Origin of the sequence: Amycolatopsis sp. NPDC004079, from assembly GCF_040610415.1 — a bacterium.
In the GTDB taxonomy this organism is placed as follows: domain Bacteria; phylum Actinomycetota; class Actinomycetes; order Mycobacteriales; family Pseudonocardiaceae; genus Amycolatopsis; species Amycolatopsis halotolerans.
On the sequence record NZ_JBEXMH010000027.1, the window covers coordinates 54,472 to 111,671 of the forward strand.

Annotated in this window: 46 protein-coding genes, 1 tRNA gene and 1 pseudogene (1 of these 48 running past the window's edge); 32 read left to right on the top strand and 16 right to left on the bottom strand. The window is 68.6% G+C overall.

The annotated features are described in order from the left end of the window. Positions 1-558, bottom strand: the 5' portion of a protein-coding gene (locus tag ABZX37_RS26105; protein ID WP_354743725.1) for an oxidoreductase. The gene continues 183 nt to the left of window position 1, outside the view; the window shows 558 of its 741 coding nt (coding positions 1-558); its start codon is at positions 556-558; the stop codon falls past the left edge of the window. Positions 559-737: 179 nt separating this feature from the next. Here ABZX37_RS26105 and ABZX37_RS26110 point away from each other — a divergent pair, with 179 nt between their 5' ends. From ABZX37_RS26110 to ABZX37_RS26140, 7 genes are all read left to right on the top strand, one after another. Then, positions 738-1,691 carry a Ppx/GppA phosphatase family protein gene (locus tag ABZX37_RS26110; protein WP_354743727.1) on the top strand — a complete coding sequence of 318 codons (954 nt, stop codon included), beginning with the start codon at positions 738-740 and terminating at the stop codon, positions 1,689-1,691. A gap of 205 nt (positions 1,692-1,896) precedes the next feature. Then, a complete protein-coding gene (locus ABZX37_RS26115; RefSeq protein WP_354743729.1) occupies positions 1,897-3,525 on the top strand; it encodes an ABC transporter substrate-binding protein in 1,629 nt (542 codons plus the stop codon). A gap of 104 nt (positions 3,526-3,629) precedes the next feature. Continuing rightward, a complete protein-coding gene (locus ABZX37_RS26120) occupies positions 3,630-4,556 on the top strand; it encodes an ABC transporter permease (protein ID WP_354743731.1) in 927 nt (308 codons plus the stop codon). After that, on the top strand, positions 4,549-5,505 hold the full coding sequence (locus tag ABZX37_RS26125; RefSeq protein WP_354743733.1) for an ABC transporter permease: 957 nt from the start codon (positions 4,549-4,551) through the stop codon (positions 5,503-5,505). Before ABZX37_RS26120 ends, ABZX37_RS26125 begins: the two co-directional genes overlap by 8 nt. A 5-nt stretch (positions 5,506-5,510) precedes the next feature. Then, on the top strand, positions 5,511-6,536 hold the full coding sequence (locus tag ABZX37_RS26130) for an ABC transporter ATP-binding protein (RefSeq protein ID WP_354743735.1): 1,026 nt from the start codon (positions 5,511-5,513) through the stop codon (positions 6,534-6,536). Beyond that, the gene (locus ABZX37_RS26135; protein WP_344280166.1) at positions 6,529-7,527 is read left to right on the top strand and encodes a dipeptide ABC transporter ATP-binding protein; all 999 of its coding nucleotides are present in this window, start codon (positions 6,529-6,531) and stop codon (positions 7,525-7,527) included. Before ABZX37_RS26130 ends, ABZX37_RS26135 begins: the two co-directional genes overlap by 8 nt. Before the next feature lie 83 nt (positions 7,528-7,610). Further along, the gene (locus ABZX37_RS26140) at positions 7,611-9,326 is read left to right on the top strand and encodes a S8 family serine peptidase (RefSeq protein ID WP_354743737.1); all 1,716 of its coding nucleotides are present in this window, start codon (positions 7,611-7,613) and stop codon (positions 9,324-9,326) included. Between the two features lie 41 nt (positions 9,327-9,367). Here ABZX37_RS26140 and ABZX37_RS26145 read toward each other — a convergent pair whose 3' ends face one another. From ABZX37_RS26145 to ABZX37_RS26165, 5 genes are all read right to left on the bottom strand, one after another. After that, positions 9,368-10,804 carry an alpha/beta hydrolase gene (locus ABZX37_RS26145; RefSeq protein WP_354743816.1) on the bottom strand — a complete coding sequence of 479 codons (1,437 nt, stop codon included), beginning with the start codon at positions 10,802-10,804 and terminating at the stop codon, positions 9,368-9,370. Between the two features lie 147 nt (positions 10,805-10,951). Continuing rightward, entirely contained in the window at positions 10,952-12,475 is a 1,524-nt protein-coding gene (locus ABZX37_RS26150; protein ID WP_354743739.1) for an alpha/beta hydrolase, read from the bottom strand. 157 nt (positions 12,476-12,632) lie between these two features. Further along, positions 12,633-14,153, bottom strand: a complete 1,521-nt coding sequence (locus ABZX37_RS26155) for an alpha/beta hydrolase (RefSeq protein ID WP_354743741.1) — start codon at positions 14,151-14,153, stop codon at positions 12,633-12,635. 192 nt (positions 14,154-14,345) lie between these two features. Further along, on the bottom strand, positions 14,346-15,065 hold the full coding sequence (locus tag ABZX37_RS26160) for an ABC transporter permease (protein ID WP_354743743.1): 720 nt from the start codon (positions 15,063-15,065) through the stop codon (positions 14,346-14,348). 22 nt (positions 15,066-15,087) lie between these two features. After that, positions 15,088-15,972, bottom strand: a complete 885-nt coding sequence (locus ABZX37_RS26165; protein WP_354743745.1) for an ABC transporter ATP-binding protein — start codon at positions 15,970-15,972, stop codon at positions 15,088-15,090. Positions 15,973-16,108: 136 nt separating this feature from the next. Between ABZX37_RS26165 and ABZX37_RS26170 the strand changes: the two genes are divergently transcribed. Continuing rightward, positions 16,109-17,248 carry a histidine kinase gene (locus tag ABZX37_RS26170; protein ID WP_354743747.1) on the top strand — a complete coding sequence of 380 codons (1,140 nt, stop codon included), beginning with the start codon at positions 16,109-16,111 and terminating at the stop codon, positions 17,246-17,248. Continuing rightward, positions 17,245-17,847, top strand: coding sequence for a response regulator transcription factor (locus ABZX37_RS26175; protein WP_354743749.1), 603 nt, complete (start codon positions 17,245-17,247; stop codon positions 17,845-17,847). The genes ABZX37_RS26170 and ABZX37_RS26175 overlap by 4 nt, the downstream gene beginning before the upstream one ends. Positions 17,848-17,887: 40 nt before the next feature. On the opposite strand, the gene ABZX37_RS26180 is transcribed toward ABZX37_RS26175, so the two are convergent. Then, positions 17,888-19,378 (bottom strand): peptidase S10, encoded by a 1,491-nt coding sequence (locus ABZX37_RS26180; RefSeq protein WP_354743751.1) that lies wholly within the window; start codon positions 19,376-19,378, stop codon positions 17,888-17,890. A gap of 53 nt (positions 19,379-19,431) precedes the next feature. Between ABZX37_RS26180 and ABZX37_RS26185 the strand changes: the two genes are divergently transcribed. The 3 genes from ABZX37_RS26185 (at position 19,432) to ABZX37_RS26195 (ending at position 21,687) form a co-directional block, all read left to right on the top strand. Then, positions 19,432-20,115: a uracil-DNA glycosylase gene (locus ABZX37_RS26185; protein WP_354743753.1), complete on the top strand. Its 684-nt coding sequence runs from the start codon at positions 19,432-19,434 to the stop codon at positions 20,113-20,115. Between the two features lie 84 nt (positions 20,116-20,199). Further along, entirely contained in the window at positions 20,200-21,528 is a 1,329-nt protein-coding gene (locus ABZX37_RS26190) for an NAD(P)/FAD-dependent oxidoreductase (protein WP_043836597.1), read from the top strand. 85 nt (positions 21,529-21,613) lie between these two features. Next, a tRNA-Leu gene (locus ABZX37_RS26195) sits at positions 21,614-21,687 on the top strand. Positions 21,688-22,292: 605 nt separating this feature from the next. Here ABZX37_RS26195 and ABZX37_RS26200 read toward each other — a convergent pair. From ABZX37_RS26200 to ABZX37_RS26235, 8 genes are all read right to left on the bottom strand, one after another. Further along, complete coding sequence (locus tag ABZX37_RS26200; RefSeq protein ID WP_354743755.1) at positions 22,293-23,999, bottom strand: ABC transporter ATP-binding protein; 1,707 nt, start codon at positions 23,997-23,999, stop codon at positions 22,293-22,295. Continuing rightward, complete coding sequence (locus ABZX37_RS26205) at positions 23,996-24,430, bottom strand: lasso peptide biosynthesis B2 protein (protein ID WP_354743757.1); 435 nt, start codon at positions 24,428-24,430, stop codon at positions 23,996-23,998. Before ABZX37_RS26205 ends, ABZX37_RS26200 begins: the two co-directional genes overlap by 4 nt. Continuing rightward, complete coding sequence (locus tag ABZX37_RS26210) at positions 24,427-24,681, bottom strand: lasso peptide biosynthesis PqqD family chaperone (RefSeq protein WP_354743759.1); 255 nt, start codon at positions 24,679-24,681, stop codon at positions 24,427-24,429. The genes ABZX37_RS26205 and ABZX37_RS26210 overlap by 4 nt, the downstream gene beginning before the upstream one ends. Beyond that, positions 24,665-26,503, bottom strand: coding sequence for an asparagine synthase-related protein (locus ABZX37_RS26215; RefSeq protein WP_354743761.1), 1,839 nt, complete (start codon positions 26,501-26,503; stop codon positions 24,665-24,667). The genes ABZX37_RS26210 and ABZX37_RS26215 overlap by 17 nt, the downstream gene beginning before the upstream one ends. 107 nt (positions 26,504-26,610) lie before the next feature. After that, positions 26,611-26,748, bottom strand: a complete 138-nt coding sequence (locus ABZX37_RS26220) for a hypothetical protein (protein ID WP_354743763.1) — start codon at positions 26,746-26,748, stop codon at positions 26,611-26,613. A gap of 771 nt (positions 26,749-27,519) precedes the next feature. Further along, positions 27,520-29,223: a GMC family oxidoreductase gene (locus ABZX37_RS26225; protein ID WP_354743765.1), complete on the bottom strand. Its 1,704-nt coding sequence runs from the start codon at positions 29,221-29,223 to the stop codon at positions 27,520-27,522. A 17-nt stretch (positions 29,224-29,240) separates the two neighbouring features. After that, positions 29,241-30,398: an FAD-dependent oxidoreductase gene (locus ABZX37_RS26230; protein ID WP_354743767.1), complete on the bottom strand. Its 1,158-nt coding sequence runs from the start codon at positions 30,396-30,398 to the stop codon at positions 29,241-29,243. A 154-nt stretch (positions 30,399-30,552) separates the two neighbouring features. Further along, on the bottom strand, positions 30,553-31,794 hold the full coding sequence (locus ABZX37_RS26235; RefSeq protein ID WP_354743769.1) for a helix-turn-helix domain-containing protein: 1,242 nt from the start codon (positions 31,792-31,794) through the stop codon (positions 30,553-30,555). 127 nt (positions 31,795-31,921) lie between these two features. On the opposite strand from ABZX37_RS26235, the gene ABZX37_RS26240 reads away from it, so the two are divergent. The 7 genes from ABZX37_RS26240 to ABZX37_RS26270 all read left to right on the top strand — a co-directional run bounded on the left by ABZX37_RS26240 (position 31,922) and on the right by ABZX37_RS26270 (position 37,745). Further along, a complete protein-coding gene (locus tag ABZX37_RS26240; protein WP_354743771.1) occupies positions 31,922-33,328 on the top strand; it encodes a fatty acid desaturase in 1,407 nt (468 codons plus the stop codon). Further along, positions 33,328-33,519 (top strand): ferredoxin, encoded by a 192-nt coding sequence (locus tag ABZX37_RS26245; protein ID WP_354743773.1) that lies wholly within the window; start codon positions 33,328-33,330, stop codon positions 33,517-33,519. Before ABZX37_RS26240 ends, ABZX37_RS26245 begins: the two co-directional genes overlap by 1 nt. A gap of 6 nt (positions 33,520-33,525) precedes the next feature. Then, entirely contained in the window at positions 33,526-34,068 is a 543-nt protein-coding gene (locus ABZX37_RS26250; RefSeq protein ID WP_354743775.1) for a sigma-70 family RNA polymerase sigma factor, read from the top strand. A gap of 7 nt (positions 34,069-34,075) precedes the next feature. Beyond that, positions 34,076-34,273, top strand: a complete 198-nt coding sequence (locus tag ABZX37_RS26255) for a hypothetical protein (RefSeq protein ID WP_354743777.1) — start codon at positions 34,076-34,078, stop codon at positions 34,271-34,273. A 115-nt stretch (positions 34,274-34,388) separates the two neighbouring features. Further along, complete coding sequence (locus ABZX37_RS26260) at positions 34,389-35,645, top strand: carboxylesterase family protein (RefSeq protein WP_354743779.1); 1,257 nt, start codon at positions 34,389-34,391, stop codon at positions 35,643-35,645. Continuing rightward, the gene (locus ABZX37_RS26265; RefSeq protein ID WP_354743781.1) at positions 35,642-36,868 is read left to right on the top strand and encodes an MFS transporter; all 1,227 of its coding nucleotides are present in this window, start codon (positions 35,642-35,644) and stop codon (positions 36,866-36,868) included. Before ABZX37_RS26260 ends, ABZX37_RS26265 begins: the two co-directional genes overlap by 4 nt. After that, positions 36,843-37,745: an MBL fold metallo-hydrolase gene (locus ABZX37_RS26270; RefSeq protein ID WP_354743783.1), complete on the top strand. Its 903-nt coding sequence runs from the start codon at positions 36,843-36,845 to the stop codon at positions 37,743-37,745. The genes ABZX37_RS26265 and ABZX37_RS26270 overlap by 26 nt, the downstream gene beginning before the upstream one ends. Before the next feature lie 66 nt (positions 37,746-37,811). Here ABZX37_RS26270 and ABZX37_RS26275 read toward each other — a convergent pair whose 3' ends face one another. Beyond that, positions 37,812-38,198, bottom strand: a complete 387-nt coding sequence (locus ABZX37_RS26275) for a VOC family protein (protein ID WP_354743785.1) — start codon at positions 38,196-38,198, stop codon at positions 37,812-37,814. Positions 38,199-38,349: 151 nt separating this feature from the next. On the opposite strand from ABZX37_RS26275, the gene ABZX37_RS26280 reads away from it, so the two are divergent. From ABZX37_RS26280 to ABZX37_RS26340, 13 genes and pseudogenes are all read left to right on the top strand, one after another. Continuing rightward, on the top strand, positions 38,350-39,825 hold the full coding sequence (locus tag ABZX37_RS26280; RefSeq protein WP_354743787.1) for an amidohydrolase family protein: 1,476 nt from the start codon (positions 38,350-38,352) through the stop codon (positions 39,823-39,825). Continuing rightward, complete coding sequence (locus ABZX37_RS26285) at positions 39,822-40,979, top strand: M20 family metallopeptidase (RefSeq protein WP_354743789.1); 1,158 nt, start codon at positions 39,822-39,824, stop codon at positions 40,977-40,979. The genes ABZX37_RS26280 and ABZX37_RS26285 overlap by 4 nt, the downstream gene beginning before the upstream one ends. 47 nt (positions 40,980-41,026) lie before the next feature. Further along, positions 41,027-41,905, top strand: coding sequence for a GNAT family N-acetyltransferase (locus ABZX37_RS26290; RefSeq protein ID WP_354743791.1), 879 nt, complete (start codon positions 41,027-41,029; stop codon positions 41,903-41,905). Then, entirely contained in the window at positions 41,902-43,008 is a 1,107-nt protein-coding gene (menC, locus tag ABZX37_RS26295) for an o-succinylbenzoate synthase (RefSeq protein WP_354743793.1), read from the top strand. The genes ABZX37_RS26290 and menC overlap by 4 nt, the downstream gene beginning before the upstream one ends. Positions 43,009-43,085: 77 nt before the next feature. Further along, on the top strand, positions 43,086-44,738 hold the full coding sequence (locus tag ABZX37_RS26300) for a helix-turn-helix domain-containing protein (RefSeq protein WP_354743794.1): 1,653 nt from the start codon (positions 43,086-43,088) through the stop codon (positions 44,736-44,738). 172 nt (positions 44,739-44,910) lie between these two features. After that, on the top strand, positions 44,911-45,798 hold the full coding sequence (locus ABZX37_RS26305) for a serine hydrolase (RefSeq protein ID WP_354743796.1): 888 nt from the start codon (positions 44,911-44,913) through the stop codon (positions 45,796-45,798). 119 nt (positions 45,799-45,917) lie between these two features. Next, positions 45,918-47,303, top strand: a complete 1,386-nt coding sequence (locus ABZX37_RS26310; RefSeq protein ID WP_354743798.1) for a serine hydrolase — start codon at positions 45,918-45,920, stop codon at positions 47,301-47,303. After that, the gene (locus tag ABZX37_RS26315; protein ID WP_354743800.1) at positions 47,300-48,193 is read left to right on the top strand and encodes a serine hydrolase; all 894 of its coding nucleotides are present in this window, start codon (positions 47,300-47,302) and stop codon (positions 48,191-48,193) included. Before ABZX37_RS26310 ends, ABZX37_RS26315 begins: the two co-directional genes overlap by 4 nt. A 10-nt stretch (positions 48,194-48,203) precedes the next feature. Then, entirely contained in the window at positions 48,204-49,796 is a 1,593-nt protein-coding gene (locus ABZX37_RS26320) for an ABC transporter substrate-binding protein (RefSeq protein ID WP_354743802.1), read from the top strand. After that, a complete protein-coding gene (locus ABZX37_RS26325; protein ID WP_354743804.1) occupies positions 49,796-50,776 on the top strand; it encodes an ABC transporter permease in 981 nt (326 codons plus the stop codon). Before ABZX37_RS26320 ends, ABZX37_RS26325 begins: the two co-directional genes overlap by 1 nt. Position 50,777: 1 nt before the next feature. After that, a pseudogene (locus tag ABZX37_RS26330) lies at positions 50,778-52,685 on the top strand (dipeptide/oligopeptide/nickel ABC transporter permease/ATP-binding protein); the annotation flags it as partial. 127 nt (positions 52,686-52,812) lie between these two features. After that, on the top strand, positions 52,813-53,784 hold the full coding sequence (locus ABZX37_RS26335) for an ABC transporter ATP-binding protein (RefSeq protein WP_354743806.1): 972 nt from the start codon (positions 52,813-52,815) through the stop codon (positions 53,782-53,784). Beyond that, the gene (locus tag ABZX37_RS26340) at positions 53,781-57,089 is read left to right on the top strand and encodes a serine hydrolase (RefSeq protein ID WP_354743808.1); all 3,309 of its coding nucleotides are present in this window, start codon (positions 53,781-53,783) and stop codon (positions 57,087-57,089) included. Before ABZX37_RS26335 ends, ABZX37_RS26340 begins: the two co-directional genes overlap by 4 nt. Positions 57,090-57,200: the final 111 nt, after the last annotated feature.

The window sequence follows — 57,200 nt, forward strand, 5'->3', positions numbered from 1 at the left end:
GCCGCCGGGGGTGGCGGTCCGGCCGGGGGACACGGTGTTGACGCGGACGCCGGCGGGCGCCAGTTCGGCGGCCAGGCCTTGGCTGTACGCCTCGAGCGCCGTCTTCGCGGCGACGTAGTGCAGGAAGGGCGGGAACGGCGGGCGGATCGCGGCGGTGGAGATGTGCACGATCGAGCCCGATCGGCGCTCCCGCATGCCGGGGGCCAGCAGCGCGTCCAGGCGGACCGCAGCCAGGAGGTTGACCGACAGCGCGTCCTGCCATTCGTCGTCGGGGATCTCCAGGGCGCTGGGGTGCGGGCGCGCGCCGCCCGCGTTGTGGACCAGCAGGTCGACGCCGCCGAGGACCTCCTGCGCGGCGGAGGCGATCGTCTGGGCGCCGGCCCGCGTGCGGACGTCGGCCTGGACGAAGGACGCGCCTTCCGGCGCCGGACCGGTCGACCGGGCGGTGGTGAGCACCGTCGCGCCCGCGGCCAGCAATTGCGTCACGATCGCCGCGCCGATTCCGCGGGAACCGCCGGTGACCACTGCGCGCTTTCCCGCTATCCCGTAATCGGGCATGCCAATGAACCTCTCGATAAAAGAAGAAGAAAACCGCCGCGAAATGAAATGCGGCGAACACGTCAACCGTACGGCCGGAAAAGAGGGAAAGGCAAAGACCAAATGTCGGTGAGGGGGCATAGGGCCCGCCTATGCCCGCCTCGCCTGCGAAGCGCCGGAGACCAAGTAAAGTCGCAAGCATGCCTCGGGTAGCTGCGATCGACTGTGGGACCAACTCCATCCGTCTGCTCGTCGCCGAGTTGACGCCGCGCCACGACGGCACGGTCGACCTGCGCGACCTGCACCGCGAGATGCGCATCGTGCGGCTCGGCCAGGGCGTCGACGCCACTGGCCGGCTCGCGCCGGAAGCGCTCGAGCGCACCCGCGCGGCGCTCGCGGACTACACCGTCGCCGCGCGGCGCAAGGGCGTCGAGAAGGTGCGCATGGTCGCCACCTCGGCGACGCGCGACGCGAGCAACCGCGACGAGTTCTTCGCGATGACCCGCGAGACGCTCGGCGTCGAGGCCGAGGTGATCAGCGGCGACGAGGAAGCCCGGCTGTCCTTCACCGGCGCGGTCGGCGAGCAGGACCCCGAGGACGGGCCGTTCGTGGTCGTCGACGTCGGCGGCGGCTCCACCGAACTCGTCCTCGGCACCTGGAACGGCCGCGAGGCCGAGGTGATCGCCGCGAAATCCGTCGACATCGGCTGCGTCCGGATCACCGAACGCGCGCTGAAGGGCGACCCGCCGACCGCTGACGAGGTAGCCGCCGCCCGCGAACTGGCCCGCGGCATCCTCGCCGAGGCGTTCGACGTCGTGGACGTCGCGAAGGCTCGCACCTGGATCGGCGTGGCCGGCACCGTGACCACGTTGTCAGCGGTTTCGCTGGCGCTGCCCGAGTACGACTCCGAGCGCATCCACCTGTCGAAGCTGACCCACGGCGAGATCGACCGGGTCGCGCAGGAGCTCCTCGCGGCCGACCGCGAGACCCGCGCCGCGAACCCGGTGATCCACCCCGGCCGGGTCGACGTGATCGGCGGCGGCGCGGTCGTCGTGCAGGTGCTCGCCGAGGAACTCGCCGCGCGCGGTGGTCCGGACCAGTTGGTCGTCAGCGAGCACGACATCCTGGACGGCATCGCTTTGTCGCTCGCCTGAACGCTCCGCGATGCCCCGGTGACCACGCGCGCACCCCGCGTCCGAACCCGTACCAAAATGACCGAACGTCATCTACCTCACTTCGTTGTGGGCTGACTGGGTGACGGTCGTCGTTGTTATTCATGTGCAACCCGGTGATCCGGTTACGAAGGGCCGATCACGCTAGCCTCCATCTCGCTATTCGGACGCTAGAAACGGAGGGGACATGCGGGGTTCATCCAGGCTCTGGAGCGCGGCCGCAGTCGTGACAACCTTGTCACTGCTCCTGACTGCCTGTGGGGGCGGCGGATCCAGCAGCGGGTCGTCGGGGGAGGCGGATCCGAACGGGACCTTCACGGTCTACGGCACGGAACCGCAGAACACACTGATCCCGACGAACACCAACGAACTCGGCGGTTCCAAGGCCGTCGACCCGATGTTCTCCGGACTCGTCGCGTACAAGGGCGAAAACGGCGAGCCGTACAACTTGATGGCGGAGTCGATCACCACGACCGATTCCAAGGTCTTCGACATCAAGATCAAGCACGGCTGGAAGTTCCACGACGGCACCGAGGTCAAGGCGAAGAACTTCGTCGACGCCTGGAACTACGGGGCCAACTCCGCGAACGGCCAGATCAACAGCACGTTCTTCGAGAACATCCAGGGCTACTCCGACGTCCACCCCGCCGACAAGACGGCGAAGCCGACCACGGACAAGATGTCCGGCCTGGTCGTGAAGGGCGACTACGAGTTCCAGGTGACCCTGGAAGCGCCGTTCTCCGTTTTCACCACCAAGATCGGCTACACCGCGTTCGCGCCGCTGCCGGACTCCTTCTTCAAGGACCCCGCGGCCTTCGCGAAGCACCCGATCGGCAACGGCCCGATGAAGTTCGTCAGCCGCACGCCGAACGTCGAGATCAAGCTGACTCGGTTCGACGACTACCAGGGCTCGGACAAGGTCAAGTTCAAGGACCTCGACGACAAGATCTACGCCAGCCAGGAAACCGCGTACCAGGACCTGCTGAGCAACAAACTCGACTTCATCGAGACACTGCCGCCGTCCGCGCTCACCGCGGACAAGTACAAGACCGACCTCAAGGACAACCTGGTCACCGGGCACCTGCTGGGGATCAGCACGATCGCGGTGCCGTACTACGTGCAGGGCTACAACAACCTCGACCTGCGCCGGGCCATTTCGATGGCGATCGACCGCACGCAGATCACCAAGACGGTCATGCACGACACCTACGTCCCGGCCGACGGCTACGTCTCGCAGGGCATTCCGGGTTACCGGCCGGGCGTATGCGGCGAGTACTGCAAGTTCGACCCGGCGAAGGCGAAGGAACTGTTCGCGAAGTCCGGGTTCAAGGGCAAGCTCACCATCGCCTCGAACGCCGACGGCGGCCGCAAGGAGCCGCTGGTGGCCGCGTGCAACAGCATCAAGAACACCCTCGGCGTCGAATGCGACTTCGTTCCGGCGACCGACTTCGGCCAGTGGCGCAGCATCGTGACCGGGCACAAGCTGACCGGCATGGGCCGTTCCGACTGGTCGGCGGACTATCCGTCCATTGAGGACTTCCTCAACCCGCTCTACCGGACCGGGGCCTCGTCGAACGACTCGACCTACTCCAACCCGCAGGTCGACGCCCTGCTGAAGCAGGCAGACTCGACGGCGGACAAGGACGCCGCGGTCAAGCTGTACCAGCAGGCCGAGGACCTGGTCGCGAAGGACCTGCCCTCGATCCCGGTGTGGGACGAGAAGGGCGTCGCGGCCAAGTCGAAGCACACCAAGACCGTGGTCCTCGACTTCCGCCGCCGCGCGGACTACTCCTCGGTCGAGGTCCTCAAGAAGTGATGCGCTGACTCGTCCGTTCCCACCACGCGGCTCGTGAGTGTCCGCGCCGGCCACAAGCAGGCGCGGGCACTCGCGGGCCCGGCGCGCACTCCTAGGAACCACGCATGATTCGTTACGTCTTGCGCCGACTGCTCCAGTTGATCCCGGTGTTCTTCGGCACCACGTTCCTGATCTACGCACTGGTGTGGGCCGTGCCGGGGGACCCGTTCTCCGGCAAATGCGGTCAGCAAGCCTGCCCGCAGGCCTACATCGACCTGATGACCGAGAAGTTCCACCTGAACGACAATCTGATCGTCCAGTACTTCAAATACCTCGGGAGCCTGTTCAGCGGCGACTGGGGCGAGACGTTCAACGGCTCCTCGGTCGGCGAACTGATCTCCACCTCCTACCCGATCACGCTGCGCCTCGCGCTCGTCGCGGTGCTCATCGAAGCCATCATCGGCCTCACCGCCGGCGTGCTGACCGGCTTGCGCGGCAAGGGTTTCCTCGACAACCTGGTGCTGGTCTCGACCACGTTCCTGATCTCGCTGCCGGTGTTCGTCACCGCGATCGTGCTGCAGATCGTGCTCGGCGTGAACCTGGGCATCATCGACGCCAGCGTCTCGGACGATCCGAGCTTCGGCGAGCTGATCGTGCCGGGTATCGCGCTCGGCAGCCTTTCGATGGCCTATGTCGCACGGTTGACGAGAACGTCGATCGCGGAGAACCGGCACGCCGACTACATCCGCACCGCCATCGCCAAGGGACAGCCCAACAGCCGCGTCATCGGCATCCATTTGCTGCGCAACTCGGTGATCCCGGTGCTGACCTTCCTCGGCACCGACCTCGGTTCGCTCATGGGCGGTGCGATCGTGACCGAGGGCGTGTTCAACATCAACGGTCTCGGCGGGCTGATCTTCCGCGGCCTCCAGAACCGGGAAAGCGCGACCGTCGTCGGCGTCGTCGTGCTGCTGGTGCTGGTGTATCTGCTGATGAGCTTGATTGTGGACCTGCTCTACGCCGTTCTCGACCCGAGGATCCGTTATGACTGACCCGAATCTCGTCGGCGGCGGAGGAGTCGACGCGGCGCAGCTGTCGCATGTGGACAGCTCGGCCGACGTCGGTCCGAAGAAGCCGCGCAGTCTCTGGGGTGACGCGTGGCGGCAGCTGCGCCGCAAGCCGACGTTCGTGATCTCCGCGCTGATCATCCTGCTGATCGTGCTGATCGCGATCGCCCCGGGACTGTTCTCGCACCGCGACGCCGGTTACAGCGATTTGACGCACGCCAACGAAGGCCCGTCCGCGGACGCCTGGTTCGGCTACGACAACCAGGGTTACGACGTTTACGCGCGGACCATCTACGGGGCACGGGCTTCGCTGCTGGTTGGTGTTTTCGCGACGCTGCTGACTGTCCTTTTCGGATCGTTGATCGGCATCGTCGCGGGCTACTACGGCCGCCTCATCGACAGCCTGCTGTCCCGGCTCGGCGACGTTTTCGCCGGGCTTCCGTTCGTGCTCGGCGCGATCGTCATCCTCACCACGTTCAACGCGCCGGGCACGAATCCGGGGCAGGTCACCATCATCGTGCAGGTGGTGTGCTCGATCGCGGTGCTGACCTGGCCGGTGGCGATGCGCATCATGCGGTCCGCGACGCTGGTGGCCAAACAGCTGGACTACGTCAAGGCGGCCCGCGCGCTCGGGGCCAGCACGCCGCGGATCGTGTTCCGGCACCTGCTGCCGAACACGCTCGCGCCGGTGCTCGTGTACGCCACGATCGCGCTCGGCGCGGCCATCGGAGCCGAGGCGACGCTGGCGTACCTCGGCATCGGGGTGCGGCCGCCGGTGGTGTCGTGGGGCGTCATGATCAGCGACGCCCGCGACTATTTCCGCGCGGTCCCGCACATGCTCCTGTTCCCCGGTGCGTTCGTCACCGTCACCGTGCTCGCGTTCGTGATGCTCGGCGACGGTATCCGCGACGCGCTCGACCCGAAGTCGAGGTAGCCGCGATGTCCACAGTGTCCAATGCGCCTGGTCCGGCCGCCGAGAACGAGCTGCTGCTCGAGGTCGAAGACCTGCACGTGGAGTTCCGCACTTCCGACGGCGTGGCCAACGTGCTCAACGGCGTCGGCTATTCGGTGCATGCCGGGGAAACCCTTGCCGTGCTTGGCGAATCAGGTTCCGGCAAGAGCGTCACGGCGCAGACCATCATGGGAATTCTCGACACTCCGCCGGGCGTGATCACCGGCGGGTCGATCCGTTATCGCGGCGAGGACCTGCTCACCGCGCCGGAAGACCGGCGGCGGCAGGTGCGCGGTGCGGAGATCGCGATGATCTTCCAGGACGCGCTTTCGGCGCTGAACCCGGTGTTCACCGTCGGGTTCCAGATCGAGGAACAGCTGCGGGTCCGGCTGGGCATGTCCAAAAAGGACGCGCGCAAGCGGGCGGTCGAACTGCTCGACCTGGTGCGCATTCCGGCGGCGGAACGGCGGGTGAAGGATTACCCGCACCAGTTCTCCGGCGGGATGCGGCAGCGCGCGATGATCGCGATGTCGCTTGCCCTCGACCCGGATCTGCTCATCGCGGACGAGCCGACGACCGCGCTGGACGTGACCGTGCAGGCGCAGATCATGGACCTGCTCGCGGACATCCAGCGGGAACGGCGGATGGGGCTCGTCCTCATCACGCACGACCTCGGCGTGGTCGCGGAGGTCGCGGACCGGATCGCGGTGATGTACGCCGGGCGGATCGTGGAACAGGCCGACGTGCGGGAATTGTTCAGCTCGCCCGGGCATCCCTACACCGCCGCGCTGATGGATTCGCTGCCCCGGCTGGACCTCAAAGGACAGACCCTGGAGACGATCAAGGGCCTGCCGCCGAGCCTGCTCGACATCCCGGCCGGATGCCCGTTCCATCCGCGCTGCAAGCGGGCCGAGGGGCGGTGCCGCGACGAGCGGCCGTCCTCGCACACGCTCGGGTTCGGCCGGGTCAGTGCGTGTCACTTCGCCGAAGAGGTGGTGGAGAGCCGTGGGTGAGCCGATTCTCAGCGTCCGCGACCTGGTCAAGCACTTCCCGGTGCGCGACGGCGTGCTGTTCAAGCGGACCATCGCACACGTGAAGGCCGTCGACGGCGTGTCCTTCGACCTGCAGCCCGGCGAAACGCTCGGTGTGGTCGGCGAATCCGGCTGCGGCAAGTCGACGCTCGCCCAGGTGCTGATGCGCCTGGAGGAGCCGACCAGCGGGGCGGCGACGTTCGAGGGCCGCGATCTGTTCAAGCTGCGCGGCGCGGAACTGCGGCGGATGCGCCGGGAGATCCAGATCGTGCTGCAGGACCCGTACACGTCGCTGAATCCGCGGATGACCGTCGGCGACATCGTCGGCGAGCCGTTCGAGATCCACACCGACGTCGCGCCGAAGGGTTCGCGGGCGAAGAAGGTGCAGGAACTGCTGGAGGTGGTCGGGCTCAACCCCGAGCACGTGAACCGGTATCCGCACCAGTTCTCCGGCGGGCAGCGCCAGCGCATCGGGATCGCGCGGGCGCTGGCGTTGCGGCCCAAGGTGATCATCTGCGACGAGCCGGTGTCCGCTTTGGACGTTTCGATCCAGGCGCAGGTGATGAACCTGCTCGGGGAACTGCAGGGCGAGTTCGGACTGTCCTATGTGTTCATCGCGCACGACCTTTCGGTGGTGCGGCATCTGTCCACCCGGGTCGCGGTGATGTACCTGGGCAAGATCGTCGAAATCGGGACCGAGGACGAGATTTACGAGCGACCGTCCCATCCCTACACCCAGGCGCTGCTGTCGGCGGTGCCGGTCGCGGACCCGGCGGTGCGCGGGCAGCGGCAGGTGATCCGGTTGGAAGGCGACGTGCCGAGTCCGATCGATCCGCCGTCCGGCTGCCGTTTCCGCACGCGGTGCTGGAAGGCCGCGGACATTTGCGCGACCGAGGCCCCGAAGCTGGAACCCCGGACGGACGGGCATCTGTCGGCTTGTCACTTCGCCGAAGTGAAGTCGGTGGTTCCGTAGCAAGGCGATTCCTCCGGTTTGCCGATTGCCGCACGCAGTGTCCGCTATGTACGTTGCATTGTCGGTTTTCGTGAGGAGGACTCGTGAAAAGACCAAGATTGCTCGCTGTGGCACTAGCGGTGCCATTGTTCGGTGCGGTGTCCGTCGTCGCCCTTCCGGCGGCGTCGGCCCAACCGGCCGGACCGCTGACGGAATTCAGCGTCCTGGCGCGGGACGGACAGAGCGTCGCCGCCGCACAGCAGGCCGTGCGCGACGTCGGCGGCACGATCGTCGCGACCAATACCGCCGTCGGGCTCATCACCGCCACCGCGCCCGCTACTGGCTTCACTGAGCGGGTTTCGGCCAATCGCGCGGTATTCGGCGCGGCCAAGGCGAAAGCGATCGGCAGCGCGCCGAAGGCGGGCAAGAAGGAGAAGCCGGACGCGGTCGAGAAGGAAGGCCGCGGCAGTGTTTCGCGCAAGGCCGCGGCGAACAAGGCGGTCGGCACCGATCCGCTGGACGACCAGCTCTGGGGCCTCAAATCGACCCGCTCCGACCTCGCGCGCACCAAGCAGGCGGGCGACAAGCGGGTGAAGGTCGGGATCATCGACACCGGTGTCGACGGCAGTCACCCGGACATCGCGCCGAACTTCGACAAAGCCGATTCGCGCAACTTCACCAAGGACATCGTCGCGGACGTCAACGGCACCGTGGTCGACGGGCCGTGCGAGTTCCGCGGTTGCGTCGACCCGGTGGACCACGACGACAACGGCCACGGCACGCACGTCGCGGGCACGATCGCCGCGGCTGCCAACGGATTCGGCGTGTCCGGGGTGGCGCCGAACGTGACGCTGGTGAACATCCGCGCCGGACAGGACGCCGGGTTCTTCTTCCTGCAGCCGACCGTCGACGCGCTGACCTATTCCGGCGACGCGGGAATCGACGTCGTCAACATGAGCTTCTACGTCGACCCGTGGCTGTACAACTGCCGCTCGAACCCGGCGGATTCCGCCGCGGAACAAGCGGAACAGCGCACGATCATCGAAGCGACCACGCGGGCGTTGAACTACGCGCACCGCAAGGGCGTGACGATGGTGGTCGCGCTCGGCAACCAGCACGACGAGCTGGCCGCGCCGCACGATGACGTCACGAGCCCGGACTACCCGGCGAACGGGCCGCATCCGCGCAAGATCGACAATGCTTCGTGCTTCTCGCTGCCGGTCGAAGGCCCGCACACGATCGGCGTCGGCTCGTTCGGCCCGACGCAGGCGAAGGCGGACTACTCGAACTACGGCACTGAGCAGATCTCCGTTTCCGCGCCTGGCGGCTACTTCCGCGACGGTTACGGCACGCCTTGGTACCGGACGGTTGAGAACGAAATCCTGTCTACGTACCCGCGCAATGTGGGTGTCGCGGCCGGAAACATCGACGCGGCGGGCAATGTGACACCGGCTGGGGTCGCACTCGGTGTGCAGAAGGCGACTGCCCCCGACGGCCGGGTCGGCTATTACCAATGGCTGCAGGGGACTTCGATGGCCGCGCCGCACGCGACTGGTGTCGCGGCGCTGATCATTTCCCAGTACGGCAAGAAGACCGGGCATTCGGTCTCGATGGATCCGGACGCGGTGCAGCGAGTGCTGGAAGGCACGGCGGCACCGATCGCGTGCCCGGTTCCGCGCACCGTCGACTACCTCAAGGAGGGCCGGGACGCTTCGTTCACGGCTACGTGCTTGGGTGACGCGTCGTTCAACGGGTTCTACGGACATGGTTCGGTGGACGCTTATTCCGCGGTGACGCGGGGTTCGGCGTTCCTGCGCTGAACGAACGGCGGTGGGGCGGGTGTTCCGCCCCACCGCCGGTTTCAGTACTGCCGCAGCCGGTCCATGATCTTGTCGGCCGCCTGTTGTTGTTGCGGGGTAAGCGATCGAGTGGCGTTCGTTTCCGCACCGCAGAATTTGTCGGTTTCCGGTCGCGTGCCGTGCACGAGATAGTCGACGGCGGCGTTGAAACCGCAGCTGTTCAAGTACGGGAGCGCGACACCGTGGCCGCCTTGGTCCACAGTGACCATTCGCGCCCGGTTGCCGAATGCTTCGCGGGTGTCCTGCGCGCCGGACAGCGGAGTCGCCGGGTCGCGCAGGTTCTGGACCAGCAGCAGGTTCGACGGTCCCTGGTCGCTGAACCGCACTGCCGGTTCGCTCGGCTGATACGGCCAGGCCGCACACGGCCAGACGTTCGCTGTCGCGCCGCCCAGCATCGGGTACGCGACCCGGTCGTGCGCGACGTTGCGCTGGTAGGTCGAAATCTGCCGGGGCCACGCGTGATCCCCGCACACGACCGAGAGCATCGTGGTCACCTGGCTCTGGAGCGGACCGGTCGTGCTCGGCAGCGAATCGTCCGGGGGCGCCTGGTCAGTGCGGAAGGCCTGCCACAGCTGCGCCAACCGGGGGAAAGCCGAGGTCTGGTAGATCAGGCTGTGCGTTGCGGATCGGAAGAGCGAACCGTCGAATCCCCCAGTGGGATGCTGGTCGAGTTTGTCCGCGAGCTTGAAGAAATTCGCGGTGACTTCGGCGGGAGTGGCACCGAGGCCATAGCTCGAATCGCGTACGGCGGCCCACTTGGCGAAGTCGGGGAAACGGTCCTGCATTCCTTCGGCGAAACGACGGGACGCGGTGATGTCGTACCCGTCCGGCCCGAGAACGCTGTCGAGCACTACGCGGTCGGTCCGGTCCGGGAACAGCGAGGCGTAGACCCCGCCGAGGTAAGTGCCGTACGACAAGCCGAAATAGGAGATCTTGGACTCGCCGAGCGCGGCCCGGATCTGGTCCATGTCCCGCGCGGTGTTCGCGGTGGTGATGTAGGGCAAGGTTGACGCGGACGTCGAAGTCGCGCATTGCCGAGAAATCTGTTTAGCGGGTACCGCGGCCGCGGTGACTTCGGCAGGATTGTGCGCGTAGCTCGGCACGATGGTGAGGAGCTGTTCCGGTTTCAGGTCGCAGCTCACCGGGCTGCTGTGGACGACTCCTCGCGGGTCGAACCCGATCAGGTCGTATTCGGCGAGGAGGCTCGCCGGTAGGCCGAGCTGGAACATCTCCAGCGGGAAGGTCAGGCCAGTGCCACCGGGGCCGCCTGGGTTGAACAGCAGCACCCCGCGCCGTTTCGCCGGAATGCCGCTGGACAGCCGGGAGATTTCGACGCTGATCTTCTTGCCGTCCGGATTCCGGTAGTCCAGCGGCACTTCGATGGAAGCGCACTGCAGCAACGGAGACGTGATGTCGGCCGGACACTTGCCCCAGTTCACCGTGGGTTCGGCGGACGCTGGAACCGCCGTGGCCGTCAATGCCGCGGCGGTGAGCACGACGAGCAATTGTTTTCGCACGGGTTTCCTTTCCTCGCGGACAAACGGCGGTGGGGCGGGAAGCCCGCCCCACCGCCGGTCATCGCCGATTCAGTACCGTCGCAGCTGATCCGCGATCTTGTCGGCGGCCTGTTGTTGCTGCGGGGTAAGCGATCGCGCGGCGTTCGCTTCGGCGCCACAGAATTTGTCGATTTCGGGCCGGGTTCCGTGCACGAGGTAGTCGGTGACAGCAGCGAAGCCACAGCTGTTCAGATACGGGAGGCCGACGCCGTGCCCGCCCTGGTCCACAGTGACCATTCGCGCCCGGTCGCCGAACGCCGCGCGGGTCTCGAGCGCGCCGGAGAGCGGGGTCGCCGGGTCGCGCATGTTCTGGACCAGCAACAGGTTCGACGGCCCCTGGTCGCTGAACGACACCGGTGGTTCGAGCGGCTGCTTGGCCCAGTGCGCGCACGGCCAGACGTTCGCCGCCGAGCCGCCGATCATCGGATAAGCGGCGCGGTCCTGCGCGACGTTGCGCTGGTAGGTCGAAATAGTCCGGGGCCACGCGGTGTCCCCGCACAGCACCGAGATCATGGTGGAGCGCTGGCTCTGCTCCGAAGCCGTGGCGGGCAGCTGCAGCGAGCCGGCCGGGAAAGCCTGGTTGTTGAGCAAGGCTTGCCACGTCTGCGCCAGTCGGGGAAAGGACAACGTCTGGTAGGTCAGGCTGTGTGTTCCCAACCGGAAGAGCGAGCCGTCGAGGCCGCCGATCGGGTGCTGGTCGAGCTTGTCCGCGAGCTGGTAGAAGGTCGCGGTGACTTCGGCGGGCGTGGCACCGAGGCCGTAGATCGAACTGCGGGCAGCCGCCCATTTCGCGAAGTCGGGGAAGCGGTCTTGCATTCCCTCGCCGAAGCGCCGTGCCGTGGAGACGTCGACACCTCCCGGTCCGACGACGCTGTCGAGCACGACGCGGTCGGTCCGGTCCGGGAACAGCGAGGCGTAGACCCCGCCGAGATAGGTGCCGTAGGACAAGCCGAAGTAGGAGATCTTGGACTCGCCGAGCGCGGCCCGGATCTGATCCATGTCCCGCGCGGTATTCGCGGTCGTGATGTACGGCAGGATCGGTGCCGACGCCGAAGCGGCGCACTGGCGCGCGATCTGCTTCGCGGCTTCCGAAGCCTGTACGACTTCTTCGCGGTTGTGTGCGTATTTCGGGGCGAGTACAAGCTGTTCTGGCTTCAGATCGCAGCTCACCGGAGTGCTGTGGTCGACCCCGCGCGGATCGAAGCCGATCAGGTCGTACTCGGCGAGCAGGCTCGCCGGAGCCCCGAGATTCGCCCAGGTCAGCGGGAAGGCGAGGCCAGGCCCGCCGGGGCCGCCCGGGTTGAACAGCAGCACCCCGCGTCTTTTCGCTGGATCGGTGCTGGGCAGGCGGGAGATTTCGACGCTGATCTTCTTGCCGTCCGGCTTCTGGTAGTCCAGCGGCACTTCGAGCGACGCGCACTGCAGCGCCGGGGAAGCGACATCGGCCGGGCACGCGCCCCAGTTCACCGTGGTTTGAGCGGATGCGGCGGACGCCGGAACCGCCGTCGCGGTCAATGCGACGGCGGCGAGTACGAGGAGCAATGGTTTTCGCACTTTTTTCCTTCCTTTGTGTCGAGATCGATCGGACTCGGGAAATCGGAGGGAAGCGGGCGCGAAGCTGATCGCCGAGACTCGGGGTTCCGCGCGGACATACGACGGTGGGGCGGGAAAGCCCGCCCCACCGCCGATCATCGTCCCACCCATCGTCCGTTCAGTGTCGCGTCATCCGGTCGAGAATCTTGTCGGCCGCTTGCTGCTGCTGCGGGCTGAGCCCGCGTGCGTTCGCTTCGGCGCCGCAGTACTTGTCGGCGTCCGGGCGAGTTCCGTTCACCAGGAAATCGGTGACAGAGCTGAAACCGCAGCTGTTCAGGAACGGGAGCGCCGCTCCGTGGCCGCCCTGGTCCACGGTGACCATCCGGGCCCGGTCGCCGAACTGCGCGCGGGTTTCCAGCGCGCCGGACAGCGGGGTCGCCGGGTCACGGGTGTTCTGGACCAGCAGCAGGTTCGACGGTCCCTGGTCGCTGAGCTGGACCGGCGTTTCGATCGGCTGCTTCGGCCAGTGCGCGCACGGCCAGACGTTCGCCGTCGCGCCGCCGATCAGCGGGTATGCCGCCCGGTCCTGCACGACGTTGTCCTGATAGGTCGAAATCGTCCGCGGCCACGCGTTGTCCCCGCACAGAATCGAAACCATCGTTCCGACCTGGCTCTGCTCGACGGGCGTCGGGGCCGGCGGGACCGCGCCCGACGGGACCTGGTTCGCGAGGAGGGCCTGCCACGCCTGCGCCAGCCTCGGGAACGACTGGTTCTGGTAGATCAGGCTGTGCGTCGCCAGCCGGAAGTACGAACCGTCGATTTCCGACACAGGGGTCTCGTCGAGCTTGTCCGCGAGCTTCGTGTAGGTCGCGGCTACCGCGGTCGGCGTGGCGCCGAGCCCGTAGACGGAATGGCGGGCAGCCGCCCACTTCGCGAAGTCCGGGAAGCGGTCCTGCATGCCTTCGGCGAATCGCCGTGCCGCGGTGATGTCGTAACCGCCCGGCCCGAGAACGCTGTCGAGCACCACGCGGTCGGTCTGGTCCGGGAACAGCGTCGCGTACGCCCCGCCGAGGTAGGTGCCGTACGAGTAGCCGACGTAGGAGATCTTCGACTCGCCGAGGGCGGCCCGGATCTGGTCCATGTCCCGCGCGGTGTTCGCGGTCGTCAGATACGGCAGCACGGACGCGGATTCCGAGGCCGCGCACTGTTGCGCGATCCCCTTGGCGAATGCGGAGGCTTCGACGACGTCAGCCTCGTTGTGCGCGTACTTCGGCGCGACCGTCAGCTGTTCGGCGGTCAGGTTGCAGTTCACCGGACTGCTGTGGTCGACTCCGCGGGGGTCGAAGCCGATCAGGTCGTAACGGGCGAGCACGCTTGTCGGGATGCCTGCCCGGACCAGGTCCAGCGGGAACGTCAGGCCGAGACCGCCGGGGCCGCCGGGGTTGAACAGCAGCACTCCGCGCCGGGCGGCCGGATCGATGCTCTGCAGCCGCGAGATCTCGATGCTGATCTTCTTGCCGTCCGGCTGCCGGTAGTCCAGCGGCACGTCGAGCGACGCGCACTGCAGTTGCGCTGGCGCGGCGACGTCGGCCGGGCACGCTCCCCAGTTCACCGTGGACTTCGGGGGAGCCGCGTACGCCGGAACAGCGGTCACCGTCAACGCGGCGGCCGCCAGTACGACGAATAGTTGTTTTCGCACTGTCTTCCATCCTTTGCCGAGATCAATCGAACTCAGGAAACTGACGGGAAAGTGCACGAAATCAAGCTGTGTTCGCGGCCGCCGCGGTTCGGTCGCCGGTCGGGGCCGACTTCCGGCCGCGTCGCCGCGGACACGTCGACGATCGAGAGCGCCGCCGAGGTTACTCCGATCTCCTCGGTGCCGGAAGGGGTTTCAGCGGCGCGGTTCCCAGCGGAATAGTCGGGTCGCCAGGGTGACGCTGAGAATCAGCCACGCCGCGATCGGGCCGAGCAGGACGAGTGAGTCGGTGACCGAAGCTCCGCCATTCCAGGAATTCAACACGAGTTCGGTGGCCGCCCCGCCGGGGAGAAGTCGTTTCAGGAGGGAAAGCTGTTCCGTTCCGGTGATTCCGATCCAACTCGCCACCGCGAGGACGGCGAGGGTGATCGGCAGCGTGGTGACCTGGGCGTGCTCCGGGGAGTTGGTGAGACCGGCGGTGGCCAGGCCGAGGGCGAGCATCATGGCGACCGTCGCGAAGACCGCGACCACCAGCAGCAGGGGGTTCTTCGGCAGGCCGGTGACCGCGCCGAGCACGGCGAGGATGACGACGACCTGGATCGTGGTGATCACCGTGATCGGCAGGAGGAGGCCGACGAGAATGCCGGAGTCGCTCGCCGCGGTGGAACGCAATCGCTTGAGGAACAGGTTCTGCCGCCGGGCGGCGAGAGTGGTGACGGTGGTGGTGTAGAGGCCGATCGCGGTGATGAAGGAAAGCGTCAGTGCCGCGATATAGCCGAGGCTGCCGAGTTTCTCGAAGGTTTCGTGCCGGGAGATGAAGAAAGCGCTGAACGCGACAGGCAGGATTAGCGAGGTGACCAGTACTAGGCGATTTCGGAAGAGCTGGATCAGTTCGCCGCGGGCGATGGAGAACATGGTAAATCCTTTCCGGAATGGGTTACGCGTTGCCGATAGCGCGGAAGACGTCGTCGAGGCGGGTCGGGCCAGCCTCCAATTCGGCCAGTTCCACCGCACTGTCCTGTGCCCAGCCGAGGAGGGTGTGCAGGTCTTTCTGCAGCCCGAAGGTCTCGATGAGGAACCGGCCGTCCTCCTCGCGGGTCGCTTGCAGCGGCGGCAACGGCGCCTGCGGCGGAAGTCCGAAGCGGATGGTCGCGGGCAGCGTCCGGGTCAGTTCGGCGACAGTGCCTTCGCGGTTGAGCGTGCCCTGGTGCATCAGGCCGATGCGGTCGGCGCGCTGCTGTGCTTCCTCGAGGTAATGCGTCGTGAGGACGATGGTGGTGCCGTCCTCACGGAGCCGGTCCACGGCGGTCCACAGCGCGTCGCGCGACTGGATGTCGAGACCGGTGGTCGGCTCGTCGAGGAAGACCAGATCCGGCGTGCCGTAGACGGCGGTCGCGAAGTCCAGCCGGCGCTTTTCACCGCCGGAGAGCTGCGAGACCCGTGTCGTGGCTTTGCGGGTGAGGTCGGTGATGCCGAGCAGCCGTTCGACGTTGTCGTCGCGCTGGGTCAGGCTGCCGATCAGCCGGATCGACTCGCGCACGGTCAGGTCCGGCGAGAAGCCGCTTTCCTGCAGCATGATCCCCATCCGCGGCCGGACGGCGGCGCGGTCGCGCGGGTCCTTCCCGAACACCCGCACGGTGCCTGAGCTGGGCGGCCGGTGTCCCTCGACGGTCTCCAGCGTCGAGGTCTTCCCCGCGCCGTTCGTGCCGAGCAGCGCGTACAGTTCGCCGCGGCCGACCTGGAACGACAGGTCGCGCACGGCCTGGAAATCGCCGTAGGTGAGGTTCAGGTGGTCGACGTCGATGACTGGGGTCGTGGACATGCTCCGATTCCAGCCGGTTCTCCCTGGTCCGGAGTAGTGCGGCCACGTCAGCCGAAGACATGACGCTGCGTCACTGGTGGGGCATCGGCGGCTGCGGCATGCTGGGGCCGAACCGCCCGGCCGAACCTGGAGCACCATGACCGAGACCCGTCCGCCGCGGCCCCGCCGGATGTCCTGGTCCGGCGACGCGGTCCAGGACCGGCTGCGCCGGCTCAATCTCATGACGGTGATGCCGCCGCTGCTGCTCGTCGGGGTGCTGCTGGTGGTCTTCTCTTCGAAGACCTGGTGGCACGTCGTCATCCAGGTGATCGGGCTGCTGGCCGCGACCGCCACCGCCGAACGCTGGACCGCGGGCGACTTCATCCGCACCGCGCGCCCGAGCCTGGTGCTCACCGCGTTCGTCTGGTTCGCCGGTGCGCTGAGCAACTGCGCCATGGCGTTCTACGGGCTGAGCATGGTCGGGTCGTTCCTCATCCCGCCGCTGCCGCGGCACCGGTTCGCCGCGCTGGTCGGCTTCGCCGTGCTGACCGGCGCGATCGGCTCGACCAATTTGCTGCTGCACCAAGACCATCTCGGCGCGCGAGTGCTGGGCTATGTGGTGACTCCGGCGGTCGGCTCGGCGCTGTCAACGCTGTTGATGTTCGCCAGCCAGCGGCTCTACGACCTCGTCGCGGAGCTCGAGGAGTCGCGGGAGAAGGAGGCGGAGCTGGCGGTGGTCCGGGAACGCGTCCGGTTCGCCAGCGAACTGCACGACATCCAGGGGCACACGCTGCACGTGGTGAAGCTGAAGGTCGCGCTCGCGGAGAAGCTGCTGCACCGGGACCTCGAACGGGCCCAGGAAGAATTGCGCGAGGTGCACACCCTGGTCGGCGACACCATCGTCCAGACCAAGGAACTCGCTTACGCCCAGCGGCGGCTCAATCTGTCCGCGGAGCTGGAGAACGCGAAGAACCTCTTCGAGGCAGCGGGAATCCACGTGCGGATCGATCGGCAGGCGGTGGTCCGCTCGGGAGTGGACGAGCTGCTCGGCCAGGTGCTGCGCGAGACCACCACGAACATCCTCCGGCACGCGCAAGCCCGGCAGGTGCGGATCACCTTGACCGAAGCGGGGATCAGCATCGTCAACGACGGCGTCGCGGACGGTGCCGCGCCGGTGCTGAGTGGACTGTCCACATTGGCGGATCGACTGGCTGATCAGGGCGGAGAATTGACGGTAGAGCAGAAGGACGGCCGGTTCGTGACGGCGGCGGCCTTCCCGGAGAAGGTGTCGCGATGACGACGGTGGTGCTTGCTGACGACGAAGCTCTGCTCCGCAAGGCGATGGCCGCGTTGCTGCCGATGGAAGGCGAGATAACCGTGCTCGCCGAGGCGGAAGACGGCGAGGCGGCGGTACGGGCCACTATGGAGCATCGGCCGGATGTCCTGGTGATCGACCTGGAAATGCCCAATGTGGACGGACTGGGCGCGGTCGCGCGGATCCGGCGGGAACGGCCGGAACAGGTGATCCTGATGCTGACCCGGCACGCGCGGCCGGGAGTGCTGCGCAAGGCGTTGAAGCTCGGCGTGCAGGGATTCGTGAGCAAATCAGCGGAACCGGCGCACATCGCGTCGGTGATCCGGACGCTGGACGAGGGCAAACGCTGGATCGACCCGGATGTCTCGGCGCTCGCGGTGGTGGACGACTGTCCGTTGACCGTGCGGGAGATCGACGTGCTGCGGGCGACGCGGGAGGGGTATTCGGTCGCCGATATCGCGGCGCAGTTGCATTTGGCGGAGGGGACTGTGCGGAACTACCTGTCGAACGCGATGCAGAAGACGCAGACGCGGACCCGGCACGAGGCGGCGCGGTACGCCCGGGAGCACGACTGGTTGTGAGTGCCTATCGCGGTGAGAACCGCGATAGGCACTCACGAGGTCAGCGGTTGGACGCCTTCTTCACGAACTTGCCCAGGTCCTTCGACTGCTGCACCCGCGACGGTTCGTGCACGTACATCATGTGCCCGGCCGGGTAGTAAGCCGTATCGATGTTTTCCCGCAGTTCCTCCGGGATCTTCAGCTGCGAGAGCACGTACTCGGACGCGTGGTACGCCGTCGCGCCGTCGTAATGTCCGAAGGCGACGTGGACCTGCAGATGCGGGTTCGACCGCATCGCCGCGCTCAAGGTGTCCACAACGGACACCGAACGGCCCTCGAACTCCTTGTACGACCAGGCCTTGAACACGTCGGTCGACAGGATCTCGTACGGCAGGTCGTTCTCGTAGCCCAGTTCAGCGCGCACGTAGTGGTTGAACCCGGCCGAGTAAGCGCCGATGATCCGCGACACCGACGGGTCGTCGCTCATGTGCTCGACGCCGCCGTCCGGCTCCCACGTGGTGAACCGGCCGTCCATCCGGCCGACGGTCTTTCCCTGGTCGCGCAGCAGCTCGGTGAAGAACCGGATGTGCTCGATCCGCAGGTTCACCCGGTCCACATAGGACTCGCTGAGGCCGGTGAGCGACGCGAGCGTCTGCACCGCCTCGGTACGGTCCTGAGCGGACAGCCGCGCGCCGCGGGAAAGCGCCCACGGCAGTTCCTTCGCGGCGAAGTCCTCGGCGTCGGCGAGCACGTCGTCGAGCGGACGGTCGCCGTGGCGCCCGTGGTAGTGCGCGATCGCCGCGTACGTGGGCAGGAACAGCGAGTACGGCAGGTCGTTGCCCTCGTGGAAGCGCAGCGTGCCGAGGTCAAGAACGGACGAGATGAGCATCAAGCCGTTGAGGTACAGGCCGTAGCGTTCCTGCAGGTGCCCGGCCAGCGCGGCGGCGCGCAGCGTGCCGTACGACTCTCCGGCGAGGAACTTCGGCGACAGCCAGCGCTCGTTGCGCGAAACCCACAGCCGGATGATCTCCGCGATCGATTCGACGTCGCCCTGGAACCCGGTGTACGGCTGGGATTCGCCGCCCTCGGTCACCCGCGAGTAGCCGGTCTGGACCGGGTCGATGAACACCAGGTCGCTGTGCGCGAGCAGGCTTTCCGGGTTGTCCTCGAGCCCGTACGGCGGCGGCACCGGGTCGTCGACGTCGCCGGACAGCACGCGGCGCGGCCCGAGCAGGCCCATGTGGAGCCAGATGCTGGAGGAACCGGGGCCGCCGTTGAAGGCGAAGGTGACCGGCCGCGAGCCGGGGTCCGCGTCGTCGAGGGTGTAGGCGGTGAGGAAAACCTCGGCCTTGGCCTGGTGGCCCTCGGACTTGCCGTCCTTCTTGACCTCTTGGCGGAGCACGATCCGGCCGGTCTGGGCGGTGTAGGCGAGCTTGCGCCGCTTGACGGTGAGGGTGTGCTGCGTCGTGACGAGGTCGTCGACGGGCTCGGCCGCCTTCGTCTCCTCGTCCTTGGTCTTCTCGGCGGTCTCGTCCGCGGTGGTGTCGGCCATGGCCCCAACCTATCCCGCGTTACCGTGGCAGCACACCAACGCGGAGGAGATCGATGCGCACGTTCGCCGGCCTCGACGCGCAGCTGGTGCAGTGCCGGGCCTGTTCGCGGCTGGTCGAATGGCGCGAAAGCGTGGCCGGGACGAAGGCCGCGTTCGCGGGCGAGCGTTATTGGGCGCGGCCAGTTCCCGGTTTCGGTGCGGAAGACGCCGCGCTGGCCGTGGTCGGGCTCGCGCCGTCCGCGCACGGGGCCAACCGCACCGGGCGGATGTTCACCGGCGATCCGTCCGGCGACTTCCTCTTCCGCGTGCTGTACGAGGTCGGTCTCGCGTCGCAGCCGGTGTCCGCGGCCATCGGCGACGGGCTCACGCTGCGCGGCACCCGGCTCGTCTCGCCGGTCCGCTGCGCACCGCCGGAGAACCGGCCGACCCCCGGTGAGCGGGACACCTGCCGGCACTGGCTGGCCGACGAACTGGACCTGCTGCGGCCGACCCTGCGCGCGATCGTCGTGCTCGGGGCGTTCGGCTGGCAGGCGTTGCTGCCCGTGCTGTCCGCCGCGGGCTGGCCGGTGCCGAAACCGCGGCCGGCCTTCGCGCACGGCGCCCGGACGCAGCTCGGCGACCTAGCGGTGTTCGGCTGCTACCACGTGTCACCGCGCAATGTCCAGACCGGTCGTGTGACACAGCCCATGGTGGTGACCGCGTTCACCGCCGCAGCCTCGGCGGCCGGGCTCATCTGAATCGTGACAACCAGCGTGGCGATGCTGGTCACAGCGGGGTGGGGTACCCGAGCGGAGCCGCTTTGGAAGTGCGACTATAGGTACATGGCTGCTGCGAAGTCGGAACCGACTCGGATCCTCGTCCTCGGTGGTGGATACGTCGGCCTGTACACCGCGTACGGGCTTCAGAAGATGCTGCGTGCCAACGAGGCCTCCGTGACCGTCGTTGACCCGCAGCCGCACATGACCTATGCCCCGTTCCTGCCCGAGGCGGCGGCCGGCGCGATCGAGCCGCGGCACGTGGTCGTGCCGCTGCGCCGCGTGCTGAAGCGCTGCCACGTGCTGACCGCGCGGGTCACGAAGATCGAGAACGAGCGCAAGGCCGTCACGGTCGAGGCGGCCGACGGCCACATCGAGACGCTGAACTACGACGTGCTCGTGGTCGCGCTCGGCGCCGTCGCGCGGATCCTGCCGATCCCCGGCCTCGCCGAGGAGGGCATCGCCTTCAAGACCATCGGCGAAGCGATCTACCTGCGCAACCACATCATGACCAAGCTGGACGAGGCCGCCAGCACGCTCGACCCCGAGCTGCGCAAGCGCCTGCTCACGTTCACCGTGGTCGGCGGCGGGTTCGCGGGCATCGAGGCGCTGGCCGAGCTCGAGGACATGACCCGCTTCGCGGTCGAGAACTACTACCCGAACATCAAGCCGGCGGACATCCGCTGGGTGATGGTCGAGGCGGCCGGGCGGATCCTGCCCGAGGTGCGCGAGACGCTGGGTGTGTACACGGTGCAGCAGCTGGAGAAGCGCGGCATCGAGGTCTACCTGTCGACCGCGGCGAAGTCGTTCGAAAACGGCCACGTGGTGCTCTCGGACGGCACCGAGTTCGACACCGACACGATCATCTGGACCGCGGGCGTGAAGGCCAACCCGGTCCTCGCGGGCTCGGACCTGCCGCTCGACAAGCGCGGCCGCGTCGAGGCCACCGCGGCGATGCAGGTGGTCGGCCACCCGGACGTGTGGACCGCGGGCGACAACGCGGCCATCCCGGACCTGTCGCGCACCGAGCAGGACCCGACCGCGACTTGCCCGCCGAACGCCCAGCACGCGGTCCGCCAGGCCCGCCTGCTGGCGAAGAACATCATCAAGGTGATCCGCGGCGGACAGCCGAAGGACTACTTCCACAAGAACCTGGGCGCGGTCGCGAGCCTCGGCCTGCACAAGGGTGTGGCGGACGCGCTGAACCTGAAGATCAAGGGCTTCCCCGCGTGGCTGTTCCACCGCGCCTACCACCTCAAGGCGATGCCGACGTGGAACCGCAAGATCCGCATCCTGTTCGACTGGATGCTGGGCGGGTTGTTCCGGCGTGAGGTCATCTCGCTGGGGCAGATCAACAACCCGAAGGAAGAGTTCAACCGGGCCAGCAAGGGCTGAGTCTCGCTTGGTCTTGATGAAGCCGGGTCGTCTTCGGGCGGCCCGGCTTTGTCGTGTCTTGGGGCGGGTTCGCTAGGGTGGGTGGGCCCCCGTAGCCCAATTGGCAGAGGCAGTCGACTTAAAATCGACCCAGTGCGGGTTCGAACCCCGTCGGGGGCACCGTTTGAGCGGGTGGATTGAGCCTCGGTTCGTCAGTGGGAGTAGCCGATCTCGCACTCGGGTTTCGGTTTGGCGGTGACGCGCAGCAGGGAGTCCACCCGGGCCGTCGCGGTCGACGAAGATCCGGTAGGCCGCGTCAGGGTTGCCCGGGATTGGCGCACGGTAGTGGTTGTCATCTCGATTTGGCCGCTGCCCAGGTCGGCTTCGGTTTCGACCTCGACGTCGGGGTAGGCGTTCTTGACGACTCCGACAGTGTCGGAGATCCAGACGACGTCGTGGGTTGTTCCGGTCTCGCAGCCGACCCTCCCGAGTCACGGTTCTCGCGGATCTGCCCGGTGGCCATCGCCTTGGCGAGGGGCATGCCGAGGGTGAGCTTGTCGAAGCCGGTCGGGCCCAGCCGGTGATTCCTGGCGAGGGACGCTGCTTGTTCGGTTACCGGACCGGTGCCGGACTGGTGGACCTGGGGCGAACCTGCTGGCGCAGCCGGTTGCCAGCGGGACCAGAACGGCAAGAGCCTCTGCCGGTGGCCGAACGCGGCGGCAAGCAGCCGATCAGGGTAATCGGGCCGTTCGTGTCCCGGTGACTGTGTCAGGGCGAAAACCCGGCTAAGGAACGAGGCCCACGTCAGTGCTGATCCGCCCGTGCTCCAACGCGATCACCGTCCGCGCCCGGCGCACCGTCGCCGGACGGTGGGCGATCACCAGCAGCGCGCACTCCCCGGCGACCTGATCCAGCGTCCGCGCGAAAGCGGCTTCGTTCGCCGCGTCCAGTTGGGACGTTGGTTCGTCCAGGAGCAGCAGTTCGGGCCGGGCCAGCAGGGCTCGGGCGATGGCCAGTCGTTGGCGTTGGCCGCCGGAAAGCATGCCGCCGTGTTCGCCTGCGGGGGTTTCCAGGCCAGCGGGGAGGCGGTCGACGAACTCGATCAGGTTGGTTTTCTCCAGTACGTCGCGGATTTGCTCGTCGGTCGCGTCGGGAGCGGCGTAGGTGACGTTGTCGCGCAGAGTGCCGTGCAGGATCGGGGTTGTTTGTTCTACCAGGCCGATTCGCTGGCGGCATTCGGCGATGGACGGCTGGTGTCCGTTGAACAGAATGGTTCCGCGATCCGGTTCGTAGAAACGCTCGATCAGCGCGAGAATGGTGGACTTTCCGGCTCCGGAAGGGCCGACCAAGGCGACGTGGCCCCGGTGCGGCACGGTGAAGGAGACGCCGCGCAGTACTGGGCTGTCGGGGTGGTAGCTGAACCAGACGTCGCGCAATTCCAGTACCGGGGCGGAAGCCACGGAGGTGCGCGAGAGGGGCGTGTGGTCGGTTTCGGTGGGGAGCTGGGTCATGTCGTGGACCCGCTGGAACGCGGCCAGTCCTTTTTGGATGGTGGCGGCCAGTTCGAACAGGCCGGCGCTCGGGACGGCGATGTAGCTGACGTAGAGCAGGAAAGCGACGAGTTCGGACAGGGTGAGGCCGCCGTTGGCGACCTGGATCCCGCCGGCGACCAAGACCGCGATGAGGGCGCCGTGGGCGGAAAGGGTTACCGCGGGGGCCGCGATGGAATTCAACCGCGCGGCTCGGACGTTGTCTTGATAGGTGGTGCGGGCGTAGTGGCCGATGCGGTCGGTTTCCCGGTCTTCCGCGCGGGTGGCGCGGATGGTGCGGATGGCGCTGAGGGCTCGTTCCAATTCGGCGGACATCAGGCCTAGATTGTCTTGCGCGTTTTCGGTGGCGTTTCGGATGCGCGCCAGCACAAACAGCGTGACGCCGCCGACGCCGCCGACGATCACCGCCACGATGCCGAACAGCAGCGGGCTCAGCCAGATCATCGCGACGGCGCCGCCGACGACTACGAAGCTGCCGGTCAGCATTTCGACCAGGTCGTAGGCGAGGGTGTCGCGCAGCAGGGTCGTGTCGGCGGTGGTCCGGGAGAGCAGGTCGCCGATCCGGTGTTTGTCGTACAGCCGCATGGGCAGCCGCAGCAAATGGCTGACCAGGCGGACTCGCAGGCCCAGCACGACGCCTTCGCCCGAGCGTTCCAGCCAGTAGCGGCCGATGGTGTCCGTGACGGCTTCGGCGACGAACACGGCGATCAGCGCGACCAGCAGCCAGCCGACCGCACCGCCCGCCCCGACGGCGTCGATGGTGTCCATGGCCAGAACTGGTTGCAGCAGACCCAATCCGGCGCCGACGAGGGTGAACAGGAGCGCGACGGCGATGTTCTTGCGGTGCCCGCGGGTGGTGGCGAACAGATGACGAAGGCCGACCCGGGTCCGGACGTGTTCCTCGGCGGCCGGCGGACTGGTCTCGGGGGCGGTGACGGTCATTCGGCCTTGTCCTCGGCAGTCAATGGGGCGACGGTCAGCAGCGGGGCGAAATAGCCCGCCGGATGGATTTCGTCGACGACCTGGCCGTCGGCTTCGATCCACGCGTGGGCGCTGAACGGTTGCGTGCGCACGCCGGTGCGCCAGGTCGGCCAGGTGCCGTGCGCCCGGCACAGCAGTGCGGTGGCGACGGAGCGGAGCAGGCAGCCGTCGCCCGCGCAGCGCAGGCTGATCGCGACTACTGCTCGACGCGCGTCGCGGGCTTGGTCGAAGGTGGCGGGCCGGGCGCCTCGGCGGGCGAATTCCAGGATCGCGCAGAGGTGCTTGGGAGACAGCCAGATCAGCACGGTGGCGACGCCGACGGTGAGCAGCGGCAGCAGCTTTCGGTGCAGGGGAAGGCGAATTCGGCGCGGTACCACGGACGGCTGGCTCACGGCGATTCGACCAATCCGGCGGCGAGCAGGTTGTCGGTCATCTTGGCGATGTCGGCGCGGACCCGGGCGGCGTCGATGTCGTACCGCGCGGCGAGGTCGGCGGCGATCCGGTCGGCGGATTCGCCCGCCAGCAAGCGGTCGAGGGTGTGCGTGCCGGTCCGGTTGACCTGCCAATAGCGTCCGGTGCGCCGGTTGAGCAGGACCGAGCCGTCGGGCGTGTCGGTGAGCGCGGTGTCAGGGTGCAGGTGCATGGGTCCTCCGGTCGGTCGCTGGCCGGGCCTCGGCGATCGCGCGCAGCCACATCTCGCAGCCCAGCGCGGTTTCCAGATGCGCTTCCATCTCGTCGTCCAGCCGCGGCTCGAGCAGGGCGGCCCGGAGGGCGTCGAGATCGAGCAGGCCGCGCGCGGCCAGTGCCGAATCGGCGAAGTAGCCGAGCAGGTCGGGCACGTGGCGGTGGGCCTCGGCGTCGTCGTCGTCCTGGTAGTCGCCCTTGGTGGTGCGGTCGAGGATGAAGTCCGGGACGAGCCCCCGCATCGCGTCGGCGAGCAGCGGTTTGTACCGCCACGGCGTGAACCGGTCGGCCGTCCGGACCGCGAGCGCGGCCTCGACGACCCGGTCGTCCAGGTACGGGAGTTCGAGCGGCACGCCGTGGTCGGCGTACTCGCGCTGAACCTGCTGGGACAGCGGTCCCGCGGCCCGCAGGCTGGTCAGCGCCTCGTGCTGGCCGCGATCGGCCGCCAGCGGCGTGGCCTCGCCGGCGATTTCGTACAGCATCCGGCGGGTCGTCGCGAGCGCGTCGCCGGTGGCCCACGGCGAGGCCCGGACCACGTCGGCCCAGCCCAGTTCCGGCGTTCCGCGCCGCGGCAGCGGATCGGTGAGGTGGTCCGCGGACTCCCGCCACCAGTCGCCCCAGCTTTGCCTGCTCGCGAGGCCGGCCAGGGTGCGCCGCCACGGCCAGCGGCCGAGAGCGCGGTAGACCCGGAGATGCCGCAGGCCGGTGATCGGGCGACGGCGGATCAGGGTGTGCAGATAGCCGGGCGAGGCGCTGAAGACCTCGTCCCCGCCGTACCCGGCCAGGTGCAGGCCCGTGCCGCGTTCGGCGAGCAGGCGGATGCCGTGGGCGGAGCTGTTCAGGCCTCTGGTCGTCGCCCACGGCGCTTCCAGATCGGCCGTCGAGTAGGGCGGTGCGAACAACGCGGGCGCGTCGTCGCCGAGCAGGTCGAGGTGTTCGGCGCGGGGGAGCAGCCGGGCCGCCTCGGCGGCGAAGTATGGATCGTCGTTGACGACGCTTCCTTCGGTACACCGGAAAGTGAGCAGGTCGGGGGTGTGCTCGGCGGCGAGGAAGCACAGCGTGGTGGAGTCCATCCCGCCGGACAGATCCGCCGACAGCCTGCCGGTGGCCGGCCGCCGGTCCGCGACCGCCTCGCGCAGCGCGGTGCGCACGGCCGGAGCGCCCTTGCGGATCGGCAGGACCGGTTCCGGCGGGCGCCACCAGCGGACCGTGCGCGCGGTTCCGTCCTCGGCGAGCGCGACGTAGGAATCCGGCGGCACGGAATGCACTGTGCGCCACCAGCTTTGCTCGATCAGCGGCGGCAGCAGCTGCATCTGGGTCAGGTGCGCGGCGAGGAGATCCTCGTCAACGCCCGCGCCGGTCATCTCGGCCAGCAGGTCGGCGCGGGTGCCCGCGATCGCGGTGGGGCCGACCCGGGTATGGAAGGCCCGGCGCAGGTTCGTCAGGGTGCCCTGCAGCCGGACTTGCCCGTTCACCGAGGCGATGAGGTGCGCGCTGCCGGGCAACACCCTGGCGAGCGCGTCCGCGTCAGCGGCGGTGCGCAGGCATGCGGTGCGGGCGGTCAGCCGTTCGACCGGCATCGGGCAGAACCCGAACACGGCGACGCGGGCCCGGCCCGCGATCGCCACCCGGATGTCGCCGGGCTCCCAGCGGCCTGCCAGCCACGGCCGCCCGGAAGAATGGAACAGGACGCTCGGTCGCTGGTAAGGGACTCTCGGCAGCAGCGCGGCTCCGCCCGGCGAATCCGGGAGGACGACAAGACTGCTCGACACTGCGTTCATCGGACCACCGGTCTGGATCGAGTGAACGACGGGATGACGAAGGTGGCTGAAAGCCGGTTGACTCGGCCTTCAGCCACGGCTGGCTGTCCCCGCGGGGGACTGCTTGGTCAGCGACGACGACGACGGAAGCGACGGCGGCTGTCGCGCGGGCCGCCGACCAGGATGCGGCGGGTGTCGGTCGCGAAGCAGCCGACGGAAGCTGCCTCGGGGGCTTGGTAGCGTTCGGCAAGCGTCACAGTCTGCACGGAAACCAGTCCTCTGCCTTTCCGGTCCTCTGCCTTTCCGGTGAACGACGGGCCGACGAACGTGGCTGAAGACCGGTTGACCAGGCCTCCAGCCACGTCAGCTCAGCTCAGCGGGCACCAGGTGTCGCCCGCGGGGTTCGCTTGCTCAGCGACGACGACGCGAGCGACGGCGGCCGTCACGCGGGCCGCGGCGGTGCCGGCGGGTGTCGGTCGCGAAGCAGCCGACAGACGAGGCATCAGGTGCCTGATAGCGCTCGGGAAGAGTCTTCACAAAAACCAGTCCTCCTCAACTCGCTCTTTCGAAAAGCATTTCTTATGGGTTGAATAGCGATCGCTAATGAACTTTCGTTCTGCGCGGAGTACCCCGCGTTGAAGACGCTAGCAGGAGCGCCTTGCCCCGGCACTCGTGCGTTCAGTCGAATCAGTTGGGCCGACGGCGTTGCCGCGTTGGAACTGTGGCGAGATCTGCCGTCGGTGACCAGTGGCCGCTTTTGTTTTTCATCAAATACATGAGGCGCGGTGCATCTTGCCCGCTGGAGGCCGGTCGTCCGGTTCGACCTGCTGGCAGCTGCTCTCGGCGGCGGCGTGCCACGCGGTTTACGTCAGCGGGAGTGCTGGCGGCGGATATAAGTGGGCAGACACTTCGGTGGAAGAATTAGTACGGGCGACCAGGGTGCGATGAACGCTTGCCGAATTGTTTTCAGAAGGTCTGGTCTGAACGGCGTCGAAATCGCCTTCGACGGCTCCGCCGCCTTTGGCGGCCGGTCGAACTCATGCGGGGAGCGCGAGTGCGCCGGGAGCGCTGGCCGGGACCGCGGGATGGCGCGGGGCTACCGGGTCGATGCGTCGGTACGGCGCGCCGAGCGGAGGCCGTCGGTCTTCCTCGCCGTGGTTGGGCCAGAGGGACATCGCGCGTTCGGCTTGGGCGGTGATCGTCAGGGAAGGGTTGACGCCCAGGTTCGCCGAGATCGCCGAACCGTCGACGACGTGCAGGCCGGGGTGGCCGTGGACGCGCTGGTACGGGTCGAGGACGCCGCCCGCCGGATCGTCGGAGATCGCGCAGCCGCCGATGAAATGGGCGGTCATCGGGATGTTCAGGATCTCGCCGGTGGTGCCGCCCGCGATGCCGTCGATTTTGTCCGCGACGCGGCGGGCGGCGTCGTTTCCGGCGGGGATCCACGTGGGATTCGGCTCGCCGTGGCCGGGTGCGGACGTCAGTTTGTGCCGTCCGGTGCGGGTGCGTTTGCCGGATACGGTGATGGAATTGTCGAGTGTTTGCATCACCAGCAGGATGATGGTGCGTTCGGACCAGCGGCGCGGCGAGAACCAGGTGAGGTTGCGCGGGTTTCGGGCGAAGGCGCCGAGCCAGGTGAGCCAGCGTGGGACGGGCTTTCCGCCGTCGGTGAGCGCGGTTTGCAGCAGTGACATCGCATTGCTGCCCTTGCCGTAGCGGCACGGTTCGATGTGCGTGTGCGCGTCGGGGTGGATGGACGAGGTGATCGCGACGCCGTGGGTGAAGTCGACGTCCTTGCGTTTCGATTTCGCGCCGAGAATGGATTCCGAGTTCGTCCGGGTCAGTCGGCCGAGGCTGGCGGAAAGCCGGGGCAGCGCACCGGTTTCGCGGGCTCGGTGGAGTAGTTTTTGCGTGTTGTAGGTGCCTGCGCTGAAGATGACGTCGCGGGCGAAGAAGGTCCGCGTGTTTTTGCGGCGGCGGGGCGACTTTCCCGTGCGGACAGCGGTGACGACGTAGCCGCCGTCCGCGGGGCGCACGTCGAGCACTGTGGTCATCGGGATGACGTTCGCGCCGCGTTGTTCGGCCAGGTAGAGGTAGTTGCGGTCCAAGGTGTTTTTGGCTCCGACGCGGCAACCGGTCATACAGGACCCGCATTCGGTGCAGGTTCGGCGGGCTGGCCCGGCGCCGCCGAAGAACGGGTCCGGCACGACGCTTCCGGCGGGAGTGTCCTTGTCGCCGAAGAAAACGCCGACCGGGGTGAGCTGGAAGGACGAGCCGACGCCCAGGTCGTCGGCGACTTCCCGGAGCACCTCGTCCGCAGTGGTGACGGTGGGGTTCTGGGTGACGCCGAGCATCCGGCGGGCCTGGTCGTAGTGCGGTTTCAGTTCGGCTTGCCAGTCGGTGACGTGCGCCCACTGCGGGTCCGCGAAAAACGGTGCGGGCGGTTCGTAGAGGGTGTTGGCGTAGTTGAGGGAACCGCCGCCGACGCCCGCGCCGCCGAGGATGACGACGTCGCGGAGCAGGTGGATGCGCTGGATTCCGTAGCAGCCAAGGCGCGGTGCCCAGAGGAAATTCCGGACGTCCCAGGAGGTTTTGGGCAGCGTCTCTTCGGTACGGCGTGGTCCGGCTTCCAGCACGGTGACGCGGTAGCCCTTTTCGGACAGCCGCAGCGCGCTCACGGAACCGCCGAAACCGGAGCCGATCACGAGGACGTCGGTCTCTTCGCGGGTGGTGTCATTCATTGTTGTCCTCGCAGGCGTCAGCGCGCGGTGGCGAACTCGAGTGCGTCCTGCCAGGCGGCGCGACGCGTGATCCGGTTGCGGTACTTCATGATCCGGCCGGGCTGGTTGAGCGCCAGCGCGCCGGCCAGCCGGTCGCCCGCGCGGTAGAGGGCGAGCCAGGATTCGTCGCCGGGGCAGCCGAGCAGGGTGACGTCGTCGGTCACGACGCCGACCATCTGGATCCGGTTGCCGTACCAGTCGGACCAGAAGTACGGCACCGTCGAGAACGGGGTCGCGGTCGGACCGACGGCGTTGCGGGCGGCGGCTTCGGCTTGGGCTGCGGCGGAGGTCCAGTTCTCCAGCCGCATCGTCGTCGAGAACAGCGGGTTGTGCCAGCGGGCCGCGTCTCCGGCAGCGTAGATTCCTGGTGCGGCGCAGAGGGTTTCGTCGCAGAGCACGCCGTCGTCGAGTGGCAGGCCGCTGTCGGCGAGCCAGCCGACGGCCGGGCGGGCGCCGATGCCGACGATCACCAGGTCGGCGTCGAGGACACTGCCGTCGGACAGCGTGACCGTATCTGAGTCGATCGCCTGAACGGTTGTGCCGCAACGCAGATCGACACCATTGCGGCGGTGCAGGTCGGCGAGTACGGAGGCCATTTCTGAGCCGACGGCGCGGACGAGAGGAACGTCGGCGGCTTCGACGATGGTGACCGCCGCGCCGCGTTTGCGCAGAGCGGAAGCGATTTCCGCACCGATGAAACCCCCGCCGATGATGACGGCCCGCTCGGTGGTCGGGATGCGGGCGCGGATCGCGCGGGCGTCGTCCAGGGTGCGGAGAGTGTGTCCGCCGAACGGCAACGCGACGGGGGCGCAGCCGGTGGCGATGATCAGCGAATCGAAGGGCACTGTGGACGGTCCAATAAGGACTTCACGGTCCGAAACCGACAACCCGGTCGCCGGTTCGCCGAGCCGGAGGTCGATGCCCAGCGACGAGAGAGCATCGGCGTCGGCCAGCGTAGGCGTCGCGTAGTCCGGATCGGCCAGGAAAGCCTTCGACAGCGGCGGCCGGTCATACGGCAGATGCGGTTCGGCTCCGACGAGCGTGACCGGGCCGTCGTATCCGGTCCGGCGGGCGGCGGTGGCGGCACGCAGTCCGGCCAGCGCCGCTCCGACGACTACCAGTCCTGCCTCGCGCATGGCTCCGTCCTCGGCCTTGAGGGTCTGGGAACGCCGCCGGACGGCGATTGGGCACCGTCCGGCGACGTCGGCCTGAAGTCTTCCAACGAGGCGGGGCGCGAGCATCGGTCCGCGGACCGGGAGGTGCGGACCCGACTGGTCCCGGAGCACAAATTCAGTCGACCGGCCGGAGCACGGCGGGACCCAGCAGGCGGCACGCCAACAGCGCCACCTCGACGTCGATCCGCCCCTCGGACAGCGGACGGCCGCGTTCCTGCTCGGCCTTGCGGAGCCGGTACTGGATGGTGTTCTTGTGCAGGTGCAGCTCCTGCGCGGCGACCATCAGGCTGCTCCCGCTGGACAGATACGCCCACACCGTCTCGCGCATCCGGCGGTGCCCCTCGTCGTCGTCGGCCAGCGCGCCGAGCACCGACTGGACCCAGCCCGCGACCGCCGACGGATCGGCCGCGACCAGCGCCAACGGCCCGAGCTGCGCCGCCGCGGTGACCGGCCGCGGCTGGCTGCGCTCGGTCATCTGCGCCACGGCTTCGGCTTGCCGGGCCTGCTGGTGGGTGGTGCGGAAACCGGCCAGTCCGCTCGCCGGGTCGCCCAGCGCGACGCGGACCGGGTCGGGTGAGCCGGCGAGCGCGGCGGACACCGCGTCGAGGTCGAGCGTCGAGGCCGGGAACCAGGCCCAGACGGTCGAGGCGTCCGGGGCCACGACCAGCGGCGTCGTGCCGAGGGCGTTCGCGAGCAGCGCCGCGTGCCGTTCGAGGGTGGTCAGCCGGGCGCTTTCGTCCAGCTCAGGGCCGCACCACAGCACCGCGCCGACGTGCCGGTCCGACAACGCGTAGCCGAGGGTTTTCTCGACGTCGGCGGTGTCGACGGGCTTGCCGGACAGCGCTGCCTGCACCTTCGCGAGCCGGGCCGCGTTGCGGTGGCGCAGCCAGGTGTCGCGTTCCAGCTGGTAGGCCTCGACGACCTCTTCGGAGATCTTGTCGATGTAGGTGAAGGCGACCTGCGACAGCTCGGTGGCGGCGACCGCGACGTCCGCGGCCTCCACCGGCTCGGCGGCGATGCGGGCGATCATCTCCTGCTGGAAGGCCGCCTGGCCCAGGCGGTACGCGCGCAGCATCGCGGTGATCGGCACCCGCCGCTGGGCCAGCCGCCGCGCGAACTCCAACGCGACCGGCGGCGCCCCGACGTCCACCGGCTCCGTCGCGCCGCCCAGCACGCCCAGCGCGGCGACCAGGTTTTCCCGGACCGTGCTGTCCAGCAGCTCAGCGGCCTGCGCGTCGGGCGCGAGCGAGGGCAGTTCGGCGGAGATCTCCTCCGCGATTCGCGCGCAGAGCAGCGCGAGCTCGGCCAGGACCGAGTCCGCGACCTTGGCCAGCGTGGCGGCAGCCGTCGACGTCACAGGCAGCACCGTACGCCCGGTTCGTGCCCGAGACCCAACGCAGCCGAGCGTTTCGGTTTCGCGCACAGTGTCCCGCCGCCCGCGAATTCCTACCTTCAGGAAAACGACAGACCGCGTGGAGGCCGCCATGAAGAAGTACCGCCTCGCCGGAGCTCACGGCGAGACCGCCTGGCACGACCGGAAGCGGCACTTGTGGCTGCTCGGGCTGGTGGTGCCGCTGCTGCCGTTCGCCGCGATCGGGCTGCACGCCGCGACCGGGTCCGGCGCCGTGCTGTGGCTCGGACCGCTCGTCGTGCTCGTCCTCGTGCCGCTGATCGACCTCGTCGCCGGATACGACCACACCAATCCGCCGGACGAGGTGATGGAGGCGCTCGAGGAGGACCGCTACTACCGCTGGATCACTTATCTCTTCCTGCCGTTGCAATACGCCGGTTTCATTGTGGGCGCGTGGATGCTCGCGCAAGGCGATCTGTCCGTCGGCGGCAAGATCGGCCTCGCGATCACGCTGGGCACGGTCGCCGGCATCGGGATCAACACCGCGCACGAACTCGGGCACAAGCGGGAAAGCACTGAGCGCTGGGCGGCGAAAATCGCGCTGGCACAGTGTTTCTACGGGCATTTCTACATCGAGCACAACCGCGGGCACCACGTCCGCGTCGCCACTCCGGAGGACCCGGCGTCGAGCCGGATGGGCGAGAGCTTCTACCGGTTCTGGCCGCGTACGGTCTTCGGTTCGCTGCGCAGTGCCTGGGGTGTCGAGCGGAACCGCTATGCCCGCAAGCAAAGCCATCCGTTCCACCTCGGCAATGACGTGCTCAACGCGTGGCTGATGAGCGTCGTGCTGTGGGGCGGGCTGGTCGCCTGGCTGGGCGTCGGGATCCTGCCGTATCTGGTGGTGCAGGCGGTGTTCGGGTTCTCGCTGCTGGAAATCGTGAATTACATGGAGCACTACGGGATGCTGCGCAAGCAGGTCACCACTGGTACGAAGACGCGGTACGAGCGGGTTACTCCGGCGCATTCGTGGAATTCCAACAATGTCGCGACGAATGTGCTGCTCTACCACTTGCAGCGGCACAGCGATCACCACGCGAACCCCACGCGCCGGTTCCAGACCTTGCGCGACTTCAAGGAAAGCCCCGTTCTGCCGACCGGCTACACCGGGATGATGGTCGTCGCTTTGGTCCCGGCGTGGTTCCGCAAGGTGATGGATCCGCGGGTCTATCGGCATTTCGACGGCGACATCCGGCAGGCGAACGTGCAGCCGGGCAAACTGCCGTCGCTGCTGAAGAAGTACCCGGTCGTCGCCGCTGCCGAAGAGGAACCCGCCGCGGACACCCGGTCGAAGCTGGCCGACGACGTGGACGCCGCGCGGTGCCCCGGCTGCGGCTACGTCTACCGCGTCGCGGAAGGCAACGAGCTGGAGGGCTTCGCCGCTGGGACGGCGTGGTCGGAGATCCCGGACGACTGGACGTGCCCCGATTGCGGCGTGCGCGACAAGGTCGACTTCGTGCCCGTGGTGCGGGAGGCGGCGTAATGAAGATCGTCGCGGACCACGGCACCTGCGAGGGCCTCGGCATGTGCGAGGCGATGGCCGACCAGTTCTTCGAGGTCGGGGACGACGGAGTGGTGCAGGTCCTCGACGAAACCCCGCCCGAAGAGGACCGGCAGTTCGTCGACGCGGCGGTGCGGGCGTGCCCGGTCGCCGCGTTGCGGCTGCAGGGTTGAGGCCCGGTGGAGACGGAGCTGCTGGGGCGAGCGCGGTCTGGCGACCAGGCCGCGTTCGCCGTCATCTACCAGGAACACGCGTCGCCGATCTTCCGCTACCTGCGGATGCGGGTGCCGACGGCGACCGTCGCCGAAGACCTGACGAGCGAGGCGTTCCTGCGCGCGTGGCGGAAACTGCCGGACTTCCGCCCGGACGTCGGCTCGTTCACCGGCTGGCTGTACACCATCGCCGACAACCTGCTGCGCGACCACCGCAAATCGGCCCGCTACCGGCGTGAACTCCTCGACGGGAAAGACCACGACGGGCCGGACGTCCGGGGCGGAGCCGACCGGCTCGCACTCGCCCGGATCGAAGCCGCCGCGCTCCGGCGGTGCCTGGCCGGCCTCAGCGAACCGCAGCGCGAATGCGTGCGATTGCGGTTTTTCGCCGGGCTTTCCGTCGCCGAGGTCGCCGAAACGATGAACAAGAACCCCAACAGCGTCCGGGCGCTGCAGCACCGCGCGGTGCGCACGCTCGCGACGCTGCTGGCCGAGACCGAGAAGGCGTGACGCTGTTATGCACGGATTCCTGGAGATTTTCAAGATCATGGGGCCGCTGCTGGTCCTGATGCTGTGCCCGATCTGGCTTCCGCTGCTGGGGATGGCGATCGGGAAGCTCGCGGATATCTTCTCCGGCGGCGGCAAGCGGGTCGAGCCCGCGCGTCGGGTGGTGCGCGCTGAACCGGCCGAGGCGGGGAGTCGCGTTTCGCGGTGAGATATAGCCGGGCAAGCATGTCTCGGGCGGCAAAGAGCATTGGTCAGGCATTCCGGACTTTCTTAGCCTGACTGCGGGTCGAAGGTGCCGGACACCCGCTCAAAGGAGAGCCGCGATGACCGAATGCCAGCCTGTCACTGCTCAGCCGCCGTCCGGTCCGGTCATCGGCGTCGACGACGGCGTCCTGCGTTTCCGCGGCGTGCGGTACGGGACGGCTGAGCGATTCCAGCCGCCGCGACCGGTTCCGCCGCATGCCGAGGCGGTCGACGCCACGCTGCCGGGCCCGATCTGCCCACAGCTCGGCTCTCGGCTGGAGGCCGCGATGGGGCCGCCGCGGGATGAACCGCCACAGTCGGAGGACTGCCTTCACCTCGCCGTCGCGACACCGGCGCTGACCGGGTCGCGCCCGGTGCTCGTGTGGCTGCACGGCGGCGGTTTCCTGAGCGGCGGCGGCACGCTTCCCTGGTACGACGGCAGGCGGCTCGCGGCGGACGGCGACGTGGTCGTGGTGTCGGTCAACTATCGGCTGGGCGCGTTCGGCTACCTGGTCCACGACGGCGTCAGCGAGGGCAATCTAGGCTTGGCGGACCAGACGCTCGCGCTCGAATGGGTGCGCGACAACATCGCGGCTTTCGGCGGCGACCCGGGCAATGTCACCGTGTTCGGACAGTCCGCGGGCGCGCTTTCGGCGCTCGCCTTGCTGTCCAAACCGGACAGCCGTCCGCTCGTCCGGCGGGCGATCGTCCAGAGTTCTCCGGATCCTGCGATCATCCAGGATCGCGCGAAAGCACTGGAGATCGGCCGCTATTTCGCCGACGCGGTCGGCGGAGATCCGGTTGCCGCTTCCGTCGACCAGCTGCTTGCCGCGCAACGGCAGACTCTCCGGTGGAACGCGGCGAAGGACCCGACGTCGACCCGGCCGCCGTTCGGGATCGTCGGCCTCGACATCCGGCTGTCCGATCCGTTGCCGGACTTGATGATCGGATATACCACGCAGGAGTGCGAGGCGTTCGCGATCGGTGTGCGGGACGCCGAGATCCGGCAGGCGATCGTGGACCAGACCGAGCCGCTTTTCGGTCGTCCGGCACGTGACTTGGCGCAGCGGTACGGCGCGTACTCCTACGAGTTCGCCTGGACTCCGGAAATCGGCGGCTACGGCGCGATCCATTGCCTGGAACTGCCTTTCCTGCTGGGTACCCCGGAATCCTGGCGGGAGAGCCCGATGCTGGGCGACACGAGCTGGGCCGACGTCGAACGTCTCGGTGCCCAGATGCGCTTGTGGTGGACCGAATTCGCACGGTCGGGTTCGCCGGGACCGCGCAGCGGCTTCCGGATCGGGAATTCCCCTCAGACACTGGAGAACACGCCATGAGCAAGAGTATCCATTGGCCCGTCGTCATTCTCTGCTTCCTCGCTGTTCTCCTCGACGGTTTCGACACCGCCGCCCTGTCGTTCACCATCCCGACGCTGTCGCACGAATGGGGTTCCGCTCCCGCCGCTTTCACCTTGCCGTTGGTGCTGACCAACATCGGCGTCGTCGTGGGATATCTGGCGGCGGGTTACGTCGGCGCTCGGATGAAGGCGCGGTCCGTCGTGCTCACCGGAGTCCTGATCTTCGCGGGCGCGACGGTGCTGACCGCGGCGATCCTGCACTTGAAATCCATGCCGGTCTTCGCCGCGACCCGCCTGGTGACCGGCCTCGGGCTCGGGCTCGTACTGCCCGCCGGGGTCTCGCTCGCGACGAAACACAGCGCGGAGGGGCGTCGGGAGCTGGTCTCCGTGGCGGTGACCCTCGGCCTCGCTTCCGGGAGCAGCCTCGGCGGGTTCTTCGGTGGCAAGCTGCTGCACAGCGTCGGTTCTGCCGGGGTCTTCTACGTCGCCGGGCTGGCTCCGTTGGTGCTGGCCGCGGTCATGGCGATGGTGCTGCCGACTCGCGAGCCCGCGGTCGCGAGCACGGCGAAGCAAGAAGCCAAGGTGAGCAGGCTGTTCGGCCAGGGACTGCGGCTGCCGACCTCGCTCATCTGGGCGTTCTCGTTCCTCATCTTCATCACCGCGTACGTGCTGATCTCCTGGGTTCCGACTCTTCTCACCGGGTATGGCTTCGCCGCAGGGAAGGCCCCGCTGGGACTCGCGTTCCTCACCCTCGGCGGTATCGCGGGCGGCCTGGTGCTCATCCCGTTGGCCGCGCGGATCGGTATCGCGCGTGCGCTGATCCTGATGCCTGCCATCGGCGCGGTGTGCATGGTCCTCGTCGCGACGGTGCCGGTCGGCGAGACTGTGCTGTTCCTGCTGCTGGCCGGGGCCGGTTTCGGGGTTACGGCCGGGCAGATCGGCCAGCTGACCCTCGCGGTCTCGATCTATCCCGCGAGCACTCGCACCACCGGCGTCGGCTGGGCCGCGGCGCTCGGGCGGATCGGGTCGATCGTGGGGCCGGGGGTTGCGGGATTGCTGCTCGCGCTGGCGTTGTCGGCGCAGACGATCGTCCTGGCTACCGCCGTTCCGGTGCTGGTGGCAATCGCTTGCGCGGTCGGGTTGAGCCGGGTGCGGTCGCAGGCAAGGAGGGAGCGCGATGGCGCACTGGTTCGATCTCGGTGACGTCGCGGTCGTTCCGCTGATCGAGGACGACCGGCTGCTGATCGAGCCCGGGGAGTTCTTCCCGGGACTCGAGCCCGACCTCGACGAATGGTACGCGCGGGAGCCGTGGTTCGACCGGGCGGCGGGGAAGCTGGTCTTCGTCATCCAGTCGTTCCTCGTCTGCTCTGCCGACGAGGTGCTGGTGGTGGACGCGTGCGTCGGGGCGGGGAAGGACCGTCGGCGCGCGGAGTTCGACCAGTTGCCGGATCGGTGGATGCAGCAGTTCCTCGCGACCGGGCTGCGGCCTTCGGACGTTGATGCGGTGGTGTTCACGCATCTGCACACCGATCACGTCGGGGCGGCTACTGCCCAGCTGGAACCGGTTTTCCCGGACGCGCGGCATTTCGTGGTCGAGGAGGAGTTCCGGTATTGGTCGAGCGAGGCTGGCGGGGAGGCCATGCGCCGGACTGGTGATTACCTGGCCGACAGCGTGCTGCCGATCGAGCGGGCCGGGCAGTTGCGCTTCGTTGCTCCGGATGCGGTGGTGGGCAAGCATGCTTCGCTGGTTCCCGCTGCTGGGCATACGCCGGGGAATGTGTGCGTGCGGGTGCGCGGCAGTGCGGGGACTGTCCTGCTGGCCGGGGACACGATGCATCACGGGGTGCAGGTTCGGCATCCGGAGCTGAGCACGAGGTACTGCGTTGATCCGGGAGCCGCTGCGGACGTGCGCCGCCGCCTGCTTGCGGAAGCGGAGGCGAGCGGTTCAGTTCTGATCCCGACGCATTTCCCCGAGCCGTCCGCCGGTCGAGTGCGGCGTGGCGAGTCTGGGTTTGTCTTCGAGTTCGCCGCCGACCTGCTTCGGACCGGGCAGTTCCGCTACCGGGCGTGGCTGGCGTAGCTGGCCAAAGTCCGTGAGGGGAACCCTAGGGGAATCAGATTCCCTCAGGGTTCCCCTCACGGAAGGTCACCCGGGGAAGGGGTCGACTCGGCGGCGGAGCAGGCAGAACACGTTCCCCTCCGGGTCCGCAAGCACGTGCCACGACTCCTCCCCGGTCTGCCCGACGTCGGCGGGCCGCGCCCCGGCCGCCAGCAGGCGTTCCAGTTCCGCGTCCTGGTCCCGGTCGGTCGGGTTCACGTCCAGGTGCAGCGGCAGTTTGGCCGGTTTCGGATCAGTGCTGCGGCTGAGGATCAACGTCGGCTGCGGGCCGCCGAAACCAGCCTCGGGAGGGCCGATCTCCAAGTCCTCTCCGTCCCAGCCGAGTTCGACGTAGCCGAGGACTTCGCACCAGAAATCGCCCATCCGTCGCGGGTCGGCGCAGTCGAGGACGAGTTCGGTGATCCGGCAGGCCATGCGCGCGAGCTTAGGGCCCGCGCGCACCCCGGCCCAGCGGATTCCGGTTTGTGCGCGCGGATAGATCTGCCGCCCCGGATTCGTCCGCGCGCACGAACGTCTTGCCCGGGAAACCTCCTAGGGTCGCCAGCAGCGAGGCGAGGAGGCAAGCATGCGGACACTGCTGCGTGGCGGTCGCGTCATCGACCCGGCTACGGGCTTCGACGGCACAGCTGACGTGCTGGTATCCGACGGCGAGGTGATCGCGGTCGGACCGGGACTGCCGAGCTCGGACGACCAGGTCGAGATCGACGTCGCCGGGTACATCGTCGGGCCGGGGTTCATCGATCTGCACAGCCACGTGCACACGATCGCGGGACAGCGGCTGCAGGCGATGGACGGCGTCACGACGGCGCTCGACCTGGAGGCCGGGCTGATGCCGGTCGAACGGGCCTACGCCGAGGCCGCCGCGGCGGGGCGTCCGCTGCACTACGGTTTCTCGGCCTCGTGGGGGTCCGCGCGGGCGAAGGTGCTCGCCGGCATCGAGCCGGACGCGAACATCAACACCGGGCTCTCCGTGCTCGGCAACCCGGCCTGGCAGCGGTCCTCGTCGAAGACCGAGCTGGCCGCGTGGCTGTCGCTGGTGGAGGGCGAGCTGGCGGCGGGCGCACTCGGCGTCGGCGTGCTGCTCGGGTACGCGCCGGCCAGCGATCCGGCCGAGTTCCTGGCGTTGGCGAAGCTGGCCAAGCAGGCTGAAGCGCCGACGTACACGCACGTCCGCGAGCTGGTCGAGGTCGATCCGGGCACGCCGGCCGACGGGTCCGAGGAGATCGCGATCGTCGCGGCCGAGACCGGCGCGGCGATGCATCACTGCCACGTCAACAGCACTTCCGGACGGCACATCGACCGGGTGCTCGCCGCGCTGGAGTCGGGCCGTTCCGCCGGGTCGCGGGTGACGGTCGAGGCCTATCCGTACGGCGCGGGCAGCACTGCGGTCGGCGCGGCTTTCATCTCGCCGGAGAGGCTGAAGATGAAGGGCCTCAACCCGTCGCGGGTGATCCTGCTGGAGACCGGCGAGCGGATCGCGGACGAGGGACGGTTGCTGCAGGTCCGGGCCGAGACACCGGGTGCGCCGTGCATCCTGGAGTTCCTCGACGAGGACGACCCGGCCGATCGCACTCTCCTGCATCAGGCGCTTGCCTTCCCGGACTCGATCGTCGCGAGCGACGCGATGCCGGTGTACTGGCAGAACGGGGCCAACGAATCCACTGAGTGGCCGCTCCCTCCGGGCGGTGCGACACATCCGCGTACGGCGGGGACGTTCTCGAAGTCGCTGCGGCTGATGGTGCGCGAGGCTGGCGTCTGGACCTGGTTGGAGGCGTTTCGGCGCTGTTCTTACCTCCCGGCGCGGGTGCTCGACGAGGTCGCGCCCGGTGCGCGGGCCAAGGGCCGGTTGAACGTCGGCGCGGACGCGGACATCGTCGTCCTCGATCCGGCCACGATCACTGACACCGCAACGTATTTCGACGCTACCCGGCCCGCGGTCGGCGTCCGGCACCTGTTCGTCGCGGGCACCCCGGTGGTGCGCGACGGGCAGCTGCTGACCGACGCGTTCCCGGGCCAGCCGCTGCGAGGGGAACCGCGATGACCGAGTTCACTGTGGACGATTTGCTTGCCGACATCGAAACGTTGGTGTGCTGCGAGTCCCCGTCGTCCGATCTCGACGCGGTGGCGCACAGCGCGGACGTGCTGACTGGCGTCGGCAAGGCGTTGCTGGGCGTGGAGCCGGAGCGGATTGTCCTGGATGGACGGACGCATCTGCGCTGGCGGTTCGGTGACGGTCCGCCGCGCGTGCTGCTGCTCGGCCACCACGACACGGTCTGGCCGATGGGCTCTTTGGAGACGCATCCGTTTTCCGTGCAGGACGGGGTATTGCGCGGTCCGGGCTGCTTCGACATGAAGACCGGCGTCGTGATGGCGTTGCACGTCGCGGCTTCGCTGGAAGACCGGAGTGGACTGTCCATTTTGGTCACTGGAGACGAGGAGCTGGGCTCGCCGTCGTCGCGCGGGCTGATCGAGGAAGAAGCGCAGGACTGCGCGGCGGCGTTCGTGCTGGAAGCTTCCGCGGACGGCGGCGCGATCAAGACTCGGCGCAAAGGCGTTTCCCACTACCGGATCGAGGTGACCGGACGCGCCTCGCACGCCGGGCTCGAACCGGAGAAGGGGATCAACGCCGGGATCGAGATCGCGCATCAGGTGCTCGCCGTCGCCGCGCTCGCCAGTCCGGAGCGTGGGACCAGCGTCGTGCCGACAGTGCTTTCGGCTGGCACCACGGTGAATACCGTGCCCGCCGCGGCTGCGGTCGAGGTTGACGTGCGCGTGTGGGACGAGGAAGAACAACTCCGCGTCGACCGCGAAGTCCGCGCGTTGCGACCGGTCCTCGACGAAGCGCAGGTGCGGGTCACCGGCGGGATCAATCGTCCGCCGCTGGACGCTGTTTCGTCAGCCGCGTTGTACGGGCTGGCAAAGGAACTGGCCGCGGAACTGGGCTTGCCGGAATTGACCGAGGCGGCCGTCGGCGGCGCTTCGGACGGCAATTACACCGCGGGTCTCGGTGTGCCGACGCTCGACGGTCTCGGCGCGGTCGGCGGCGGCGCGCACGCGGATCACGAACATGTCCTGGTCGAGGAATTGCCGAAGCGGACCGCGTTGCTGGCCGCGCTGGTGGAGAACGTGCTGACGAAGGGGAGTCCGTCGATTCCGACGAATCCGGTGGACGATTCTGGTCGAGCACGACGGTGACGTCGGTGGGGAAGCCGGGAAAGGATCATCCCGTGACGAATCTTGCGATGAACACTGAAAGACCCGTCGCGGCGGAAGTGTGCGACGAGGCGGTCGCGGCCGCTGAAGCGGCGGCTGCCGCCTCGGGGGTCGAAGTCCGGGAAATCACCGAGATCGCGGAAATGACCGCGGTCGGAGTGCTGTTCGAGACGATCTGGCGGTCCGCGCCGGGAACCCGGCCGGTGAACCCGGAACTGCTGCGCGCGCTCTCGTCGGCGGGGAATTACGTGGCAGGCGCGTTCGCCGACGGAGAAATGTTCGGTGCGTGCGTCGGCTTTTTCGGAAACCCCGGAAAAGGCAGCCTGCACAGTCACATCGCCGGAGTCGCGAAGGCCGGCGCGGGTCGCGGAATCGGGTACGCGCTGAAATTGCATCAGCGCGGCTGGGCGCTCGGGCAGGACGTCTCGACGATCAAATGGACGTTCGACCCGCTGGTGCGCCGCAACGGCTATTTCAACCTCGGCAAACTCGGCGCGCTCCCGGTGCGTTATCTGCGGGATTTCTACGGCCCGATGGCGGACGGCATCAACGGTTCGGGCGACACCGACCGGCTGATGGTGTCCTGGGACCTGGCCAGTCCGACAGTGCGGACCGCCGCGTTCGGCGAACCGATCCGCACCGACGCGAAGACGTTGCTCGACCAAGGCGCGGCAGTGGCCCTTGAAGTGGCCGATGACGGTGGTCCGGCCGCCGGTGCCGCGGACGCCCCGGTGGTGCTCGTCGCGGTCCCGTCCGACATCGAAGGCTTGCGCACCGCCGATCCCGGCAAGGCGGACGCGTGGCGGGTCGCGCTGCGCGAATCGCTCGGCGGGCTGATGGCCGCCGGGGGCCGGGTGACCGGCTTCGACCGAGCCGGCTTTTACGTGATCTCCAAGGAGGAGCAGTGAAACTCAGCGGTGTGGAACTGCGCCGGGTGCAGATGCCGCTCGTCGCCCCGTTCCGGACTTCGTTCGGCACCCAGTCCGTCCGCGAGCTCTTGCTGCTGCGCGCGGTCACGCCAGCCGGCGAGGGCTGGGGCGAATGCGTGACGATGGCCGGGCCGGTGTACTCGTCGGAGTACAACGACGGCGCGGAACACGTGCTGCGGCACCACTTGATCCCGGCGCTGCTGGCCGCGGAAGACGTCACCGCGGCGAAGGTGACGCCGCTGCTGGCGAAGTTCAAGGGCCACCGGATGGCCAAGGGCGCGCTGGAGATGGCGGTGCTCGACGCCGAACTCCGCGCGCACGAGCGGTCGTTCGCCGCCGAACTCGGGTCGGTGCGCGATTCCGTGCCGTGCGGCGTTTCGGTCGGGATCATGGACACCATCCCGCAGCTGCTCGACGTCGTGGGCGGATACCTCGACGAGGGATACGTCCGGATCAAGCTGAAGATCGAACCCGGCTGGGACGTCGAGCCGGTGCGCGCGGTCCGCGAACGCTTCGGCGACGACGTGCTGCTGCAGGTCGACGCGAACACCGCCTACACCCTCGGCGACGCGCCGCAGCTGGCCCGGCTCGACCCGTTCGGCCTGCTGCTGATCGAGCAGCCGCTGGAAGAGGAGGACGTGCTCGGCCACGCCGAGCTGGCCCGCCGGATCCAGACGCCGATCTGCCTCGACGAGTCGATCGTGTCGGCGCGCGCGGCGGCGGACGCCATCAAGCTGGGCGCGGTCCAGATCGTGAACATCAAACCGGGCCGCGTCGGCGGTTACCTGGAAGCGCGGCGGGTGCACGACGTGTGCGCGGCGCACGGGATCCCGGTGTGGTGCGGCGGGATGATCGAGACCGGCCTCGGCCGGGCGGCCAATGTCGCGCTGGCCTCGCTGCCGAACTTCACCCTGCCCGGCGACACCTCGGCGTCGGACCGGTTCTATCAAACCGACATCACCGAGCCGTTCGTGCTGTCTGACGGCCACCTCCCGGTGCCGACCGGACCGGGTCTCGGCGTGGCGCCGATTCCGGAGCTGCTCGACGAGGTGACCACGGCAAAGGTGTGGATCGGTTCGTAGCCCGCTACGAATTCCGGAGGTAGATTTGGTCGGATCGGACCAGCCGGTCCGCACGAGGCCGGATCTACCTTCGGGGGGTGCTGACACCGGTGCCGAGCAAACCGCACACGAGTCTGGGACGCGTCCTCGAAGCTCTCGGGGACGTGCTCCTCGAACCGGTCGCCGTCGGCCGCGACACGCGGCGGCAGCTCGGCGGGGTGGTGATTCACGACCCGCACGACGACGCGGAATTCCCGGCACAGGCGGTCGTCCTCGGCGTCGGCGTGCGCGAATCCGGCGAGATCGTGCGGCTCCTGCACACCGTCGCCGCGCGCGGAGCGACCGCACTGGTCGTGCGAGCGCCGGTCGCCGCATCGACGGAACTCGTGCGGGCGGCGAATTCCTCCGGGGTCGCGCTGCTCGGGCTTGCCAGCGGCGCGTCGTGGGCGCAGTTGGCCGCCATGCTCCGCACGCTGCTCGCGGAGGGCGACGTCGGCGATGTCTCCCCGCAGACGCTCGGCGGGATGCCGTCCGGTGATCTTTTCGCGCTCGCCAACGCCATCGCCGCGCTGCTCGACGCGCCGGTCACCATCGAAGACCGCAACTCGCGCGTGCTCGCGTTCTCCGGCCGTCAGGACGAGGCCGACCCTTCGCGGGTCGAGACGATCCTCGGCCGCCAGGTGCCCGAACGGTTCACTCGCGAGCTGGAGAAGGACGGCGTTTTCGAGCGGCTCTATCGCGATCAAGGCCCGGTTTACGTCTATCCGGGCGACGGCTACGACAAGAAGATCGTCATGATCCGCGCCGCCCTCGCGGTCCGGGCCGGTGACGAGGTTCTCGGGTCGATTTGGGCCGCTGTCGACAAAGAGCTAAGCGAAGAACGTACCGCTGCGTTGATTGACGCTTCGAAAATCGTTGCGCTGCATATGCTTCGGCTGCGCGCGGGGGCGGACGTCGAACGCCGGTTACGAGCCGACCTGGTCAGCACCGCTCTCGAAGGCGGCTCCGGCGCGCAGGAAGCCATCGCGCGCCTCGGGTTGCTGGGCCAGCCCACGATCGTGCTCGCCATGGGACTGATCGAAGCACCCGACGACGATCTTCGGCTGGTCGCGGAACGCCAGCGGGTCGCCGACGCGTTCGCCATGCACCTGAGCGCCGTTCAGCCCCGGTCGGCGGTCGCGCTGGTCGGCGACGTCGCGTACGGCATCGTCCCGATGCCCGGGAACCACGGCGATTGCCGCGAACGCTCCGTGCGCGTCGCGTCGACTTTCCTGGAACGCACCGGCCGCCGGGTCGCCGCCGCGATCGGCATCGGCCCGCTGGCCCTCGACGGATCCGGTTTGCGCGCGTCCCGCGACGGGGCCGACCGCGCGTTGCGGGTGCTGCTCACCAACGGCGGCTCGAAGCGGGTGATCGCCGCCGAGGACGCGCACATCGAGGCGTTGATGCTGGAACTGGCCGACCTGTCCGCCGCCCGCGGCGACGTCGCGACCGGGCCCATCGCGCGGTTGCTGGAGTACGACACGAAGCACCAGTCGCAGCTGGTGCACACGCTGCGGTGCTGGCTCGATTCGTTCGGCGACATCAGCGCGGCTTCGGCGGCGGCGTACGTGCACCCGAGCACGTTCCGGTACCGGCTGCGCCGGCTGGCCGAAGTGGGCGGAATCGATCTGGACGACCCGGGGGACCGGTTCGCGGCGATGGTGCAACTGCACTTGCTGCCGCGGGTGGAACGGCCCGAAGAGGCCTGAGTCTTGCTCTCCTGACGGGAAACGCGCGGCAACCTTCCTGCGAACGCACCAACCCCGGTCGCCGCCGAGCCCAAGACAATGGGGAATCGGCAGGCCGGACCAGTGTGATTTCCGGGTCGCACCAAGAACTTCCTGCCTGCTGACGGAGAAGTCCACAGTAGACAGGAGGGCCATGGCCACCGCATCCGAAACGATCGCCCGCCGCGCCGAGGAGGTCGGCGTCGAGGTCCGGCTGCACGCCGCCGAGGTCGACGGCGCCCGCAGTCTCGGCATCGGGCAGGACGTCCCGGTCGTTCCCGCGTCGGTGTTCAAGGTTCCGATCGCGCTGGAACTGGCCCGCCAGGCCGCCGAAGGAAAGCTCGATCTCGGCACCCGCATCACAGTCAAGCCCGGGCATCCGACGCCGAGCCCGTACGGTCTCGCCACCTTCCGGCACGACGTCTCGATGTCCTGGCACGATTTGGCGATTCTGATGATCGGAATCAGTGACAACGTTGCCACCGACCTGATTCTCGCCGAGGTCGGCAAAGACGCGGTGAATAGCACGTTGCGGCGCCTCGGATTCACGCGAACCGTCGTGCCGCAGGACTGCGGTGAACTGCTGGCCACCATCGGCGAGGATCTCGGGGTTTCTTACGAGGACGACGAACGCGCGCTCGCCGAACTGACCTACGAACAGGTTTCCGGGTTGCGCGCGCTGCAACCGGAGAAATCGTGCAGCACCACCGCCGCCGAAATGACCCGGCTGCTGGGGCTGATCTGGCGCGACGAAGCGGCCGCCCCGGAGGCGTGCGCGGACGTCCGGCGCTGGATGGAACTGCAGGTCTGGCCGCACCGGCTGCGCTCCGGGTTCCCGGACGATCGCATCCGCACCAGCGGCAAGACCGGGACGTTGCCCGCCGTGCGCAACGAGGTCGGCGTGGTCGAGTACCCGGACGGCGGCCGCTACTCCGTCGCCGTCTTCACCCGCGCCGAGGATTCCCGGTCGAGGGTGCCCGAGCGCGACGCGTTCATCGGTTTCGCCGCGGCGACGGCGGTGGAGTCCCTGCGCACGGCTTGATTCGTCGGAGCGGAGGAACTTTCCCCCGGCTCTCCTCGGTCCGGACGAACAAGTGACGTCCGCCACCGACCTAGCATTTCCGAAACGCCGGTCCACCATCCCCCGGACAGAAGGTGCACATGTCGAAAATTTCCGAGATCGAGACCTGGCTTCAGGAGAATTTCGCCGCTCTGCTGGCCAAGCATCAGGTCCCCGGAGCCGCGATCGCGGTGCTCGCCGGCGGCGAGGTGATCGACCACTCGGCGGGCATCCTGAACAAGGGCACCGGCGTGGAGTCCACTGTGGACTCGGTGTTCCAGATCGGCTCGATCACCAAGGTGTGGACGACCACGCTCGCGATGCAGCTCGTCGACGAGGGCAAGCTGGACCTCGACCGGCCGGTGCGCGACTACCTTCCCGAGTTCGTGCTCGGCGACGACGAGGCCGCGGCGGCGATCACCGTCCGGCAGCTGACCTGTCACACCGCCGGCTTCGAAGGCGACATCTTCACCGACACCGGACCCGGCGACGACTGCGTGGAGAAGCTCGTCGCGACGCTGTCCGACGTGCCGCAGCTCTTCCCGCCGGGCGAGCGGTTCTCCTACAACAACGCTGGCTACTGCGTGCTCGGCCGCGTGATCGAGGTGCTGCGCGGCAAGTGCTGGGACGACTGCGTGCGCGACCACCTCTTCGCGCCGCTCGGCCTGACCCACGCGGCATCCGGCCCGTACGACGCGATCCGCTACCGCGCCGCGATCGGCCACGTTTCCCCGAAGCCGGGCGAGGACCCGGTGCCCGCGCCGATCTGGGCGCTCACCCGCTCGAACTCGCCCGCCGGTTCGACGCTCGCGATGCGCCCGCGCGACCTGCTGACGTTCGTCCGGATGCACCTGAACGAGGGCAAGGCCGACGACGGCACCCAGGTGGTCCTGCCGGAATCGCTGCTCGCGATGCGCGAATCGCAGGTGGACGTGCCCGACCTCGGCATGGCCGAGCACTGGGGCCTCGGCTGGATGCTCTTCGACTGGGACGGCGGCAAGGTCATCGGCCACGACGGCGGCACCATCGGCCAGTCGGCCTTCCTGCGCGTGGTTCCGGAGAAGGGCGTCGCGGTCGCGCTGCTGACCAACGGCGGTCAGCCGATGCACGTGTACCAGGAGATTTTCACGAAGCTGCTGGACGAACTCGCGGGCGTCACCGTTCCGGCACGGCCCGAGCCGAATCCCGCGGCCGCTCCGGCCGACTTTTCCCGGTACGTGGGCGAGTACTCGTCGATGGTCGCCGACACGGTCGTCACCGAGGAGGACGGCAAGCTCTGGATGAGCCGCACTCCGAAGGGAATCTTCGCCGAGATCGGCGCACCCTCGGGGAAGGAAGAACTGCTGCCGAGCCGGGGCGACACGTTCGTCGCGAAAACCGCGCAGTTGCCCGGTGTCTACATGGCACACGCGTTCATCGGTGACGACGGCAACGGCCGCGCGCAGTTCATGCACACCGGACGCGCGGACCGACGGGTCTCGCAGTGAGCGGGATCCGCGAACAGATCGAGGCCGTCTTCGCCGACGCTGGCGCGGAAGGGTTCCTGCACGCCCGGGAGATCGGCGTGCAGGGCCCCGAAGTGTCGGCGGGCGGAGACGACCCGGTCGTCCTGGCCTCGGTGTTCAAGATCCCGGTGGCGCTCGCCTATGCCCGCGAGGTCGCCGCCGGACGTCTCGACGACACCGAACGGACCAAGGTGACCGCGCGGTACCGCATCGGCGGCATCGGCACCGCGGGCTGCGCCGACGACGTCGAGATGAGCTGGCGCGACCTCGCGCACTTCATGCTGACGATGAGCGACAACGCCGCGACCGACGTCCTCTACCACCGGCTCGGCCAGGAAACGGTGGACCGCGTGCTGGCCGATCTCGGGCTCGCCCGCACCCGGCTGATCGGCTGCTGCGAGGACCTGTTCGCGTCTGTCATCGCGGATCTCGGCGGCGCCCCGGACTCCGACCTCGAAGCGCTGTTCAGCGAAGCGACGCCGGAGCAGATGGACAAGCTGTCGGTCCGCGATCCGGAGCGCACCACGTCGTCCACGCCGCGCGAGATCACGACGCTGCTCGACGCGATCTGGACCGACCGGGCAGGCGAACCCGAAGCGTGCGAACGGGTTCGCACGATCATGGCGCAGCAGATCTGGCCGCACCGATTGTCGTCGGGCTTCCCGTCCGGCGTGCGGGTGGCGGCGAAAACCGGGACGCTGCCCGGAATCCGCAACGAAGCGGGCGTGGTGACCCTGGGGGACGGCCGCCGGTTCGCGGTCGCGGTGTTCACTCGCGCGCATTCTCTCGAAGACCGCCTTCCCGCGGTCGACGCGTCCATCGGCGCCGCCGCCCGGCTGGCGCTCGACCACCTCCAGAGCGCGACCCCGTAGGAGAAATCCCATGAAAACTGCCCGGCTCACCGCCGCGATGGCGGGCGTGGTGGCCTTGACCGTGAGCGCGTGCGGGGGATCAGCGCAATCCGGGACGGACCGGACCGCGAACCAGAAACTGGTCGACGGCAAGACTTTCACCTATGCGATCCCGACCGATCCGGGAACGCTCGACCCGGCGATCACCGTGCTGTCGGTCGCCCGCAATATCGACGGGTTCCTCTACGACTCCCTGATCAACCTCGACTCCAAGGGCCAGCCGGAGGCGGCGCTCGCGGAGAAGTGGGAAGCGGACACGACCACCGCTTCGTTCACCCTGCGCAAGGGGGTCACCTGCGCCGACGGGAGTCCGCTGACCGCGAACGACGTGGCGGCGAACATCAACTTCATCGGCGACCCGGCGAACAAGTCCCCGCTGGCGGGCGTCACGGTGAAGAGCGGCACCAAAGCGGTCGCCGGCGAGGGCACGGTCAAGATCACCAGCGGCGCGCCGGACGCGTTCCTGCTCCGCAACATCGCCGGTCTGCCGATCGTCTGCGCCAAGGGAATGGCCGACCGGAAGACGCTCGCCAAGGGAGAGAACGGCACCGGCATGTTCGCCGTGTCCGAGATCGTCCCGAACGACCACTACACCCTGACCCGGCGCAAGGACTACACCTGGGGTCCTGGCCAGTTCGACCCGAAGCAGCAGGGCCTGCCGGACAAGATCGTCGTCCGGGTCGTTCCGAACATGACGACGATGTCGAACCTGCTGCTGTCCGGAGAGGTCAATGCCGGCTCGGTGATCGGGCAGGACCAGCAGCGGCTCAAGGCGCAGCGGCTGTACCACTCCGACATCGTCTCCCCGTTCGGCGAGCTGTTCTTCAACCAGGCTCCCGGCCGGTTCGGCGCCGACCAGGCGATGCGCCGCGCGCTGACCCAGGCGCTCGACCTCCCGCAGGTCGCGAAGGTGCTGACCCGGGACGGCAGCGCGCCGGTCAAGGGCATGGTCACCATCGAACCGCGGCCCTGCGACGGCGATTCGGTCACCGGCAAGATCCCTGGATTCGACGTCGCCGCGGCCAAGGCAGCACTCGATCAGGCGGGCTGGAAGCCGGGGCCGGACGGCATTCGCGTCAAGGACGGGAAGCGGCTGTCGCTGACCGCGATCTACGGCACGCAGGCCGGACCGACGATGGCCCCTGGCGCGGAGCTGATGCAGCAGGGCTGGAAGAGCGTCGGCGTCGACGTCCAGCTCAAGGGCGTCGACAGCCCCGGCCTCAGCCAGGCGCTGTTCGCCACCGGCGAGTGGGACATCTCGATGGCTCCGCTCGGCCTCACCCTGCCCAGCCAGCTGGTGCCGTTCATGTCCGGCGGGCAGCCGCCGGAGGGCACGAACTTCGCGCACATCAAGAACCCGCAGTACGACGCGCTGGTCGCCAAGGCGTCCGCCCAGGCCGGGCAAGCGGGCTGCGCGGACTGGATGGCCGCGGAATCGGCGCTGTTCGAGAAGCAGGACGTCGTGCAGTTCGCGAACACGGTGGTCCCGACCTACGGCAGCAACGCGAAGTTCGACATCGTCAACGGCTACCTCAAGCCGACCACCATCCGGATGTACGCCTGATGACCGGCGCGATCGCCGTCGCGGGCCCGAAGGTCAGCCCCTGGCTGGCCTTCGGCGCCCGCCGCCTCGGGCGGTTCGTGGTGTCGCTGTGGGTGCTGGTGACCATGGCGTTCCTGATGATCCAGCTGATCCCGGGCGACCCGGTGCGTTCGGCGCTGGGCCTGACCGCGCCGATCGAGATGGTCAACGCCCGCCGCGCCGCGCTCGGCCTGGACCATCCGCTGTGGCAGCAGTACCTCGACTATTTCGGCGGGCTGATCCGCGGTGATTTCGGCACGTCGATGCTGACCGGGCAACCGGTCGGCGACGTCATCTCCGACCGGCTCCCGGCGACGCTGCAGCTGGCCTTGCCCGCGTTCGTGGTGGTCATCGGGCTGGCGATCCCGCTCGGCCTGACCTTCGCCGTGCTGACTCGCGGCGGTCGCCGTCGCGGCGCCGAACTCGGCTTCACCTCGACCACCGTGCTGTTCGCCGCGATCCCGGAATTCCTCGTCGCGGTGGCGCTGGTGGCGTTCTTCGCGGTGCAGCTCGGCTGGTTCCCGGTGGCCGGCCACGAGGGCGCGGGTTCGCTCGTGCTGCCGATCATCGCGTTGGCACTGGGTCCGACCTCGACGATGTCCCGGATCGTCCGGGTGGAGACGCTTTCCGTGCTGGGCAACGATTTCGTCCGCACCGCGCGAGCGAAACGGCTGCCCGCCCGGATCGTCTACCTGCGCCACGCGCTGCCGAACGCGCTGACCGCGACGCTGACGCTCGGCGGGCTGATGCTCACCAGCCTCGTCGCGGGCACTGTGCTGGTGGAGAACGTGTTCGCGTGGCCGGGCCTCGGTTCGACGATCTCGCAATCCATTCTGCAGAAGGACTATCCGCTGGTGCAGGGGATCGTGCTCGTGTACGGCATCGGCGTGCTGCTGGTGAACCTCATCGTGGATGTGCTGCTGGCGATCCTCGATCCGCGTTCGACGATCCGGGAGAACTGAGATGGCGAAACGGCGCGGACAACAGTGGCTGGCCGCCGTGCGCACCCCGCTCGGCGCGTTCGCCGCCGTCCTGCTCGTACTGGTGATCGCGGTCGCGGTGCTGGGCCCGATCCTGTGGCAGGACGCGGCTTCGGCGATCGACACGAACGCGATCGGCCAGGGCCCGTCGGGCGACCACCTGGTCGGCACCGACGAACTGGGCCGCGACATTTTCTACCGGGTGCTGGTGGCGACCCGGCTTTCGGTGCTGCTGGCGCTGATCGCCGCGGCACTCGGCGTCGCGACCGGCCTGGTGCTCGGCATGCTGCCCGCGGTGCTGCCGCGCCCGCTGGGCAGATTGCTGACGGCGGCGGTGAACATCGCGGTCGCGTTCCCGGGGCTGCTGCTGGTGCTGTTCTTCGCGGTCATTTTCGGCGTGGGCACCCAAGGTGCGGTGATGGCGATCGGGTTCGCGCTGGCTCCGCAGTTCGCCCGGCTGACGCAGACGCTGTCGGCTTCCGTGGCCGGACGGGACTTCGTGTCCGCCGCCCGAGTGGCCGGTGTCGGCCGGATCCGGTTGCTGTTCCGGCACATTCTGCCGAACATCGGCGAGCCGCTGGCGGTCAACGCCACCATCGGCGCCGGTGGTTCGCTGCTGGCGTTCTCCGGGCTGTCGTTCCTCGGGATCGGTGTGCAGGCCCCGGATTACGACTGGGGGCGACTGCTCAACGAAGGCCTCAACGGCATCTACGTCAACCCGGCGGCGGCGCTCGCTCCCGGCGTCGCGGTGGTCCTCGCGGGGCTCGCGTTCAACCTCTTCGGCGAGACTGTCGCCGGAGTGATCGGCGTGCGAACCCGGTTGCCACGGCTCACTCCTCGCGTGCTGCGAAAGTCCAAAGTGGACCCAGCTGCCGCGGATGACGCTGTGCTGGTCGTCGAGAACCTGGAAGTCGCCTTCCCCCGCCCGACGGGCTGGACGGTTCCGGTGCGCGGCGTGAGCTTCACCGTACGAGCGGGCGAGGCGATCGGAGTGGTCGGCGAATCCGGTTCGGGCAAGAGCTTGACCGGACTCGCGGTGTCGCGGCTGATCGAATCGCCCGGTTCGGTGACCGCGGACCGGCTGGACTTCGCCGGAACTCCCGTGCTCACCACGCCGGAACGCGAATTGCGGACGCTGCTCGGGACGTCGCTGGCCATGGTGTTCCAGGACCCGATGACGTCGTTCAACCCCACCCGGCGGATCGGCCGTCAGCTCGCCGAGGTTTCCGAGCAGCACCAAGGACTCTCGCGAACCAAGGCGTTGGAGCGAGCAGTCGACCGGCTGCGCGCGGTACGCATTCCGGCGGCGGAACGGCGGGCGAAGCAGTACCCGCACGAGTTTTCCGGCGGCATGCGGCAGCGCGCGATGATCGGCATGGGCCTGATGGGCGACCCGCGGCTGATCATCGCCGACGAACCGACAACGGCGCTGGACGTGACCGTGCAACGGCAATTGCTGCGGTTGCTGGCCCAGACCCGCGCCGAACGCGATACCGCGATCATCCTGATTAGTCACGACATCGCGGTCGTTTCCCAGACGTGCGAACGGATCCTGGTGATGTACGCCGGACGGATCGTGGAGGATCTCCCCGCCGCCGGACCGGACATCACGCCGCGGCACCCGTACACGCGGGCGCTGCTGGCCACGACGATCGACCTGGAGACGGACCCGGACGCGCCGCTCGCGGTGATCCCCGGCCGTCCGCCGGAACCGGACCAGATGCCGTCCGGCTGCGCGTTCGCGAGCCGCTGTCCGGTGGCGACCGACCAGTGTCGCGAGGAGGACCCGGAACTGACCGTGCTCGCGCCGGAACATCGGGTGGCGTGCTGGCATCCGGATGCGGCAGTGTCGGAAGCAGTGGGCGCCACCGCCACCTCTGGAGGTGCGAAATGACCGCCCCGCTTCGCCCCCGCTGGCCAAGGTCCGTGAGGGGAACCCTGAGGGACTCAGAGTCCCTCAGGGTTCCCCTCACGGACAGTCGGCGCGGCGAGGCAAGGTCGGACGAGGGAGGAGCGGAATGAGCGAGTTGGTCTTCGACTCGGTCAGCGTCCGGTACGGCGGACGGCGCGGGCTCACCGCGGTGGACGGCGTTTCGCTGACCGTCCCGGCGGGCAAGGTCGTCGGCCTGGTCGGCGAATCGGGTTCCGGCAAGTCGACGCTCGCCCGGGCGGCCGTCGGACTGTCGCCGGTGAGTGCGGGGCGGGTGCTGCTCGGCGGCGTGGACGTGCGGAAACTCCCGCGCCGGCGCCCGCTGCAGATGGTGTTCCAGGACCCGTATTCCTCGCTCAACCCGCGGATGACCATCGGCGAGTCGATCGCCGAAGCCATGCCGCGCGGGACGGATCGCCGAGCCGAGGTCGCCCGGCTGCTGGAGCTGGTGAACCTCGATCCGGAACGTGCCGCGCACCTGCCGGGCCAGCTCTCCGGCGGCCAGCGGCAACGCGTCGCGCTCGCCCGGGCGCTCGCGGGTCAGCCGGAAGCGTTGATCGCCGACGAGATCACTTCCGCGCTCGACGTTTCGGTGCAGGGCGCGGTGCTCAATCTCGTGCGTGAAGTGCAGCGGCAACTCGACCTGTCGATGCTGTTCATCTCGCACAACCTCGCCGTGATCCGGTATCTCAGCGATTTCGTCGCGGTGATGTACCTCGGCCGGATCGTCGAAGCCGGACCGGCCGCGCAGGTGCTCACCGATCCGCAGCATCCCTACACCCGCGACCTGCTCGATGCCGCCCCGTCGGCGCACAAGTCGCTGTTCGACCTCGAACCCGGCGCGACCGCGGACGCGGAACCGGCCGACCCGCACCATCCGCCCGCCGGATGCCGGTACCACCCGCGCTGCCCGGTCGGCCCGCTCGTGCGGAGCGACCGTGAGATCTGCCTCCGGGCGGATCCGGCCGAGGACGCCGCGCCCCGGCGGCACGCCTCGGCCTGCCACTTCAGCGAATCCGAGGGCCACGAGCCCGCGATCTCTCAAGGAGCCAGCGTATGACCCGCCGTCTCGGCATCGATGACCTGTACGCCCTCGCCGCGCCCAGCCAGCCCGCGCTTTCGCCGGACGGCAGCCGCATCGTCTACGTGCTGCGGACCGCGGACCGGGAGGAGGACCGGAACGTCGACGCGCTCTGGACGGTCGGCACCGCCTCCGGCGAGGCCCGCCAGCTCACCCGCGGAAACGCTGACGCGGCACCGAAATGGGCTCCGGACGGTTCCCGGTTGGCGTTCCTGCGCGCCCAGGACGGTCCGCCGCAGGTGTGGGTCCTCCCGGCGGACGGCGGCGAGGCTGAGCAGCTCACCAAGCTCCCGCTCGGCGCGGGCGCACCGGTGTGGAGCCCGGACGGCAGCAAGATCGCGTTCTCCTCGGCGATCGACCTCGCCGCGATTGTCGAAGCGCCGCCGGCGAACACACCGATCGTCGCCGAGCGGCTGGACTACAAGTCCGACGGCCCCGGCCTGCTGAAGACCCTCCGCGGCCACATCCACGTCCTCGACGTCGCCACCGGCGAAGTCCAGCAGCGCACCTTCGGCGATTGGCACGCGGGCCAGCCCGCCTGGTCGCCCGACGGCAAGCACGTCGCGTTCACCGCGTCCCTTGACGACGACGCCGACCTCACCTTCCGGTCCTCCGCCTACGTCCTCGACGTCACCGAGCGGAACGCCGAACCGCGCCTGGTCGGCACTGACCAGGGCATGGCGGGCACGGTCGGCTGGACCACCGACGGCAAGGCGCTGCTAGTGGTCGGCCGCACCGACACCATCACCGGGCACCTCGGTCTGCTGCGCGTTCCGCTGGACGGCGGCGAGACGGTCAACCTGGCCGCCAGCCTCGACCGCAACGTGATGGCCGGCGGCCCCGGCTACCCGGGCGCGCTGCCGCAGCTGAACGAGGCGGGCGACGTCGTGCTGTTCGCGATCCGCGACCGCGGCTGCACCCATCTGTACGAAGTGGACCTTGCCGGCGGAGACCCGCGTCCGGTGCTGGTGGGCGACGGCAACGTGGTGTCCGGAGTGGACTTGGTCGGCGGCCAAGCGGCGATTGTGCTGGCTACCAGCGATTCCTTCGGCGAGGTCGCCGTTCTCGACCGTGCCACGGGTTCGGTCGACGTGCGCACGAAGCACGGCGACACAGTGTCCGAAGTGGAATTGTTCGGCCGCGAGTCGCGCGAATTCACCATCAGCGACGGCACTGTCGTCCAGGGCTGGCTCATCCGCGACCCCGAACGCACTGGCCCGCAGCCGCTGCTGATCGACATCCACGGCGGCCCGCACAACTCGTGGAACGGCGCGGCGGATTCGATTCACCTGTACCACCAAACACTTGCCGCGCGCGGCTGGGCAGTGCTGCTGATCAACCCGCGAGCCAGCGACGGCTACGGCGAAGAGTTCTTCACCGCGGCGATCGGCGCGTGGGGCAGCGCGGACGCGCCGGACTTCCTCGAGCCGATCGACCAGCTCGTCGCCGAAGGCCTCGCCGACCCGGACCGCCTCGCCGTCACCGGATACAGCTATGGCGGCTACATGACCTGCTACCTCACCAGCCGCGACGACCGATTCGCCGCCGCGGTCGCCGGTGGCGTCGTCAGCGACCTGACCAGCCTGGCCGGGACGTCCGACGGCGGCCACTACATGGCAGTCAACGAATTCTCCGGGCTTTCGTCGGGCAAGTACGAGAAGTCCTCGCCGCACGCGCAGGTCGAGCAGGTCCGCACGCCGACGTTGATCCTCCAGGGCGGCGAAGACGTCCGGTGCCCGGTCGGGCAGGCCGAGCAGTGGTTCACCGCGCTGCGCGAGCGCGACGTGCCGTCCCGGCTGGTGCTGTACCCGGGCGGCGCGCATCTGTTCGTTTTGGACGGTCCGCCTTCGCACCGCGCTGACTACAACCAGCGCGTGGTCGACTGGATCGAGCAGTACGCCGGTTCGCGGGTGCCGATCGACGCCGCGCACTGGAGCCGTCGCCTGGCGGAACTGGCGCGCAAGCACGACGTTCCCGGTGCGTCGCTGGGCATCCTGCGCGTCGACACCGGCGAGGAGGTGTTCGCGACCCACGGCGTGCTGAACAAGACGACCGAGGTCGAGGTCACCGAGGATTCGCTGTTCCAGATCGGCTCGATCTCCAAGGTGTGGACGTCGACCGTGGTGATGCAGCTCGTTGACGAAGGCCTGCTCGACCTCGACGCCCCGATCCTGGACGTGCTGCCCGAACTGCGCCTGTCGGACCCGGAGGTGACCAAACGCGTCACCATGCGGCATCTGCTGACGCACACCAGCGGCATCGACGGCGACATCTTCACCGACACCGGCCGCGGCGACGATTGCCTCGAGAAGTTTGTCGACCTGCTGGACGAAGCCGCGCAGAACCATCCTCTCGGCGCGACTTTCTCCTACTGCAACTCGGGTTTCGTGCTCATGGGCCGGGTGATCGAGAAGCTCACCGGGAAGACCTGGGACGCCGCGATGCGGGACAAGCTGTACACCCCGCTCGGCCTCACCCACACCGTCACGCTGCCGGAAGAGGCGCTGCTGTTCCGCGCCGCCGTCGGCCACGTCGCGCCGGACGGCGCTGACCCGGTTCCGGCCCCGGTCTGGCAGCTGCCGCGCTCGGCCGGACCGGCCGGTCTGATCACCGCGCGCACCGCGGACGTCCTCGCCTTCGCCCGCCTGCACCTCACCGGCGGCCTGACCGCGGACGGCACGCGGATCCTGTCGGCGGAATCGGCCGCGGCGATGGCGGAGAAGCAGGCTGACGTCCCGGACAAGCACACCCTCGGCGATTCGTGGGGCCTCGGCTGGATCCGCGACGGCTGGAACGGCCGCCGCGTCATCGGCCACGACGGCAACACGATCGGCCAGTCGGCGTTCCTGCGCCTGCTGCCGGACGCGGGCCTCGCGGTCACGCTGCTGACGAACGGCGGCCACGCACGGGATCTGTACACCGAGCTGTACCGGGAGATCTTCGCCGAACTCGCCGACGTCGCCATGCCGCGTCCGCTCGAACCCCCGGCCACGCCGGTCACCGTGGACGCGAGCCGGCACCTCGGCGTGTACGAACGGGCTGGCGCACACGTCGAGGTGGTGGAGCGCGAGGGCGGTTTGCGCGTCGTGTACACCACCACCGGACCGCTGGCGGAACTGATGCCGGACAAGGTCCAGGAGTTCGACCTGGTGGCGATCTCGGACACGCTGTTCGTGCTCCGGATGCCGGGCGGGCAGTTCTGGACGCCGGTGCTGTTCTACACGCTGCCGACCGGCGAGCCGTATATGCACTTCGGCGCGCGGGCGACGCCCAAGGTGGCCTGACACAGACCCCGGACCCCGGAGCAGAAGCCGGGTTGTGGTCCGTGAAGGGCTCCTTGAGGGAATCTGATTCCCTCAAGGAGCCCTTCACGGACAACGGGACCCCCCCACCAG

Bases quoted from the DNA above. Each gene is read 5' to 3' on its own strand.
- ABZX37_RS26110 (WP_354743727.1), top strand. From the start codon at position 738: ATGCCTCGGGTAGCTGCGATCGACTGTGGGACCAACTCCATCCGTCTG.
- ABZX37_RS26115 (WP_354743729.1), top strand. From the start codon at position 1,897: ATGCGGGGTTCATCCAGGCTCTGGAGCGCGGCCGCAGTCGTGACAACC.
- ABZX37_RS26120 (WP_354743731.1), top strand. From the start codon at position 3,630: ATGATTCGTTACGTCTTGCGCCGACTGCTCCAGTTGATCCCGGTGTTC.
- ABZX37_RS26125 (WP_354743733.1), top strand. From the start codon at position 4,549: ATGACTGACCCGAATCTCGTCGGCGGCGGAGGAGTCGACGCGGCGCAG.
- ABZX37_RS26130 (WP_354743735.1), top strand. From the start codon at position 5,511: ATGTCCACAGTGTCCAATGCGCCTGGTCCGGCCGCCGAGAACGAGCTG.
- ABZX37_RS26160 (WP_354743743.1), bottom strand. From the start codon at position 15,065: ATGTTCTCCATCGCCCGCGGCGAACTGATCCAGCTCTTCCGAAATCGC.
- ABZX37_RS26165 (WP_354743745.1), bottom strand. From the start codon at position 15,972: ATGTCCACGACCCCAGTCATCGACGTCGACCACCTGAACCTCACCTAC.
- ABZX37_RS26170 (WP_354743747.1), top strand. From the start codon at position 16,109: ATGACCGAGACCCGTCCGCCGCGGCCCCGCCGGATGTCCTGGTCCGGC.
- ABZX37_RS26175 (WP_354743749.1), top strand. From the start codon at position 17,245: ATGACGACGGTGGTGCTTGCTGACGACGAAGCTCTGCTCCGCAAGGCG.
- ABZX37_RS26180 (WP_354743751.1), bottom strand. From the start codon at position 19,378: ATGGCCGACACCACCGCGGACGAGACCGCCGAGAAGACCAAGGACGAG.
- ABZX37_RS26185 (WP_354743753.1), top strand. From the start codon at position 19,432: ATGCGCACGTTCGCCGGCCTCGACGCGCAGCTGGTGCAGTGCCGGGCC.
- ABZX37_RS26190 (WP_043836597.1), top strand. From the start codon at position 20,200: ATGGCTGCTGCGAAGTCGGAACCGACTCGGATCCTCGTCCTCGGTGGT.
- ABZX37_RS26200 (WP_354743755.1), bottom strand. From the start codon at position 23,999: ATGACCGTCACCGCCCCCGAGACCAGTCCGCCGGCCGCCGAGGAACAC.
- ABZX37_RS26210 (WP_354743759.1), bottom strand. From the start codon at position 24,681: ATGCACCTGCACCCTGACACCGCGCTCACCGACACGCCCGACGGCTCG.
- ABZX37_RS26215 (WP_354743761.1), bottom strand. From the start codon at position 26,503: ATGAACGCAGTGTCGAGCAGTCTTGTCGTCCTCCCGGATTCGCCGGGC.
- ABZX37_RS26225 (WP_354743765.1), bottom strand. From the start codon at position 29,223: ATGAATGACACCACCCGCGAAGAGACCGACGTCCTCGTGATCGGCTCC.
- ABZX37_RS26230 (WP_354743767.1), bottom strand. From the start codon at position 30,398: ATGCGCGAGGCAGGACTGGTAGTCGTCGGAGCGGCGCTGGCCGGACTG.
- ABZX37_RS26240 (WP_354743771.1), top strand. From the start codon at position 31,922: ATGAAGAAGTACCGCCTCGCCGGAGCTCACGGCGAGACCGCCTGGCAC.
- ABZX37_RS26245 (WP_354743773.1), top strand. From the start codon at position 33,328: ATGAAGATCGTCGCGGACCACGGCACCTGCGAGGGCCTCGGCATGTGC.
- ABZX37_RS26255 (WP_354743777.1), top strand. From the start codon at position 34,076: ATGCACGGATTCCTGGAGATTTTCAAGATCATGGGGCCGCTGCTGGTC.
- ABZX37_RS26260 (WP_354743779.1), top strand. From the start codon at position 34,389: ATGACCGAATGCCAGCCTGTCACTGCTCAGCCGCCGTCCGGTCCGGTC.
- ABZX37_RS26265 (WP_354743781.1), top strand. From the start codon at position 35,642: ATGAGCAAGAGTATCCATTGGCCCGTCGTCATTCTCTGCTTCCTCGCT.
- ABZX37_RS26270 (WP_354743783.1), top strand. From the start codon at position 36,843: ATGGCGCACTGGTTCGATCTCGGTGACGTCGCGGTCGTTCCGCTGATC.
- ABZX37_RS26275 (WP_354743785.1), bottom strand. From the start codon at position 38,198: ATGGCCTGCCGGATCACCGAACTCGTCCTCGACTGCGCCGACCCGCGA.
- ABZX37_RS26280 (WP_354743787.1), top strand. From the start codon at position 38,350: ATGCGGACACTGCTGCGTGGCGGTCGCGTCATCGACCCGGCTACGGGC.
- ABZX37_RS26285 (WP_354743789.1), top strand. From the start codon at position 39,822: ATGACCGAGTTCACTGTGGACGATTTGCTTGCCGACATCGAAACGTTG.
- ABZX37_RS26290 (WP_354743791.1), top strand. From the start codon at position 41,027: ATGAACACTGAAAGACCCGTCGCGGCGGAAGTGTGCGACGAGGCGGTC.
- ABZX37_RS26305 (WP_354743796.1), top strand. From the start codon at position 44,911: ATGGCCACCGCATCCGAAACGATCGCCCGCCGCGCCGAGGAGGTCGGC.
- ABZX37_RS26310 (WP_354743798.1), top strand. From the start codon at position 45,918: ATGTCGAAAATTTCCGAGATCGAGACCTGGCTTCAGGAGAATTTCGCC.
- ABZX37_RS26320 (WP_354743802.1), top strand. From the start codon at position 48,204: ATGAAAACTGCCCGGCTCACCGCCGCGATGGCGGGCGTGGTGGCCTTG.
- ABZX37_RS26325 (WP_354743804.1), top strand. From the start codon at position 49,796: ATGACCGGCGCGATCGCCGTCGCGGGCCCGAAGGTCAGCCCCTGGCTG.
- ABZX37_RS26335 (WP_354743806.1), top strand. From the start codon at position 52,813: ATGAGCGAGTTGGTCTTCGACTCGGTCAGCGTCCGGTACGGCGGACGG.
- ABZX37_RS26340 (WP_354743808.1), top strand. From the start codon at position 53,781: ATGACCCGCCGTCTCGGCATCGATGACCTGTACGCCCTCGCCGCGCCC.